This window comes from Rhizobium sp. A37_96, assembly GCF_053521765.1.
The window spans coordinates 1-55,170 of the sequence record NZ_JBNWDS010000013.1 but is presented as its reverse complement, the minus strand read 5'-3'; the positions used below and the strand labels follow the sequence as shown (position 1 = coordinate 55,170).

General features: G+C 61.2%; 56 protein-coding genes, 1 tRNA gene and 1 pseudogene. 23 read left to right on the top strand and 35 right to left on the bottom strand.

The features are described 5' to 3' along the window. Nucleotides 1-112 precede the first annotated feature (112 nt). Nucleotides 113-682 (top strand): single-stranded DNA-binding protein, encoded by a 570-nt coding sequence (locus ACQZ6J_RS25575; protein WP_449086181.1) that lies wholly within the window; start codon nt 113-115, stop codon nt 680-682. A 281-nt stretch (nt 683-963) separates the two neighbouring features. Here ACQZ6J_RS25575 and ACQZ6J_RS25570 read toward each other — a convergent pair whose 3' ends face one another. Next, nucleotides 964-1,596, bottom strand: a complete 633-nt coding sequence (locus ACQZ6J_RS25570; protein WP_449086180.1) for a MarC family protein — start codon at nt 1,594-1,596, stop codon at nt 964-966. Nucleotides 1,597-1,820: 224 nt separating this feature from the next. Here ACQZ6J_RS25570 and gyrA point away from each other — a divergent pair, with 224 nt between their 5' ends. Beyond that, nucleotides 1,821-4,628, top strand: coding sequence for a DNA gyrase subunit A (gene gyrA, locus ACQZ6J_RS25565; RefSeq protein ID WP_449086179.1), 2,808 nt, complete (start codon nt 1,821-1,823; stop codon nt 4,626-4,628). 146 nt (nt 4,629-4,774) lie between these two features. Here the strand turns inward: gyrA and ACQZ6J_RS25560 are convergent, their stop codons facing one another. The 4 genes from ACQZ6J_RS25560 to ACQZ6J_RS25545 form a co-directional block, all read right to left on the bottom strand. Continuing rightward, entirely contained in the window at nt 4,775-5,665 is an 891-nt protein-coding gene (locus tag ACQZ6J_RS25560; RefSeq protein ID WP_449086178.1) for an NAD-dependent epimerase/dehydratase family protein, read from the bottom strand. A gap of 216 nt (nt 5,666-5,881) precedes the next feature. After that, entirely contained in the window at nt 5,882-6,016 is a 135-nt protein-coding gene (locus ACQZ6J_RS25555; protein WP_257713997.1) for a hypothetical protein, read from the bottom strand. A gap of 39 nt (nt 6,017-6,055) precedes the next feature. After that, nucleotides 6,056-6,214 (bottom strand): hypothetical protein, encoded by a 159-nt coding sequence (locus ACQZ6J_RS25550; protein ID WP_015339886.1) that lies wholly within the window; start codon nt 6,212-6,214, stop codon nt 6,056-6,058. Between the two features lie 91 nt (nt 6,215-6,305). Then, nucleotides 6,306-6,530, bottom strand: a complete 225-nt coding sequence (locus tag ACQZ6J_RS25545; RefSeq protein WP_163985795.1) for a hypothetical protein — start codon at nt 6,528-6,530, stop codon at nt 6,306-6,308. 202 nt (nt 6,531-6,732) lie between these two features. On the opposite strand from ACQZ6J_RS25545, the gene coaD reads away from it, so the two are divergent. The 7 genes from coaD to ACQZ6J_RS25510 all read left to right on the top strand — a co-directional run bounded on the left by coaD (nt 6,733) and on the right by ACQZ6J_RS25510 (nt 12,601). Beyond that, nucleotides 6,733-7,245, top strand: a complete 513-nt coding sequence (gene coaD, locus ACQZ6J_RS25540) for a pantetheine-phosphate adenylyltransferase (protein WP_163985794.1) — start codon at nt 6,733-6,735, stop codon at nt 7,243-7,245. Between the two features lie 29 nt (nt 7,246-7,274). Continuing rightward, on the top strand, nt 7,275-7,847 hold the full coding sequence (locus tag ACQZ6J_RS25535) for a peptidylprolyl isomerase (RefSeq protein WP_163985793.1): 573 nt from the start codon (nt 7,275-7,277) through the stop codon (nt 7,845-7,847). Nucleotides 7,848-7,983: 136 nt separating this feature from the next. Further along, nucleotides 7,984-8,493: a peptidylprolyl isomerase gene (locus tag ACQZ6J_RS25530; RefSeq protein WP_163985792.1), complete on the top strand. Its 510-nt coding sequence runs from the start codon at nt 7,984-7,986 to the stop codon at nt 8,491-8,493. Nucleotides 8,494-8,567: 74 nt separating this feature from the next. Beyond that, the gene (gene queA / locus ACQZ6J_RS25525; protein WP_449086177.1) at nt 8,568-9,653 is read left to right on the top strand and encodes a tRNA preQ1(34) S-adenosylmethionine ribosyltransferase-isomerase QueA; all 1,086 of its coding nucleotides are present in this window, start codon (nt 8,568-8,570) and stop codon (nt 9,651-9,653) included. A 6-nt stretch (nt 9,654-9,659) separates the two neighbouring features. Then, nucleotides 9,660-10,790, top strand: a complete 1,131-nt coding sequence (tgt, locus tag ACQZ6J_RS25520) for a tRNA guanosine(34) transglycosylase Tgt (RefSeq protein WP_449086176.1) — start codon at nt 9,660-9,662, stop codon at nt 10,788-10,790. A 243-nt stretch (nt 10,791-11,033) separates the two neighbouring features. Next, nucleotides 11,034-11,417, top strand: a complete 384-nt coding sequence (locus tag ACQZ6J_RS25515; RefSeq protein ID WP_163985789.1) for a VOC family protein — start codon at nt 11,034-11,036, stop codon at nt 11,415-11,417. 296 nt (nt 11,418-11,713) lie between these two features. Further along, entirely contained in the window at nt 11,714-12,601 is an 888-nt protein-coding gene (locus ACQZ6J_RS25510; RefSeq protein WP_449086297.1) for a cell wall hydrolase, read from the top strand. A 79-nt stretch (nt 12,602-12,680) separates the two neighbouring features. On the opposite strand, the gene ACQZ6J_RS25505 is transcribed toward ACQZ6J_RS25510, so the two are convergent. From ACQZ6J_RS25505 to ACQZ6J_RS25480, 6 genes are all read right to left on the bottom strand, one after another. Further along, nucleotides 12,681-13,103, bottom strand: coding sequence for a DUF4864 domain-containing protein (locus ACQZ6J_RS25505; protein ID WP_449086175.1), 423 nt, complete (start codon nt 13,101-13,103; stop codon nt 12,681-12,683). 57 nt (nt 13,104-13,160) lie between these two features. Beyond that, nucleotides 13,161-14,426: a beta-ketoacyl-ACP synthase II gene (gene fabF, locus ACQZ6J_RS25500; protein ID WP_449086174.1), complete on the bottom strand. Its 1,266-nt coding sequence runs from the start codon at nt 14,424-14,426 to the stop codon at nt 13,161-13,163. A 17-nt stretch (nt 14,427-14,443) separates the two neighbouring features. Beyond that, entirely contained in the window at nt 14,444-14,950 is a 507-nt protein-coding gene (locus ACQZ6J_RS25495) for a winged helix-turn-helix transcriptional regulator (RefSeq protein WP_449086173.1), read from the bottom strand. Nucleotides 14,951-15,195: 245 nt separating this feature from the next. Next, complete coding sequence (locus ACQZ6J_RS25490) at nt 15,196-15,612, bottom strand: NUDIX hydrolase (RefSeq protein WP_449086172.1); 417 nt, start codon at nt 15,610-15,612, stop codon at nt 15,196-15,198. Nucleotides 15,613-15,667: 55 nt separating this feature from the next. Beyond that, nucleotides 15,668-17,569 carry an ABC transporter ATP-binding protein gene (locus tag ACQZ6J_RS25485; protein ID WP_449086171.1) on the bottom strand — a complete coding sequence of 634 codons (1,902 nt, stop codon included), beginning with the start codon at nt 17,567-17,569 and terminating at the stop codon, nt 15,668-15,670. A gap of 2 nt (nt 17,570-17,571) precedes the next feature. Then, nucleotides 17,572-19,353 carry an ABC transporter ATP-binding protein gene (locus ACQZ6J_RS25480; protein ID WP_246725723.1) on the bottom strand — a complete coding sequence of 594 codons (1,782 nt, stop codon included), beginning with the start codon at nt 19,351-19,353 and terminating at the stop codon, nt 17,572-17,574. A 336-nt stretch (nt 19,354-19,689) separates the two neighbouring features. Between ACQZ6J_RS25480 and ACQZ6J_RS25475 the strand changes: the two are divergent. Next, a pseudogene (locus ACQZ6J_RS25475) lies at nt 19,690-20,354 on the top strand (dihydrofolate reductase family protein). Nucleotides 20,355-20,387: 33 nt separating this feature from the next. Here the strand turns inward: ACQZ6J_RS25475 and ACQZ6J_RS25470 are convergent. Then, the gene (locus ACQZ6J_RS25470) at nt 20,388-21,278 is read right to left on the bottom strand and encodes a LysR family transcriptional regulator (protein WP_449086170.1); all 891 of its coding nucleotides are present in this window, start codon (nt 21,276-21,278) and stop codon (nt 20,388-20,390) included. Nucleotides 21,279-21,380: 102 nt separating this feature from the next. Here ACQZ6J_RS25470 and ACQZ6J_RS25465 point away from each other — a divergent pair, with 102 nt between their 5' ends. Continuing rightward, nucleotides 21,381-21,605: a DUF1127 domain-containing protein gene (locus tag ACQZ6J_RS25465; RefSeq protein WP_449086169.1), complete on the top strand. Its 225-nt coding sequence runs from the start codon at nt 21,381-21,383 to the stop codon at nt 21,603-21,605. Nucleotides 21,606-21,722: 117 nt separating this feature from the next. On the opposite strand, the gene ACQZ6J_RS25460 is transcribed toward ACQZ6J_RS25465, so the two are convergent. After that, nucleotides 21,723-21,893, bottom strand: a complete 171-nt coding sequence (locus ACQZ6J_RS25460) for a hypothetical protein (protein WP_163985780.1) — start codon at nt 21,891-21,893, stop codon at nt 21,723-21,725. Here ACQZ6J_RS25460 and ACQZ6J_RS25455 point away from each other — a divergent pair. Continuing rightward, complete coding sequence (locus ACQZ6J_RS25455; protein ID WP_449086168.1) at nt 21,892-22,746, top strand: D-alanyl-D-alanine carboxypeptidase family protein; 855 nt, start codon at nt 21,892-21,894, stop codon at nt 22,744-22,746. The genes ACQZ6J_RS25460 and ACQZ6J_RS25455 overlap by 2 nt on opposite strands. 234 nt (nt 22,747-22,980) lie before the next feature. Here ACQZ6J_RS25455 and ACQZ6J_RS25450 read toward each other — a convergent pair whose 3' ends face one another. The 5 genes from ACQZ6J_RS25450 to metG all read right to left on the bottom strand — a co-directional run bounded on the left by ACQZ6J_RS25450 (nt 22,981) and on the right by metG (nt 27,210). Continuing rightward, nucleotides 22,981-23,460, bottom strand: coding sequence for an SRPBCC family protein (locus ACQZ6J_RS25450; RefSeq protein ID WP_449086167.1), 480 nt, complete (start codon nt 23,458-23,460; stop codon nt 22,981-22,983). 85 nt (nt 23,461-23,545) lie between these two features. Then, complete coding sequence (locus ACQZ6J_RS25445) at nt 23,546-24,037, bottom strand: YbaK/EbsC family protein (RefSeq protein WP_163985777.1); 492 nt, start codon at nt 24,035-24,037, stop codon at nt 23,546-23,548. Then, entirely contained in the window at nt 24,034-24,861 is an 828-nt protein-coding gene (locus tag ACQZ6J_RS25440) for an MBL fold metallo-hydrolase (protein WP_163985776.1), read from the bottom strand. Before ACQZ6J_RS25440 ends, ACQZ6J_RS25445 begins: the two co-directional genes overlap by 4 nt. Nucleotides 24,862-24,865: 4 nt before the next feature. Beyond that, nucleotides 24,866-25,648 carry a TatD family hydrolase gene (locus ACQZ6J_RS25435; protein WP_449086166.1) on the bottom strand — a complete coding sequence of 261 codons (783 nt, stop codon included), beginning with the start codon at nt 25,646-25,648 and terminating at the stop codon, nt 24,866-24,868. An 8-nt stretch (nt 25,649-25,656) separates the two neighbouring features. Beyond that, nucleotides 25,657-27,210, bottom strand: coding sequence for a methionine--tRNA ligase (gene metG / locus ACQZ6J_RS25430; protein WP_449086165.1), 1,554 nt, complete (start codon nt 27,208-27,210; stop codon nt 25,657-25,659). A 209-nt stretch (nt 27,211-27,419) separates the two neighbouring features. Between metG and ACQZ6J_RS25425 the strand changes: the two genes are divergently transcribed. Beyond that, on the top strand, nt 27,420-28,259 hold the full coding sequence (locus ACQZ6J_RS25425; RefSeq protein WP_204326308.1) for a sulfite exporter TauE/SafE family protein: 840 nt from the start codon (nt 27,420-27,422) through the stop codon (nt 28,257-28,259). Between the two features lie 52 nt (nt 28,260-28,311). Here ACQZ6J_RS25425 and ACQZ6J_RS25420 read toward each other — a convergent pair whose 3' ends face one another. The 7 genes from ACQZ6J_RS25420 to ACQZ6J_RS25390 all read right to left on the bottom strand — a co-directional run bounded on the left by ACQZ6J_RS25420 (nt 28,312) and on the right by ACQZ6J_RS25390 (nt 34,704). After that, nucleotides 28,312-29,343, bottom strand: coding sequence for a DNA polymerase III subunit delta' (locus ACQZ6J_RS25420; RefSeq protein WP_449086164.1), 1,032 nt, complete (start codon nt 29,341-29,343; stop codon nt 28,312-28,314). Continuing rightward, on the bottom strand, nt 29,340-30,017 hold the full coding sequence (tmk, locus tag ACQZ6J_RS25415) for a dTMP kinase (protein ID WP_449086163.1): 678 nt from the start codon (nt 30,015-30,017) through the stop codon (nt 29,340-29,342). Before tmk ends, ACQZ6J_RS25420 begins: the two co-directional genes overlap by 4 nt. A 152-nt stretch (nt 30,018-30,169) precedes the next feature. After that, complete coding sequence (locus ACQZ6J_RS25410; protein WP_449086162.1) at nt 30,170-31,381, bottom strand: D-alanyl-D-alanine carboxypeptidase family protein; 1,212 nt, start codon at nt 31,379-31,381, stop codon at nt 30,170-30,172. A gap of 71 nt (nt 31,382-31,452) precedes the next feature. Further along, a complete protein-coding gene (locus ACQZ6J_RS25405) occupies nt 31,453-32,622 on the bottom strand; it encodes a septal ring lytic transglycosylase RlpA family protein (RefSeq protein ID WP_163985769.1) in 1,170 nt (389 codons plus the stop codon). A gap of 399 nt (nt 32,623-33,021) precedes the next feature. Continuing rightward, nucleotides 33,022-33,894 (bottom strand): sigma-70 family RNA polymerase sigma factor, encoded by an 873-nt coding sequence (locus tag ACQZ6J_RS25400; RefSeq protein ID WP_449086161.1) that lies wholly within the window; start codon nt 33,892-33,894, stop codon nt 33,022-33,024. Continuing rightward, nucleotides 33,887-34,510: a flavodoxin family protein gene (locus tag ACQZ6J_RS25395; protein WP_449086160.1), complete on the bottom strand. Its 624-nt coding sequence runs from the start codon at nt 34,508-34,510 to the stop codon at nt 33,887-33,889. The genes ACQZ6J_RS25400 and ACQZ6J_RS25395 overlap by 8 nt, the downstream gene beginning before the upstream one ends. Before the next feature lie 104 nt (nt 34,511-34,614). After that, a tRNA-Ser gene (locus ACQZ6J_RS25390) sits at nt 34,615-34,704 on the bottom strand. 607 nt (nt 34,705-35,311) lie between these two features. Here ACQZ6J_RS25390 and ACQZ6J_RS25385 point away from each other — a divergent pair. After that, nucleotides 35,312-35,908, top strand: a complete 597-nt coding sequence (locus tag ACQZ6J_RS25385) for a DNA-3-methyladenine glycosylase (RefSeq protein WP_449086159.1) — start codon at nt 35,312-35,314, stop codon at nt 35,906-35,908. 145 nt (nt 35,909-36,053) lie between these two features. Here ACQZ6J_RS25385 and ACQZ6J_RS25380 read toward each other — a convergent pair whose 3' ends face one another. The 4 genes from ACQZ6J_RS25380 to ACQZ6J_RS25365 form a co-directional block, all read right to left on the bottom strand. Beyond that, nucleotides 36,054-37,598 (bottom strand): DHA2 family efflux MFS transporter permease subunit, encoded by a 1,545-nt coding sequence (locus ACQZ6J_RS25380; RefSeq protein ID WP_449086158.1) that lies wholly within the window; start codon nt 37,596-37,598, stop codon nt 36,054-36,056. After that, nucleotides 37,591-38,817, bottom strand: a complete 1,227-nt coding sequence (locus ACQZ6J_RS25375; protein WP_449086157.1) for an HlyD family secretion protein — start codon at nt 38,815-38,817, stop codon at nt 37,591-37,593. The genes ACQZ6J_RS25380 and ACQZ6J_RS25375 overlap by 8 nt, the downstream gene beginning before the upstream one ends. After that, on the bottom strand, nt 38,810-39,274 hold the full coding sequence (locus ACQZ6J_RS25370) for a MarR family winged helix-turn-helix transcriptional regulator (protein WP_163985763.1): 465 nt from the start codon (nt 39,272-39,274) through the stop codon (nt 38,810-38,812). The genes ACQZ6J_RS25375 and ACQZ6J_RS25370 overlap by 8 nt, the downstream gene beginning before the upstream one ends. A gap of 307 nt (nt 39,275-39,581) precedes the next feature. After that, nucleotides 39,582-39,866 (bottom strand): hypothetical protein, encoded by a 285-nt coding sequence (locus ACQZ6J_RS25365; protein WP_163985762.1) that lies wholly within the window; start codon nt 39,864-39,866, stop codon nt 39,582-39,584. A 180-nt stretch (nt 39,867-40,046) separates the two neighbouring features. On the opposite strand from ACQZ6J_RS25365, the gene ACQZ6J_RS25360 reads away from it, so the two are divergent. From ACQZ6J_RS25360 to ACQZ6J_RS25340, 5 genes are read left to right on the top strand one after another with little or no spacing between them, the layout of a single operon-like run. Then, nucleotides 40,047-41,939, top strand: a complete 1,893-nt coding sequence (locus ACQZ6J_RS25360) for a peptidylprolyl isomerase (RefSeq protein ID WP_163985761.1) — start codon at nt 40,047-40,049, stop codon at nt 41,937-41,939. A gap of 25 nt (nt 41,940-41,964) precedes the next feature. Then, entirely contained in the window at nt 41,965-42,987 is a 1,023-nt protein-coding gene (gene trpD / locus ACQZ6J_RS25355; protein ID WP_163985760.1) for an anthranilate phosphoribosyltransferase, read from the top strand. A 6-nt stretch (nt 42,988-42,993) separates the two neighbouring features. Next, complete coding sequence (trpC, locus tag ACQZ6J_RS25350; protein WP_449086156.1) at nt 42,994-43,809, top strand: indole-3-glycerol phosphate synthase TrpC; 816 nt, start codon at nt 42,994-42,996, stop codon at nt 43,807-43,809. Between the two features lies 1 nt (nt 43,810). Continuing rightward, nucleotides 43,811-44,305 (top strand): cyclic pyranopterin monophosphate synthase MoaC, encoded by a 495-nt coding sequence (gene moaC, locus ACQZ6J_RS25345; protein ID WP_449086155.1) that lies wholly within the window; start codon nt 43,811-43,813, stop codon nt 44,303-44,305. Between the two features lie 3 nt (nt 44,306-44,308). Next, the gene (locus ACQZ6J_RS25340; RefSeq protein ID WP_449086154.1) at nt 44,309-45,535 is read left to right on the top strand and encodes a molybdopterin molybdotransferase MoeA; all 1,227 of its coding nucleotides are present in this window, start codon (nt 44,309-44,311) and stop codon (nt 45,533-45,535) included. A gap of 176 nt (nt 45,536-45,711) precedes the next feature. Here ACQZ6J_RS25340 and gnd read toward each other — a convergent pair whose 3' ends face one another. Then, on the bottom strand, nt 45,712-46,737 hold the full coding sequence (gene gnd / locus ACQZ6J_RS25335; RefSeq protein ID WP_163985756.1) for a phosphogluconate dehydrogenase (NAD(+)-dependent, decarboxylating): 1,026 nt from the start codon (nt 46,735-46,737) through the stop codon (nt 45,712-45,714). A gap of 306 nt (nt 46,738-47,043) precedes the next feature. On the opposite strand from gnd, the gene tehA reads away from it, so the two are divergent. Next, the gene (tehA, locus tag ACQZ6J_RS25330; protein ID WP_449086153.1) at nt 47,044-48,045 is read left to right on the top strand and encodes a dicarboxylate transporter/tellurite-resistance protein TehA; all 1,002 of its coding nucleotides are present in this window, start codon (nt 47,044-47,046) and stop codon (nt 48,043-48,045) included. Between the two features lie 30 nt (nt 48,046-48,075). Continuing rightward, the gene (locus ACQZ6J_RS25325; RefSeq protein WP_163985754.1) at nt 48,076-48,447 is read left to right on the top strand and encodes a VOC family protein; all 372 of its coding nucleotides are present in this window, start codon (nt 48,076-48,078) and stop codon (nt 48,445-48,447) included. A gap of 43 nt (nt 48,448-48,490) precedes the next feature. Here ACQZ6J_RS25325 and ACQZ6J_RS25320 read toward each other — a convergent pair whose 3' ends face one another. Then, nucleotides 48,491-49,624 (bottom strand): citrate synthase, encoded by a 1,134-nt coding sequence (locus tag ACQZ6J_RS25320; RefSeq protein ID WP_449086152.1) that lies wholly within the window; start codon nt 49,622-49,624, stop codon nt 48,491-48,493. Nucleotides 49,625-49,708: 84 nt separating this feature from the next. On the opposite strand from ACQZ6J_RS25320, the gene ACQZ6J_RS25315 reads away from it, so the two are divergent. After that, nucleotides 49,709-50,797, top strand: coding sequence for a citrate synthase/methylcitrate synthase (locus tag ACQZ6J_RS25315; protein WP_449086151.1), 1,089 nt, complete (start codon nt 49,709-49,711; stop codon nt 50,795-50,797). 26 nt (nt 50,798-50,823) lie between these two features. Here the strand turns inward: ACQZ6J_RS25315 and ACQZ6J_RS25310 are convergent, their stop codons facing one another. Further along, the gene (locus ACQZ6J_RS25310; protein WP_449086296.1) at nt 50,824-51,699 is read right to left on the bottom strand and encodes a LysR family transcriptional regulator; all 876 of its coding nucleotides are present in this window, start codon (nt 51,697-51,699) and stop codon (nt 50,824-50,826) included. Nucleotides 51,700-51,800: 101 nt separating this feature from the next. Here ACQZ6J_RS25310 and ACQZ6J_RS25305 point away from each other — a divergent pair, with 101 nt between their 5' ends. Continuing rightward, entirely contained in the window at nt 51,801-52,400 is a 600-nt protein-coding gene (locus ACQZ6J_RS25305; protein ID WP_449086150.1) for a LysE family translocator, read from the top strand. Between the two features lie 30 nt (nt 52,401-52,430). Here the strand turns inward: ACQZ6J_RS25305 and ACQZ6J_RS25300 are convergent, their stop codons facing one another. From ACQZ6J_RS25300 to ACQZ6J_RS25290, 3 genes are all read right to left on the bottom strand, one after another. Continuing rightward, nucleotides 52,431-54,287, bottom strand: a complete 1,857-nt coding sequence (locus ACQZ6J_RS25300; protein WP_449086149.1) for a CHASE2 domain-containing protein — start codon at nt 54,285-54,287, stop codon at nt 52,431-52,433. Between the two features lie 13 nt (nt 54,288-54,300). Then, nucleotides 54,301-54,834, bottom strand: coding sequence for a FecR domain-containing protein (locus tag ACQZ6J_RS25295; RefSeq protein ID WP_449086148.1), 534 nt, complete (start codon nt 54,832-54,834; stop codon nt 54,301-54,303). Between the two features lie 86 nt (nt 54,835-54,920). After that, a partial coding sequence (locus ACQZ6J_RS25290) for a HoxN/HupN/NixA family nickel/cobalt transporter (RefSeq protein WP_449086147.1) occupies nt 54,921-55,170 on the bottom strand: 250 nt, incomplete at its 5' end.

The following is a 55,170-nucleotide window of genomic DNA, read 5'->3' as shown; positions in this document are numbered from 1 at the left end:
TGTGGATGAAGAAGCCTTGGACGGTGCTGAAACAACACCTGATGGCGGCAATGGTCTAAGGTGTGCCGATGGAATTTAAGGGCCGTCGATGGGCGGCAAGTAGGGTGGTATCATGGCCGGTAGTGTGAATAAGGTAATTCTGGTTGGAAATCTCGGGGCGGACCCGGAAATCCGGCGCACGCAGGACGGTCGCCCGATTGCCAACCTCAACATCGCGACGTCGGAAACCTGGCGCGACCGCAATTCCGGCGAGCGCAAGGAAAAGACCGAATGGCACCGTGTCGTCATCTTCAATGAGGGCCTGTGCAAGGTCGCCGAGCAGTATTTGAAGAAGGGCGCCAAGGTCTACATCGAAGGCGCGCTGCAAACCCGCAAATGGCAGGATCAGAACGGCCAGGATCGCTATTCGACCGAAATCGTGCTGCAGGGCTTCAATTCCACCCTGACGATGCTCGATGGCCGTGGCGAAGGCGGCGGCTCCATCGAGGGCGGCGGCGGCCGTGGTGGTCGCGGCGGCGGTGACTTTGGTGGCGGCTACGGCGGCGGTGGCGGCGATTACGGTGGCGATGACTATGGCCAGCCACCTTCGCAATCCTCCGGTCGCGGTGCAGGCGCCGGCCGCGCCTCCAGCGGTGGCGGCAGCAATTTCTCGCGCGATCTGGACGACGACATCCCGTTCTGAGACCGGCGCAGAAGCCGATTGTTGAAAAGCCCGCCCTACGGCGGGCTTTTTCGTATGTTTCGATTCAGCGATGCCGCCCAGATGGCTTAATCGTCAGTTGTTTTATCGCTCGCGGAGCCTTTGAGCTCTTTCAGAATGGCCTTGGGCCTCTATGGTTGGAACGGCATTTTTCTCGGTGAGAATACCTGTCCTCGAGATCTCGTCACTCAGACAGGTGAACAAGGCTGTCTTCAGAAAGGCATACCCTTACTATTTGAAGAACGGCCTGACGATGGAGCCTTTCACGAAAGGGCCAACGCCGCCCTTGCACCGTCCACGACGAATTGCGCGGCAAGTGCCGCCAGGATGACGCCGAGCAATCGGGTCAGGATGGCGCGGCCGGTGGCGCCGAGCATGCGGTCGAGACGGTCGGAAATGGCGAGCGCGGCAAAGACAAGGCAGAGATTGGCGGCGATGACGCCGATCAGTTGCGCTCGGTCGAGCGTTGTCTGCAGCGATCCCGCCAAAAGGATCGTGGCGGAGATCGCGCCGGGGCCGGCGATCAGGGGCAGGGCGAGCGGAAAGACCGCGATGTTGCGGATATGGTCCTGGGTGATCGCGACTTCCGTCGTTTTCTCTTTCCGGTCCTGCCGCCGCTCGAACACCATCTCGAAGGCGATCCAGAAAAGCAGCAGGCCGCCGGCGATGCGGAAGGCGCCGATGGAGATGCCGAGGATGCCGAGCACGCTCGCTCCGAACAAGGCGAAGGCAGCTAGGATGAAGAAGGCGATCAGCGAGCCGCGCAGCGCCACCTGCTTGCGCTCGGAGCGATTCATGCCCGCCGTGAGGCCGATAAAAAGCGGCGCAAGCCCGGGTGCATCGACAGTGACAAGCAGTGTGGTGAAGGCATTGATCAGCGTGTCTGAGCTCGCCATATAGTCCCCGGTGCTTGTTCTGTCGTTGTTATCGGCCATTGTTATGCGAGGAACGAGCTTTCGCAAAGGCCCATGCGCTGCTATTGGCGGGTTACGCCACGGAAATGTGCGATTTTGCGGCTTAAAGGGCAAAAGCCTGTTCAAAAACACCGGCCCAAATTGGCGCTCGCCGGGCCTTTCGGCTATAAATTTCGCAGTGATTCTAAAAGAGATCGTGATCTGTTTTGACTGAGCAAACACCACCCGGCGGCGGGAAGCTCCCGCCAGGCATCGAGCCGATTTCCATCATGGAGGAAATGCAGCGGTCGTATCTCGATTACGCCATGAGCGTGATCGTCAGCCGCGCGCTTCCCGACGTTCGCGATGGTCTCAAGCCAGTTCATCGGCGCATCCTCTATGCGGCCCATCAGAGCGGCTATCACTGGAACCGCAAGTATGTGAAGTCGGCCCGTCCCGTCGCCGACGTCATGGGTAGCTACCACCCGCACGGCGACGCTTCGATCTATGACGCCTTGGTCCGCATGGCGCAGAATTGGTCGATGCGCGTGCCGCTCATCGACGGACAGGGCAATTTCGGCTCGATCGACGGCGATCCGCCGGCGGCGATGCGCTACACGGAATCGCGCCTGACGAAGGTTGCCCACGAGCTGCTCGAGGACATCGACAAGGAAACGGTCGATTTCCAGGAAAACTACGATGCGACCACGGAAGAGCCGAAGGTTCTGCCGGCGCGCTTCCCGAACCTGCTCGTCAACGGTTCCGGCGGTATCGCCGTCGGCATGGCGACGAACATTCCGCCGCACAATCTTTCGGAAGTGATCGACGGCTGTATTGCCCTCATCGACAATCCGGCGATCGAGCTGCCCGAGATGATGCAGATCATCCCCGGCCCGGATTTTCCGACTGGTGCGAAGATCCTCGGCCGCGCCGGCATCCGCTCCGCTTACGAGACGGGGCGCGGTTCGGTTATCATGCGCGGTGTCGCAACCATCGAGCCGATGCGCGGCGACCGCGAGCAGATCATCATCACCGAGATTCCCTTCCAGGTGAACAAGGCCTCGATGATCGAGAAGATGGCCGAGCTGGTACGCGAGAAGCGCATCGAGGGCATCTCCGACCTGCGCGACGAATCCGACCGCCAGGGCTATCGCGTGGTCGTCGAATTGAAGCGCGATGCCAATGCCGACGTCATTCTCAATCAGCTTTATCGCTATACGCCGCTGCAGACCTCCTTCGGCTGCAACACGGTGGCGCTGAACGGCGGCAAGCCCGAGCAGATGAACCTGATGGATATGCTGCGCGCGTTCGTGGCATTCCGCGAGGAAGTCATCAGCCGCCGCACGAAGTATCTGCTGCGCAAGGCGCGCGATCGCGCCCACGTCTTGGTCGGTCTGGCGATTGCTGTCGCCAATATCGATGAAGTCATCCGCGTCATTCGCCAGGCGCCGGATCCGCAGACGGCCCGCGAAGAGCTGATGACTCGCCGCTGGAACGCCGCCGACGTCGAATCGCTTATCCGGCTAATCGATGACCCGCGTCACCGCATCAACGAGGACGGCACCTACAACCTCTCGGAAGAGCAGGCCCGCGCGATCCTCGAACTTCGTCTTGCACGTCTGACCGCTCTCGGCCGTGATGAAATCGATGAGGAACTCAATCAGATCGGCGCCGAGATCAAGGATTATCTGGATATTCTCTCGTCGCGCGCCCGCATTCAAACCATTGTAAAAGATGAGCTTTCTGCGGTTCGCGAAGAGTTCGGGACGCCGCGTCGCAGCGAGATCGTCGATGGCGGCCTCGAGATGGACGATGAAGATCTGATCGCCCGCGAGGACATGGTCGTAACCGTTTCCCATCTCGGCTACATCAAGCGTGTGCCGCTGACGACCTATCGCGCGCAGCGCCGTGGCGGCAAGGGCCGCTCCGGTATGACGACCCGTGACGAAGATTTCGTTACCCGGCTATTTGTTCTCAACACACACACGCCGGTTCTGTTCTTCTCGTCGCGCGGTATCGTATATAAGGAAAAGGTTTGGCGCCTGCCCATCGGCACGCCCACGTCGCGCGGCAAGGCGCTGATCAACATGCTGCCGCTGGAACCTGGCGAACGCATCACCACGATCATGCCGCTGCCCGAGGACGAGGATAGCTGGGATAATCTCGACGTAATGTTCACGACGACGCGCGGAACCGTGCGCCGCAACAAGCTGTCGGATTTCGTGCAGGTGAACCGCAACGGCAAGATCGCCATGAAGCTCGAGGAAGAGGGTGATGAAATCCTCTCCGTCGAGACCTGTACGGAACATGACGACGTGCTGATGACGACGGCGCTCGGCCAGTGTATCCGCTTCTCGGTTTCGGACGTACGCGTCTTTGCCGGCCGCAACTCGATCGGCGTTCGCGGCATCAGCCTCGCATCCGGCGACCGTATCATTTCCATGACGATCGTCCGGCATGTGGACGCGGAACCCTGGGAACGCGCTGCCTACCTCAAGCGCTCCGTCAACGAGCGTCGTTTTGCGACGGGCGAGGACGAGGAGATCGCGCTGGTTGGCGAGGAGGTCACCGAAGAGGGACAGCTGAGCGACGAGCGGTACGAAGAACTGAAGGCGCTCGAGCAATTCGTTCTGACGGTGTCGGAAAAGGGCTTTGGCAAGCGTTCGTCTTCCTATGACTTCCGCATCTCCGGCCGCGGCGGCAAGGGCATCCGCGCTACCGACACCTCGAAGACGGGCGAGATCGGCGAACTCGTCGCCGCTTTCCCGGTCGAGGATGGCGATCAGATCATGCTCGTCTCGGATGGCGGCCAGTTGATCCGCGTTCCCGTCGGCGGCATCCGTCTCGCGAGCCGCGCCACCAAGGGCGTCACCATCTTCTCCACCGCCAAGGATGAGAAGGTCGTGTCCGTCGAGCGCATCAGCGAGCCCGAAAACGACGAGGATGATGCCGCGTCGGGTGAGGATGATGCTGATGCTGATGCTGATGCTGTTGCCGGGGAAGCCGGCGATGTCGAGGGCGGCAGCGAGGAATAGGCTTCGCCGCACTCGGCCGGCGAAGCTGTGGCTGGCCGGCCAGCACGCCTGGAAGTGCAATCTTTTCAATCGCATGAGCTTGGCAACAGGCTCATGCGATTGTTTTTTATGGCATGTGTCGGCGCGAGGGATAATCGCGACAGGTTCTATTCGGGCTGCTTATTGCTTCGAGAGAAGGGCGGCAGAACCTCCAGGCTTTCCCGATCCAATTGTGCAAATAGCTCGTCATAGCCGAAGCGGAAGTGCCATCCGAGGACAGCGCCTGCCGATTTCGACGTATAGACGCGATCGATGCTTTGCGGCAGAGGCCAGTTTCTCTGCGCAAATTTCGCGGCCAGACCGGGCGCGCGCAATCGGATGACGGAGGCTGCATCGACCGCCAGGGCTTCGCAATCTTCCGGTTTGAAGAGCGTTCCCGCAGAGATGATATGCCGTTGGAAGGGATCGCCTCCATTGGTCAATGCTGTGGCGTGGGCGTCGGCAACGTCGCGTATGTCGATGCCGCGATGCAATCGATAGACGGCCATGATTTCGGCGGACTCCGGAAAGCTTCGAGACATGCGCAGGACGCGCACCTGAAAATCCCGACCGGCCATGCCTTTCAGAATCTGCTCGGCTTCCAGTTTCGTGCGGTGATAGATGCTTTTCGGTTGCGGCGCGGTGTCTTCATCGATCCATGTGCAGCGGCCGGGAGCCACTGCGCGACCGTAAAGCGCCGTCGTGCTGGTAAACGCCAGTCGCTTCACGCCAGCGGCCAGAGCGGCCTCAGCCAATAGCAAGGTCCCATCCACATTGATGCGGCGAAACTCGTCATCGGAGACTGTTCCCACATGGGGCGCATGCAGCGCCGCGCAATGGACGATTGCGTCCGCTCCGGCTAACGCTCGGCGCAGCAGCGCTGTATCGGTAAAATCTCCAACGATGTGCGTCGATGAAAATGGTGAGCGATCGATCCCTATGACCGTATGATTTGACGCCAATGCGTTGAAGACAGCGCGGCCAAGCCGTCCGGAGCTGCCGGTCAGAACAATGCGCATGTCGATCCCTCGGTAAACTCGGACCACCATAGCACGATTGAAGCAATTGCCGTCCTTCCTCTCGCAAAATCAGGCTCTTGCGTAGCGGTGGCGGGGCATGGAGGAGGAAGACCTACATTGTAGTGACAATAAAAAACCGGACGCTGGCGGGGAGAGCGTCCGGTTCAAGGGTCCATCCGAGCATCTGGCGGGGAGAGGATGCCCGGTACGCGGAGATCAGAGCGTCTTGTGACGCTTATGCAGTCTCTTGCTCTCTTCGCTTTCGCGATGGAGCGCCGAAATGGTGGATGCGACTGACACGACAAACATGATGCTGATGAAAAGCGTAAGCAGCGTCAAAATTGTGAACATGATCGCTCCCTCCTTTGGTGGGACTAGCGTTCAGATCCCTTAATACTGGCTCGAGGCAACGAAGGGACGAGCCGAAGCAAAGGGACCGTAGATCTTCGACTGGTCGGGTTTCTGATCGTAAAGCGCAACGGTTGCTGCAAGCATTCCCGAAATCATGGCCATCCAAACAACGTTAATGAGGGTGATCTTGTCGGGCATACTCTTCTTCCTTCTTGCCGCAATGTGCAAATCTGAGTTCGGACTGTAAACGCAGCGGTTCATAAATGGTTCCGCCGATATTGAGAGCTATCTAGCAATGGCCGCCTGAAGCGACCTTGAATGCCTTGTTCATCTGGCGTTCAGATTCGCGATGCGTCCTGCGCATGGCGGTGGCGATTTCTTGGGCAAAATCGATGTCTTTGCTGATTTTTTCGGCAGAATCCCATTCGATCTCATAGTTGTCTGCAAAAAGATGAACGAGATATTCAATGAAAAATGAACCGATGATGGCGCCTGCGATGATGAAGACGAGCATGGCATGATTTCCTTGGAGCCGAGACCCGCGAGCCGCTGAACCGGGCCCGTTTCGATGTTGAGGCCAGTTAAAGCACTGCCGAGCTGAAACAGGCTTGAACGTCGCGTTCATCCAGCGTTCAGAGGCGGTCTCCGGGTTGCAAATGACTTGCGATGCGGCCTCATCCATGACAAAAGGCGTCGAAACAACGAGCCGGCCTGGTATGACGACAGCCTTTTATCCCGGATCTTTCGACCCGATGACAAACGGACACTTGGATGTCCTCGTTCAGGCGTTGAACGTCGCCTCCAAGGTGATCGTGGCGATTGGCATTCACCCTGGCAAGAAGCCGCTTTTCTCTTTCGAGGAGCGTGCCGAGCTGATCAAGAAGTCGCTCGCCGAGGCTCTGCCGCAGAAGGCGGGCGATATATCCGTCGTCGCCTTCGACAATCTCGTGGTGGATGCCGCCCGTGCCCATGGCGCGACCTTGCTGGTGCGCGGCCTGCGGGACGGTACGGATCTCGATTATGAAATGCAGATGGCCGGCATGAACAGGCAGATGGCGCCGGATATACAGACGCTGTTTCTGCCCGCCGGTACAGCCTCGCGGCCCATAACCGCCACATTGGTGCGGCAGATCGCATCGATGGGCGGCAATGTGAGCGCCTTCGTGCCGTCAGCGGTTCTGGACGCCCTGACTGGCAAACTCAAAGATGTGGCCGGCCCCAAGGGCTGAGCTGAAATCCATTTCCGAACGGAGCACCCATGAAACTCTTTCATATTGCATTGGCTGGATTCCTGAGCCTTGCTGCCTTCGCGGGCAGCGCATTGTCGGCATCGGCCGAAGACCTGCTGACCATCCAGCTCAAGGACGGTCCGGTCGTCATTCAGCTTATGCCCGAAGTGGCTCCGAAGCATGTCGCGCAGATCGAGGCGCTGGCGAAGAAGGGCGCTTACGACAACGTCGTCTTCCATCGCGTCATCGACGGCTTCATGGCCCAGACCGGCGACGTCCAGTACGGGAATGCGACGAAGGGCTTCGATCCGAACAAGGCCGGCACCGGCGGTTCCGATTTGCCCAACCTTCCGGCCGAATTCTCCAAGGTCCCGTTCCAGCGCGGCACCGTCGGCATGGCGCGTGCCCAGGATCCGAACTCGGCCAATTCGCAGTTCTTCATCATGTTCGCTGACGGCGATTTCCTGAACGGCCAGTACACGGTCGTCGGCAAGGTCATCTCCGGCATGGAATTCGTCGACAAGATCAAGCGCGGCGAAGGCCAGAACGGCGAAGTGAGCAAGCCGGACCGGATGATCAAGGTCACCGTCACCAAGAAGTGATTTCACAGGTATGATCCCAAGGAACGCGACGCGGTTTTTGGATAGGATCATGCCGAGGCAAGTTGCATGATCCCGCAAGGTGCAAAGCCGTTCGGGGAAACATGCGCAACCAAACAGAGAGAACAAGGAAACGAACATGGCTGAGATCAAGGACCCGGAAAACACCCTCATCCTGGAAACCACCAAGGGCCAGGTTGTCATTCAGCTTCTGCCGCAGGTCGCCCCGGAGCATGTCGCCCGCATCAAGGAACTCGCACGCGAGAAGGCCTATGACGGCGTCGTCTTCCATCGCGTCATCGACGGCTTCATGGCCCAGACCGGCGACGTTCAGTTCGGCAAGCAGGGCAGCGAAACCTTCAATCCAGGCCGTGCCGGCATGGGCGGCTCGTCCAAGCCGGACCTGAAGGCCGAATTCTCCGCGACCTCGCATATTCGCGGCACCTGCTCGATGGCGCGTTCGCAGAACCCGAACTCGGCCAACTCGCAGTTCTTCATCTGCTTTGCCGATGCTCCCTGGCTGAACAAGCAGTATTCCGTCTGGGGTCAGGTCATCTCCGGCATGGATTTCGTCGACCAGATCAAGCGCGGCGAGCCGGTGAAGGATCCGGACTCGATCGTATCCGCTCGGGTTGCCGCCGACGTCTGATCGTGATTATTCCTGAAACCCGCCTCTTGCGCTTTTGGCGTGGGGGCGGGTTTCGCTTTGCCTGGATGAATTGAATGCGTGTTGACCTTTTCGATTTCGATTTGCCGGAGGAGCGTATCGCGCTCAGGCCCGCAGAACCGCGCGACAGCGCGCGCCTGCTCGTCGTCGATCCGAACAACGGCACAAGCACGCTGAGCGACCATCAGGTGCGGGACCTGCCATCCTTCCTGCGCCCCGGCGATGCCATGGTTTTCAACGATACCAAGGTGATACCGGCGCAACTTGAAGGCATCCGCCATCGCGAGGGCGCGCCCGGTCAACAGGTCTCCGCGACCCTGCACATGCGCGCCGCCCCCGATCGCTGGAAGGCGTTTGCCAGGCCGGGCAAGCGCATCAAGATCGGCGACCGCATCCAGTTCGGCCACGGCGAAAATGTCTGCGCGCTCGGTTCGCTCGATACCACGGTCGAGGAAAAGGGCGAGGGCGGAGAGATCACTCTCCGGTTCGATCTGTCCGGTCCTGCTCTGGATGAGGCGATCGCCGCTGTGGGGCATATCCCTCTGCCGCCCTATATCGCGGCCAAGCGGCCGGAAGACGACCGCGACCGCGCCGACTACCAGACGATCTATGCCCGCGAAGAGGGTGCCGTTGCAGCACCGACCGCCGGGCTGCATTTCACTCCGTCGCTGTTTGCGGCACTCGATGCCATGGGCGTCGAGCGGCATTTCGTGACGCTGCATGTCGGCGCCGGCACGTTCCTGCCGGTCAAGGCCGACGACACGGACGACCACAAGATGCATTTCGAGATTGGCCATGTCGATGCTGTGACGGCAGACAAGCTCAATGCCGTCAAGGCAAGGGGCGGGCGCATCGTCTGCGTTGGAACGACGTCGCTGCGTTTGATCGAAAGTGCCGCCGCCGATGATGGCACTATCCAGCCTTGGCAGGGCGCCACGGGCATCTTCATCACGCCCGGCTACCGCTTCAAGGCCGTGGATATGCTGATGACCAATTTCCACCTGCCGCGCTCGACACTGTTCATGCTCGTATCGGCCTTCGCCGGCCTCGATACGATGCGCGCGGCCTATACCCATGCTATCGAGACGGGCTATCGCTTCTATTCCTATGGCGATGGCAGCCTGCTCCACCGGAAAGACTAGAACGATATGAGCGAGAGCTTTCAGTTTCAATTGAAGAAGACCGATGGCGGCGCCCGCCTCGGCGAAGTCTCCATGCCGCGCGGCACGATCCGCACGCCGGCCTTCATGCCCGTTGGCACCGTCGGCACCGTCAAGGCCATGTATCTCGACCAGGTGCGCGAAACCGGCGCCGATATCATTCTCGGCAATACCTACCATCTGATGTTGCGCCCGACCGCCGAGCGTGTCGCCCGTCTCGGCGGCCTGCATGAGCTGATCCGCTGGCCGTATCCGATCCTGACCGATTCCGGCGGCTTCCAGGTGATGTCTCTCTCCGGCCTGCGAAAGCTGGACGAGCAGGGCGTCACCTTCAAGTCGCATGTCGACGGCAGCCTGCATCACATGTCGCCGGAGCGATCGATCGAGATTCAAGGGCTGCTCGGTTCCGACATCCAGATGCAGCTCGACGAGTGCGTCGCCCTGCCGGCGACGCCGAAGGACATCGAGCGCGCCATGGAAATGTCGTTGCGTTGGGCTGAGCGCTGCAAGGTGGCCTTCGGCAATCAGCCGGGCAAGGCAATGTTCGGCATCGTCCAGGGCGGGGATGTTCCGGAGCTGCGTGTGCGTTCCGCACAGGCGCTGAGCGGCATGGATCTTAAGGGCTACGCGGTCGGCGGTCTTGCTGTCGGCGAGCCGCAGGAGGTCATGCTGCGTATGCTGGAGATCACGCTGCCCGAGCTGCCGAGGGATAAGCCGCGCTATCTGATGGGCGTTGGCACCCCGGACGACATCCTGAAGTCCGTCGCCCGTGGCATCGACATGTTCGATTGCGTGATGCCGACCCGTTCAGGCCGCCACGGACTGGCCTTCACGCGTCGCGGCAAGGTGAATATCCGCAACGCCCGCCATGCCGAGGATATGCGCCCGCTGGACGAGCAATCCAATTGCCCGGCCTCGCGGGACTACTCGCGCGCCTACTTGCATCATCTCGTCCGCGCCAACGAGGCTCTCGGCGGCATGCTGCTTTCCTGGCACAATCTCGCCTACTACCAGGAACTGATGCAGGGCATCCGCCAGTCGATCGCCGAGGGTCGTTTCGCCGATTTCATGGCCGAAACGCAGGAAAACTGGGCGAGGGGCGACCTCGAGCCGGTTTGATAGCCAACATAAGCGAGCACCGAGCCCGCGTTTGCTTGTCTGCGAGGCGATTTCGCGGTATCGCAAATCGTCGAAAAAGGCAGGGTCGGTTTCGGTAAGCCCGACCTCTTCCATTCGGAAGCTCTGCTCCACGCTATTGGCGTGAGAACCCACGACGCGGAATTTGGCCATAGTGGCCGAGTGTCCCGCGTTGACGTGGGTGTTTGACCGACATGTCTCCGCGGGAAAGCCTCTGGAGCTGTCATGAGATTGAACCACCTGGATCTGCATGTGCCCGATGTCGCGGCGACGCGGGATTTCTTCGTTTCCGCGTTCGGCTTGAGCGAGGTCGAGACGCGGGGTACAAATGGCCTAGCGATATTGCGTGACGATGCCGGGCTTGAACTGGTCGTCAGCCATGCCATCGAGAAATTCGGCGGAGCCGACACCGTCGCTGTCGGCCGCAATACCTATCACATCGGCTTCATATTGCCCTCCCGCGAGGCAGTCGACGCACAGTACGAGCGGGTTAGGGCGGCGGGCTGCGAGATCGCGCACCCACCGGCTGCCATGCGTGGCGGATGGCTGTTCTATTGCTTCGCGCCGGGGCGAATCCTCATCGAAGTGGGATGGCGTCCAAGCGGTTAAGCCGCGTGGTAAATCTTTTATTATCGATTGATTGCTACCTTTGACGGACATCGTTTCGAGCCGGCTGAAACAGGCTTGCCTCAGGCAATCTCTGTCTTCGGTCGTGTCTCGAAATGAGCTTCGTAACAATAAAGCATTGGGAAAAATAGCGAATCGGAATAAACGGTCCATCCGCCTTTGATGAACCTCATTGGCTGATTTGATTGCGTGACGCTTGGAATTTCAAAAAAATCCGGTTAAAACGCATTTTCTTTATCGATAAGGGCTGTACTACCGAAAATAGGAGGCACTTGCCGTTGAGGGCGCAACGCAAATTCGGGACATGTCTTTCGGGGCTATTGATTGTTGGCCTGGCAGCCACGGGCTGTACGACGACGCAGAAGACAGCACCCGCCCCCCGCAATACCACGAAGCCTATTCGTGGTGCGAAGGTGACTTATAATTACACCACGAAGGACAAGGACTGTCTCGAGCGCGCGATGTATTTCGAGTCGGAACGCTCTGATTCCGGCGGTTACATGGCCGTCGGAACGGTCGTCATGAACCGGCTGACCTCCGGTGCCTATCCGCCCACCATCTGCGGCGTTGTCTCCCAGGAAAAGCAGTTCGCTCCGGGCGTGATGACCAGGGAAGTCAAGGATCAGGCAAAGCCGGATCTTGAGGTGGCGGCTTCGGCCCTCCTGCGTGGCGAGCGGCATCCCCAGGTGAAGGACGCCATGTTCTTTCATACCGAGGGGCTGAGATTCCCGTACGATAATATGCATTATGTCGCTTATGCTGGCGGGAACGCATTCTACGAGAAGCGTGGCCGGGATGGCGAGCTGCAGACGCCTGCGCCGCTTCCGGCTTACGAGGTTGCGATGAACTATGTGTCGACGCAAGGCGCGTCGCAATCTCCGTTCGTCTTGCCGGAAACGCAGCCGGAGCAACCGGCTTCTTCCGTTGCCGCTTTTACGCCCGTCTCTAACCCGACGGTGATGATGCCGGCAACCACCGTCGTCATACCGGCTGCTGTTCCCATCCCGACGCCGGCGCCGACCTCCATGGCGATTTCGGGGCCGATCTCGGATGAAAACACGTTTGCCAATCCGTTGGTGCCACCGTCGGTTATAGCGATCCCGCAGCCGCGTCCCGAATTCGACGGCAACAGCCCTGCAGGAAACTCCCTCAGGATTCGCGGCTAAGAGACTTGGCCGAGCCCTTTGAACGGCGCGTTTCTCCCCGAGAGGCGCGCTGTTTTCGTATCGATGTGTGGCTACCCGCTCAGATACCTTCGCTTGCCGCTTTGGGGAGAATCTGCACGCCGTTGATCTTGTAGCTGCCGTCCGGCTGCCGGATGATCTGATAGATCGCCGTCCAGTCCTTGTCGTCGGTGCCTGTGATCAGTACCTCCTGATAGACGACGGCGCCATTGTCGATCGCGCGGCTCTTGCCGAAGGCATAGTTTCCGGGGTGATAGACCGGCTGGTAGCTCTTCTTCACCATGGAGAAAAAGCTGTCCTTGTCCGGGAAAAGCGCCTTGATGCCGGGGGCGGCGAAGGAATAGGCCGTCGCCGCGTCATTGTGCAGAAACGCTTGGATCTGCTGCTCAATGAGGCTCTGCGCCGTCTGCACCGGATCTTCCGCTCGAGCGGCCGGTGCGAAGGCGATGCAGCAGAGAAAAGCGGCTATCAAAAAAGCGCGCATGTCCAACCCCAGCCATATGACCGTAGGATAGCGCGCTTTACGCTTCGGTAGAAGCGATTACTGCCAGCGCCGGAAGAGGGCGCTGGCATTGACGCCGCCAAAACCGAAACCGTTGGTAATCGCATAGTCCATGGCCATCGGCCGCGCGCTCGCGCCGACGATATCGATCCCTGCGGCTGCGGGATCCGGATCCTGCAGATTGCGCGTCGGCGGGGCGATCTGGTCTCGCAGCGCCATGATGGTGAAGATCGCTTCCATGCCGCCGGCCGCACCCAGAAGATGGCCAGTGGCCGCCTTCGTGCCGCTGACCGCAATGGCGCCGTCGCGGCCGAAGACGGTCTTGATGGCTTCCATCTCGCCACGGTCGCCGACCGGCGTCGATGTGGCATGGGCGTTCAGATGCTTGACGTCGGCCGGTGAGATCCGGGCTTGGGAAAGGGCGGCAAGCATGGCCCGACGCGCGCCGTCGCCATCTTCCGGTCCGGCGGTCATGTGATAGGCATCGGCGGCGGTGCCGTAGCCGACGAGCTCCGCAAGTGGCGTTGCGCCGCGGGCGAGCGCGTGCTCCAGGGTCTCGATAACGAGCATGCCGGCGCCTTCGCCCATGACGAAGCCGTCGCGGGCATTGTCGAAGGGACGGGAGGCCTCCTCCGGTCGATTGCTGAAGCCCGTCGAGAGTGCGCGCGCCGCGGCGAAGCCGCCGAGGCTCACCTTGTCGATGCAGGCTTCCGCACCGCCGCAGATGGCGATGTCGGCCTCACCGGCACGGATCAATCGCGCGGCGTCGCCGATTGCCTGGACACTGGCGGCGCAAGCCGTGACCGGCGCCCCGAGCGGCCCCTTGTAGCCGTAGCGGATACTGACCTGGCCTGCCGCGAGATTGACGAGGAAGGACGGGATGGTGAAAGGCGACAGTCGTCTGACTCCGCGCGTTTCGGCCGTGCGCACCGCATCGGCGATGGCAGGAAAGCCACCGACGCCCGATGCAATGATCGTAGCCGTGCGCTCCAGATCGTTGACTTCCGTCGGCTGCCAGCCCGCCTGAAGGATCGCTTCCTCGGCAGCTGCCATGGCCAAGAGGATGAAGCGATCCATCTTCTTCTGATCCTTGACCGGCACGTAGCGGTCGACCTCGAAGCCGGCTTCCGCATCCTCTGAAATATCGGGAACAACACCGCCAACCTTGGCGGCGAGATCGCCGGTCGTCTCCTCAGGCAACAGCCTGAGGCCCGAGCGTCCCTCGATCAGCCGTCTCCAGCTTGCATTCACACCGACGCCCAAGGGAGAAACCAGTCCCATGCCGGTGACGACGATACGATCCATATCTTGCTCCTATTCGGTCAGGCGTCGAAGCCCAGAAACCATGCCTTCATTTGGGCGATCCGTTCATGAACGGTATCGTCGGCCGCCGGCCCCGGCACGAGGATCGTGTCTTCGGGCTGAAAGGTGCGGCCGGTGACACGGTCGATGAGAAGCGGGTCGCGATCTTCCCCGGTATTGGCGTCTGCAAGCCGCATGGCGACCTGTTCCGGCGGCAAATGCCGGTTGCCCCAGGTGAAGAGCGCCATCAGCACGGGGAAGAAATCCCGGCCCTTGTCGGTCAGCACATATTCGTAGCGCGGCGGCCGTTCATGATAGAGGCGCCGTTCGAACAGACCTTCATCGGTCAGATGCTTGAGGCGACGCGTCAGGATGTTCGGCGCGACGCCGAGATTCCTCTGGAACTCATCGAACCGGCTCAACCCCTGAAGGGCATCCCGCAGGATCAGGATGCTCCACCAGTCGCCAACGCTTTCAAGCGCTCGGGCGGCTGGACATTTGAAGGCGCTGAAGCTGGTTCTTTGCATGGATAGGGCAAGTAGCACGAGTAACTATCATGATGCAAGTTACTATTGAGGAGCTGCAACGCGGTTGTTCTCGCTTGGATATTTCGCGATTGGCTTGCGATTTCGGCCAGATGGGTAACGGCAGGATCGAGATCGTAGAACGCATTCTCGAATTGCTCGCAAGAATCTACGGATGGCGGAAACCTATTCCACCAACCGCGCTCGGGGGCACATATTCCGGTGTGACGTCATAGTCACCGTGAGGCTTAAGCGGGCTCCGCTCCCCCGCGCGTGACTAAATTCCCGAGCAGCTCACGAAGCTGAGGCGGCGACAACTCGTCCTCGCACTCTATCGCGGCGGCGGTAAACCATCTCTGCTCGGTATGTTCGTCGTCGATAAGGCGCGGACAGCCGCGCCATTGATCGATGTGGTAGACATGGAACGCAGCGGATGCCTCGGTCTGGCCTTCCGAGACGAATTTCCCAACCAGCCGCCAGTGCTCCGGCGTAACGCCTATCTCTTCCGTCAGTTCTCGCCGCATCGCTGTCTCGGCGTCTTCGCCATGCTCGACATGCCCGCCTGGAAGACTCCAGCGATCCGGGTGCACTTTGCGCCTGGGGCCTCGCCTCGCAAGCAGAACGGTTCCGTTCAGAGTAAGGGCACCCATCGCAATGTCCGGCATCCATGCTTCCCCGGCTTGTCGCTATTCTGTTTTGAACGGATACTTTCCAATCAGCTCAAGTCTGCGATTCCGCCGGCACCGAAGCCGACACTTCCTCCTCCGGAATATCGTCGAAGGAAGCATAGTTGAGATTGTAGAGCTTCGAATAGAGCTTGCCGTTGGCCATGAGCTGATTGTGGTTGCCGCTTTCGAGAAGCTGGCCGTTTTGCAGCACGATGATGCGGTCGGCCTCGCGGATGGTGGCAAGGCGATGGGCGATGACGAGGCCGGTGCGGCCTTCGAGCAGCTTGACCAGCGCCTTCTGGATCAGCATCTCCGTGTAGCTGTCGATATTCGCCGTGGCTTCGTCGAGCACAAGGATCTTCGCGTCCGCGACGAGGGCGCGCGCAAAGCTGACGAGCTGACGTTGGCCCAGCGAAAGGCCACCGCCGCGCTCGCCGAGAACGGTGTCGTAGCCATCGGGCAGGCGCATGATGAACTCATGTGCGCCGACCGCCTTGGCGGCTTCGACGCTTTCCTCGCGCGTCGCCTCTGCCTTGTTGTAGCGAATGTTCTCCAGCACGGTGCCGGTGAAGAGGAACGGCTCCTGCAGCACCATGGCGACCTGCCGGCCGAGCGAATCCTGGGTGAGAGACCGAACGTCGTGACCGCCGACCAGCACCTGGCCTTCCTGCACGTCGTAGAAACGATGGATGAGAGCCATGGAGCTGGATTTGCCCGAGCCGGTCGGGCCGATCAGCGCCACGGTTTCCCCGGGATTGACCTTGAAGCTGACATTCTTGAGCACGGGATGCTTGGGATTGTAGCCGAAGACCACATCGCGGAACTCGACCGAGCCGTCCATATCGGGCGAAAGCTCCCTGGCATCGGGAGCATCCTTGATGTCGATCGGAACATCCAGCACTTCGGTCAAGCGCTGGCCGGAAGCCATGGCGCGCTGCATGACCGAATACTGCATCGTCAGCGAGCGGATCGGGTCGAAGAAACGCTGAATGTAGAACAGGAAGGCGACCATGATGCCGACATCAAGCTTATGGTTCAGAACCATCGAGCCGCCGACGATGATGACGATCGCCATGGCCATGCCGGTCAGCGTATCGACGATCGGCACCATGATCTGGGCATAGCGTGCCGCAGTCAGATGCGCTTCGAGGTTGGCGTGCGCCTTGTCGTCGAAGAGCGAGAAGTTGACCCCTTGCCGATGCATGCCCTGTACGGCGCGCACGCCATGGATCGCTTCCGCCAGCGCGCCGTTGGTGACGGAGTTCGTTTCATGCGCGTTCATGAAGGCGACGCGCGCCTTCGGCAGCCAGAACAGCCGGACGATGAACAGGATCGGCATGACGGACAGCGTCAGCAGCCCGAGCCGGAAATCGAGCGACAACATGACGATGACGATGCCGAAAAGCAGGGCGATATCGCCGACCGAAAGCACAGACGTTTCAAGGAATTCCTGCATGGAGTTAACGTCGCCCTGCAAGCGCGACATCAACCGTCCGACCTCCGTCTTGTCCATGAAGGACAGTGAAACGCGCTGCAGATGGGCGAACATCGCCCGGCGTATATCGAACAGCACTTCTTCGGCGACCTCGCCGACATAGGTCTCCTGCACGTAGCTCGCGCCGTAGTTGACGAGGATCGCCGCTCCGAAGATCCCCAGCGACAGCCAGAGCGCCGAGTAGTCTATCGCGCCCGGGGCCATGGCATTGTCGATCGCATGACGGATGACCAGCGGGATGACGATCTGTGACGCCGTGAACAGCAGCACGGCCACGACCGAAATATAGATCTGCCGGCGATAGGGGCTGACGAAGGCCCAGATGCGGCGAATGATCTTGGTGTCAAAGACCTTGCCGAAGATTTCCTCTTCGACGCGATGCGAACCGACCACCGCGCGGGGAGGGCGACGACCGTCCTCGCGCACATCGTTGCGCTCGGTTTCGGTGATTTCCGACATTGTCAAACCTCCCTCTTGGCCCTTTCGAGCCTGTCGCCGGATGTCTTGACGACATCGTCCTCCGGGCGAACCTGCAGATCATAAAGCGCCTTGTACCGCCCCCCAGCGGCCAGGAGCTGCTCGTGGGTGCCGCGCTCGACGATCTCGCCATCCTCGATGAACAGGATCTGGTCGGCATGCATCAGCGAACTCAGCCGGTGGGCGACGATCAATGTCACCCGATCTCGCGCAAAGCGCTTCATGGCGCTGCGGATGCGCTGCTCCGTCGCGGCGTCGATCGCCGCCGTCGAATCGTCGAATACCATCACGGCCGGCTTCAGCATCAATGTGCGGGCGATCGTCAGGCGCTGTCGCTGGCCGCCGGATAGCGACACGCCGCGCTCGCCGACGACTGTGGTATAGCCGGCCGGCAGGCCGAGGATGTAGTTGTGCAACTGCGCCGATTCCGCCGCCCGTTCGATGCGGGTTTCTTTCGCCCAGGGGTCGCCGTAGGCGATATTGTTCTCGATGCTCGTCGTGAACAGGAAGGAATCCTGCTGCACCACGGCAACGTTCTGCCGCAGCGATTGCAGCGTTGCCTTGCGGATATCCTGGCCGTCTATGGTGATCTGCCCGGCCGTGACGTCGTAGAAGCGCGGAATGAGATGCGCGATGGTGGATTTGCCGCTGCCCGGCGGCCCGACGATCCCTATCGTCTCGCCACGCCTTGCCTCGAAACAGATGTTCGTCAGCACCGGTCGCTTTTCCGACCCCGGATAGCTGAAGCCGACATTCTCGAAACGCAGCGTGCCATCCGTCACGACGAGCGGTTTGGCATCCGGAGCGTCCTTGATGGGGATATCCAGGTCCAGCAGCGCAAACAGGCGCGAACCGCAGGTCGATGCGCGCGCGAAGGCGTTCACCATCAGGCCGAGCTGCCGCACCGGCATCTGCAGAATGGTCATGAAGGTCAGGAACGAGGCGAGGGTGCCGACGCTGATTTCGCCGCCAATGACCTTGAGGCCGCCGAGCCAGAGCACAAGCCCCATCGATGCGAAGAAGGAGAGGTTCATGGCGCTGGTATTGACGACGCGGATGCCCACTCGCTTGTGGGCGAGTTCAAGCGCGTTGTGCGAGGCGCGGTCGAACTTCAGGATTTCGTGCGCCTGTGCGGCGAAAGCGCGCACGACGCGGATGCCGCCGAGATTTTCCTCCATCACGCGCGTCAGGACCGAAAGGCGTTCCTGCAGATCGAGCCATGTCGAGCGCAACCGCAGCTGCGTGACGGAAGAGCGCCAGGCGACGAAGGGAACGAAGCTCAAGGCCAGCAGGCCGAGCGCGACATCGGTCGAGAGCAGCATGTAGGCGCCGACGCCGATCAGCATGCTCAGCAGCAACATGCGCACGAGCGCCGTGGAGAAATACATGCGCACGCCTTCAAGATCGAGCAGGCCGACCGTGATGAGATCGCCGGAATGGACCTTGTCGTGGAAGCTGAAGGAGAGCTGCTGGATCTTTTCGTAGCAGGCGAGCCTCAGCTCATAGCCCATGTGGTGGCCGACGGACTCGCTGTAGTAGTTCTGGACCATCGTGAACAAGCCGCGCAGGATGCTGACCACCAGCAGAAGCAGCGCGGTCGTCATCAGCGCATTTTCGGCGACATGCCCGGCCGCACCGCCGGCAACCGCTGTCTGCGTTTGATCGACGGCACGTCCCAACAGTCGGGGGATCGTCAACTGCAACGTTGCAGCTACAAAGGTTGCCCCTATGGCGAAGCTTGTCTGCCAAGGGTGGCGCAGCGTCATATGGGTGATTCGAACGATCGTGGACAGGCCTTGCCCCCAGCCGACCGCATTGACATGTGCGCGCGAAGTCAATGACTTCGCGGCGCTTCTTGAAGAATCGCTGCTCACGCTTTTATCCAGGCATGTTTAAATGAGGCGGGCCCGCAGACGGGTTCGTATCTCAGGGAAAGTATTGATAGGATGAATTTTGCCGATTCCGTGGCGAGGTTCAAGGGTCAATTGGTCACAAGTCCAACGAGAACGTTAGATTGCGTGTTCAAAAAATAATCGATGACATGTCGGGATCGAAGTCGGCGAGACGTCCTTCGGGCACCAGGCCAGAGCACGGAGGATATCATGCGCAAGGTGATCGCAGCCACATTCATCAGCCTCGACGGCGTCATGCAGGCACCTGGCGGTCCGGATGAGGATCCGACCGGCGGGTTCGGGCATGGCGGCTGGGTATTCCCTTATTCCGATGAGGAAACCGGCAAGACGCTCTTCGAAGTGTTCGAAAAGCCATTCGATCTACTGCTGGGGCGCAAGACCTATGAAATTTTCGCCGCCTTTTGGCCCTATGTCGAAGGCGATGATCCGATTGCCAATAGCTTTACAACACCACCAAATATGTTGCGACACACAGCGATGCCACGCTGAAATGGAACAAGAGTCAGTCTCTCGGCAAGGATGTCGTCGCGGCGATCAATGAGCTGAAGGCAGGCGAGGGGCCGGATCTCCTCATCCAGGGCAGCGGCGATCTCATCCAGACCCTGTTGCGCCACGGACTGATCGACGAATTCAAACTGATGATATTTCCGCTCGTCCTGGGTGGCGGCAAGAAGCTGTTCGCCGGCGGAGCGGTTCCCGCGGCGATGAAACTGCTGCATACCTGGTCGTCTCCGACCGGTGTCATCTTTGCGACCTATCAGCCGGATGGGCCGGTGAGGACAGGCTCTTTCGTTGGCCCGGATCCGTCTCAAGAGGAGATCGAGCGCCGCAAGCGGCTCAAACAGGAGAACTGACCGAGGGGGTGTTCGGCAAGCGTCCCGCCGAGGTCACATCGCATGTCCGGTCGTCTGAAATTCGCGAAGCGATTTCATGATTTCGCGAAGGCCTTTCGTGAGATGCTTGTCGCGGCGCAATACCATGCCGAGTTGTCGAACGAGTTTCGGCCGGAGCGGCGATGTGACCAGCAGGTCCGACGTGTCGCGCCTCAGCGCCATCTCCGGGAGGACGGACCATCCGAGGCCGGCCGCCACCAGCTCCTTGATCGCTTCGACGCTTCCGAACTCCATGGCTGGCTCGGGACGAATCCCAGCTTCCTCGAACCATTCGTTGGTGGCGCGACGCGTGTTGCCGCCTTCGTATAGCAACAGCGTCTTGCCTTTCATGAATTCCGCATCCGGCCCGCCATCCGGCATCACGCTTCCCTTCGGCGCCACGGCCAGAAGCTCGTCGTCGTGGAATGGTTCGACCTCGAGGGAACGGCCGGCGGCGGGCAGGGTCACCACCGCCAGATCCAGCGCATTGGCTTCGAGATCGCGCAGAATCTCGTCAATATTGCCGATACGGACGATGATCTCGAGATCAGGCATCCGCTTTTTTGCGATCGCGATGGCGCGGGGCAGCAGATGGATCGATGCCGTGCCGCCGCTGCCGATCCGCACGCGGCCGACCGATCCCTCGCGATAGGGTGTCATCGCCTCCTCCGCCACGGAGCAGGCTTCGACGATACGGCGGGCGTGGGCAATCAGCTCAAGTCCGGCCGGCGAGGCCTGCGCGCGCCGCCCCACGCGCTCGATCAATTTCACGCCGAGGCGTTGTTCGAGAAGTTTCACCTGAAGGCTGACGGCTGGTTGCGTCAGCCCGGCCTTGTCGGCAGCGGCCGTGAAGCTGCCGAGATCGACCACGCTGAGGAATGCGGCGAGTTGATCCAGATTGAGCAACAGAAGAATTCCTTATGGATTGTATAAATATCATAAGCTTCATTCGCTGCTAACGCCAGTGCATCCTGAGGCCGTGTTGATGCGAGCCTAAGGAGTACGAACATGACAATCGATATCGACCGGCCGGTGCTGGCGGCGGCGACTGCGGGCAGGGGCCGGCGAGAACTAGGATTTCTGCGGAGAGCGCTAGCGAGATGCCTGGCCTATCTCCAGAAGCGCGAAACACGATGGGATTTGCGTGATCTGACCGACGATCAGCTTCGCGATATCGGCATGACGCGCCGCGAGGCGCGCGCGGAAGTCAGCAAGTCGTGGTTCTGGGACTAGAGAACGCAGACGCTCCCGCGATATGTCCAGAGCGCTGCCTACCGTTGGCATGACGATCGCAACAGGGCAGGGACTGGAATACTGGACTGACAGCCGGCTTCCGCCGGTACGCGGCATTTATGTCACTGGACAAAACTGGCTGGCTTCCCATAGTCCTTTTTGTGGCATCGTTCTTCTTTCCGCCATAGATTTGTCTGATCCATCGCCTTCCAAATCCAGCGGCGTCTCCGGCCGCTTGCCCGCCTTCCATCCGGATCGTCGATCCAGAGTGACCAGATAGAGTTCCATGCTCAAGACAACTTCCTTGCTCCTCACCGCGGCACTCTCGGCCGCCTCTCTTTTGGGCAGTCTTTCGATAGCGCAGGCCGGTCAGGCAAGTTATGTCGTGGACGTGCATAGCGGCCAGGCGCTGGAGGCATCGAACCAGGACGAGCTGAACTATCCGGCGTCGTTGACCAAGATGATGACGCTCTATCTCGCTTTCGAAGCGCTGCATGGCGGCAAGCTCAAATGGGATCAGAAGTTGACCATGTCGGCGAATGCCGAGGGCAAGGAGCCGTTCAAGCTGGCCGTCGGCGTCGGCCGCAAGGTCACCGTGCGCGAAGCCGTCGAGGGCATCGTCGTCCTGTCGGCCAATGATGCGGCCGTAGCGATCGGCGAACAACTGGGCGGCACCGAGGACGCCTTCGGCAAGATGATGACCGATAAGGCTCACAAGCTCGGCATGAGCAATACCGTTTTCAAGAATGCTTCCGGCCTGCCGGATCCGGAGCAGGTCACGACGGCCCGTGACATGGCTACCCTCGGCGTTGCGCTGATGCGCGACTTCCCTGAGGAGTTCAAGCTGTTTTCGATGCGCGGCATCAAGTTCCGCGGCATGAAGCTGCGCGGCCATAACAACCTGATGTATCGTTATGCCGGCGCCGACGGCATCAAGACCGGCTATACCGATGCTTCCGGCTACAATCTCGTGACGTCAGCAACCAGAGGCGGCCGCCGCGTCGTCGGCGTGGTCATAGGCGAAAAGACCGCCGAAATTCGCGACGACAAGATGGCAAGCCTCCTGGACACCTATCTGGCGCCGGCAGCAACGACAGCCACGGTATCGACAGACGCAGCCAAGCAGAGTTCTGCGAACTGATTTTTACCGGCGCCCATGCCATTCTCCAGCAAAGCAATCCTACGGCGTTCGTCCAATCCAATCTGGGAGTAGGTACGTTCCATTGCGTCTTCCTTGCGAGTGACAACCCATTGGTATCATTCGCATGTCGCACTTGGAAATAGAATGTACCCCCGCTACAAGAAAAATCAGATAAGATAGATTATGGAACTAAAGCGCATTGCAGCCTAGGGCAAAGAACGACAATTTCGTCCTTTATTCCAGATAGTTGGCGAGATTGTCGAGTGTCGATCTCAACCCCTCGTCATGGTCTTCCTTGCTGATGCCAGACGGTACATTCTCGCAGACTATCGTCACATTCGTGCCCAACGGCACTTCAGCCAAAGACCATGTCATGAGCATCGTCCCGGCGAATGCCGCGTCCTCGGATTCGAAATCCACCGCCTGAATGATACGTTCGTCGGGAATGATCTCGAGGAACCGGCCGGAAACGATATCGGTATGCGCTGAGGATTTTCCCGGGGTCGAATGATCCGGGACATCATAGGTCAGCGCCAGTCGATAGTCGCCGCCCTGATGCGGCTCGAAAGCAAGGATGCGTCCCGTCATGCTTTTTGGCGGAAGCCAGGAGATCAATGTCTCCGGATCGACGAATGCCTCAAAGATTGCTTGCGGCGTTGCTCTGATTACCCTGGAAGCGGCATCGGTTCGCTTCTTGCCTGAAGGCTCTTTCATCGCGTCCTCCTTTGCATCGGCATGACGATCCGAAGGACGCAGCAGCCCGGCCTTTATCGCCGGCCGGATTTCTAGGTTGCTTCCTTCAGCTTGCCTTGATGCGGATTACCTTCGCCGCGATCTTTTCCGCCAGCAGCGTCGGATTGCAGGAGAAAATGCTGTCCGGACGCCCGGCTGCGCACCAGACCTGATCATAGGTCAAAAGGCTCTCATCCATGAAAACAGGAAGATCCACGAGATGGCCGATCGGTGCGACGCCACCGATGGCAAAGCCGGTTTCGTCGCGGACGCGATCGATATCGGCCCGCTTCAGGCGAATCCCGTAAGTCGCTGCGATATAAGCCGTATCGGCGTTATGGGCGCCGGAAACGAGCAGCAGTGTCAGCGCGTGTGTTCCGGCATCGACGAACACCAGAGACTTGACGATCTGCCCGACGGCGCAGCCTGCCGCCTTGGCTGCTTCCTCCGCCGTCCGTGTCGATTGCTCCATACGCTTGATCGAGATGTCGAGCCCCAGCGTGCGCGCGGCAAGCTCGACGCGCTCCAGGCTGGACAGCTTCCTGATATCTTCGCTCATAGATCGTCATCCTCCACGTCGAGTTCGATCTGCATCTGATCGTAGGCCGGCTCGACATGATCGGGCGTTTCAGCCAGCACGGTCTCATAATCGAGCGGCGTATGCATGTGGGTCAAGATGGCATGTTTCGGACGCAAGCGCTCGATCCAGCCAAGCGATTGCTCCAGCGACAGATGGCTTGGATGCGGGCGATACTGCAGGGCGTCGATAATCAAGGTGTCAAGGTCTTGAACTTTTTCCACCGATTCAGGCGGGAAGTCGCTGATATCGCTACAGTAAGCGAGTTTGCCGATGCGAAAGCCGAGGGAATGGATATCGCCGTGCAGCTGCTTGTGAGGCCAGAAACGGATCGGGCCGCCTGCCCCGTCGATCGTGAAGCTTTTTTCGAGATTTTCGATCAGCACCGGCCGGACGATCGGTGGATAGCTGCTGCCCGGCGGCGTTTCCAGACAGTAACGAAAGCCTTCGCGAATGCGGTCCATCGTCGGCCGATCGGCGTAGATCGGAATGAGCTCATGCGAGACATGGAAGTAACCGCGCAGATCGTCGATGCCGTGAATATGGTCGGCATGGGCGTGGGTGTAGAGCACCGCGTCGATGGCGCTGACGCCGGCGCGGATCATCTGTTCGCGGAAATCCGGCCCTGTATCGATGACGACTGTGGTGATGCCGCCGTCCGGCGCGATCTGTTCAATGAGAAATGCCGCACGCGTGCGCCGGTTCTTCGGGTTCTTGGGATCGCAATCACCCCAGTCGCCGGTGATGCGGGGAACGCCCGGCGACGATGAACAGCCCAAGATGGTGAAACGTCGCCGGTATGTCACGACGTCAGACCCTCGTCATCTTGGAAAAGCAGCGGAAAGCGTTCGCCGTGGTGATTTCGGCAATTTCCGCCATGCTGACGCCGATCGTATCGGCCAGCACCTCGGCGGTGTTGACGACGTAGGACGGTTCGTTGCGCTTGCCGCGCCAGCGCTTCGGCGCAAGATATGGCGCGTCGGTCTCGACCAGCAGCCGGTCGTGCGGGATCGTCTTGGCGATCTCGCGCAGCTCCTCCGACTTCGGGAAGGTCAGGATGCCGGAAAAGGAAATATAGCCGCCGAGGTCGACGCCGGTGCGGGCAAGGGCAGGGCCGGCGGAGAAGCAGTGGAGAATAAAGGGGAATGCCCCCTTCCCCGTTTCTTCCGTCAGGATCGCTGCCATGTCCTCATCGGCGCTGCGGCTGTGAATGACGAGCGGCAGCTTTGTCTCGCGCGCGGCAGCGATATGGCGCAGGAAGCCGGTCTTCTGGTCTTCCGGCTTGACGGTATCGTAGAAGTAGTCGAGACCCGCCTCGCCGATCGCCACGATCTTCTCATGCTGGTTTGCCAGCCGCACCAGATCTTCCGTCTGGATATCCAGCTCCTGGTCGGCGCTGTTCGGATGCGTGCCGACCGAACAGAATACCGATGGATAGCGCTTGGTAAGCGCGAGCAATCCATCAAGCTTCCTGACCTTGGTCGAGATGGTGACCATCTGCTTGACGCCCATCTCGTGGGCGCGGGCGACGATCGCGTCGCGCTCTTCCTCGAAGTCGGCAAAATCCAGGTGGCAATGCGTATCTATCAGCATGGAAAACCTTATTCGACAGTCGGCGCAACGTAGCGCGGGAAGACCGGCTTCGGTGCTTCCAGCGGCGTTCCGGCTACGAGGCGACCTGCCTCGCCCAGCGCCGCGAAATCGCGCTTGTCGGCCGGAATGGCAATGAGATCCAGCAGCTTGCCCGAGGATTCCGGCATGAAGGGCTGCAGCAGAATGCTGATCTGGCGCACGACGTCGGCCGTGACGTAAAGCACGGTCGCCATACGGGCCGGATCGGTCTTCTTCAGCGCCCAGGGCTCCTGGCTCGCGAAATAGCGGTCCGTCTCGGAGACCACGGCGATGATGGAGGCCAGCGCGCGATGGATCAGCTGTTTGTTCATGTCGTCGCGGGTCGAGGCCAGCAAGGCGTCGGCCTGCGCGAGCAGCGCCTTGTCCTCGTCCGTCAGCGGGCCGCATTCCGGGATCTTGCCGTCGCAGTTCTTGACGATCATCGACAGCGAGCGGCTGGCGAGATTGCCGATGCCGTTGGCGAGATCGGAGTTGATGCGCGTGCCGATCGCCTCTTCGCTGTAGCTGCCATCCTGGCCGAAGGAGACTTCGCGCAGGAAGAAATAGCGCACCTGGTCGAGGCCGAAATGGTTCACGAGGTTGACCGGATCGACGACGTTGCCGAGCGACTTCGACATCTTCTCGCCCTTGTTGAGCAGGAAGCCGTGAGCATAGACGCGCTTCGGCAGCGGCAGCTTCGCCGACATCAGGAAGGCGGGCCAGTAAACCGCGTGGAAGCGGATGATATCCTTGCCGATCACGTGCAAGTCGGCCGGCCAATATTTAGCCCGCGGATTGTTGCGGTCCTCGATGTAGCCGGTCGCCGTGATGTAGTTCGTCAGCGCGTCGACCCAGACATACATGACGTGCGCGGGATCGTTCGGCACCTTGATGCCCCAGTCGAAAGTCGTGCGTGAGATCGACAGATCCTTGAGGCCCGATTTCACGAAGGAAATGACTTCGTTGCGGCGCTCGGCCGGACCGATGAAATCCGGATTTTCCTCATAGTGCTTCAGCAGCCGGTCCTGATATTCGGAGAGCTTGAAGAAATAGCTTTCCTCCTGCACCCACTCGACCGGCGTGCCCTGCGGCCCGTAGCGCACGCCATCGGCGCGCAGCTCGGTCTCGTTTTCCTGGTAGTAGGCTTCGTCGCGCACCGAATACCAGCCTGCATAGGAATCCTTGTAGATGTCGCCGGCGTCGGCCATCAGGTTCCAGATGTTCTGCGAGGTCTCGTGATGGCGCGGCTGCGTCGTGCGGATGAAGTCGTCGTTCGACGCGTTCAGCAGCTTGCCCATCGCCTGGAATTCATCGGAATTGCGGTTGGCAAGCAATTGCGGTTCTATGCCTTCGGCCCGCGCCGTCTGCTGCATCTTCTGCCCGTGCTCGTCCGTACCCGTCAGGAAGAAGACGTCCCGGCCGTCGAGGCGCTGGAAGCGCGCCAGCGCGTCGGTGGCGATCAGCTCATAGGCATGCCCGATATGCGGCTTGCCATTGGGATAGGCGATCGCGGTGGTGATGTAGAACGGGGTTTTTTCGGTCATGTCGGGCAGTGTCCGCTTTTACTGTTGCGTCTCTGTTTTTCTTGCACCGCTCGCTTTAGCGCATGTTTGCCGGGAGCGAAACACCAAGTTTCGCGCCCGCAGCAATCGGAACTTCGGCAGGGTGCTTTGCTTGACTCGCTCCCGCCTCGCCTTTACCCCTTCAAGAGAGTGGAACGCAGGACACGCATGGCCGTGAATTTCATTGATTTATGTATTGGTTCGGCCAACGGCTTCAAGGGGCCGTGAATTTGAGTTTGGTCGATTCCTTCCAGCCGCTTTATTCCTTTTCCGGCTTTTTCGTCGGCATGTTGGTCGGCATAACGGGTGTCGGCGGCGGCTCCCTGATGACGCCCCTGCTCGTGCTTCTTTTCGGTGTGCATCCGGCGACGGCGGTTGGCACCGACCTGCTCTACGCAGCGATTACCAAGACGGCCGGCACGGCTGTTCACGGCATCCATGGGCGCGTCAACTGGAAGGTCGTCAGCCTTCTGGCCTCCGGCAGTGTTCCCGCGGCGCTCGCGATGCTCTGGATCATGGCTGGCGTCAATCGCGAGAGCCCCGCCGTTGCCCATGCCATTACCCTGTCTCTGGGCTGTCTTCTGCTTCTGACGGCGCTCATGCTGATATTCCGCGGCCAGATCCTGGAAGCCATCCGCAAATGGCGCGGTGAGCGTGGAACGCTATCGGCGCGCAGCATCGCGCTCTTCACCGTCGTCCTCGGCCTCGTGCTCGGCATTCTCGTCACGATGACATCCGTGGGCGCCGGCGCGCTCGGCGTGACCGTGCTGCTGGTACTCTATCCGCAGACGGACGTCCGCGAAATCGTCGGTTCGGACATCGTCCATGCCGTGCCGCTGACCCTGATCGGCGGCATGGGCTATTGGTTCATCGGCGAAATCAACTGGACGATGCTGTTCGCCCTGCTGGTGGGCTCTATCCCAGGCATTGTTGCCGGCAGCCTGCTGGCGCCGCGTCTGCATGAGCGGTCCGTTCGCATCATTCTGGCTGTCACGCTGGCCATTGTCGCCTGGAAGCTGATCTTTCCCTGAGCGCAATTCCGGGAATGCCCCTAACGCTTTCCCGGGAAATTGGATGATCGACCTATGCCGAAATCTGCTGCTTGAGTTCGCCCAGGATGGTGATCAGCGTCTGCTTGCGATCGAGATTGTAGGCTTGGGACACGTTCAGCCGTTCCGTGGTCTCGGAGTGCAGACGGGCCAGCCTCTCTGCCGTGGCGATGGAGCCGCCAAGTGCTGCAGCGCGGGCGCGCTCGATGATGTCGTCGCCGATATGCGAAAGGAAGAAGCCGAAGATCGTTTCGCTGTCCTTGGCGGACAGCGCGTCGGCGAGCCGGTGCATCGCCTTGCGCGCAGCGGGGCCATCGGCCGAAAGCACCTGCCGGTAGGCCTCGATGATTTCGCCGCCGCCATAATTCAAAAGCTTCAGCGCCTCGCTGACGCTGCCCTTGGCTGCGGAGAGCAATTCGCCCCCCTGCCCGGCCGGTACGCCCAGATTTTCGAGCGCCATGCGCAGGGCATCGTCTCCGAGCGGCGCGAGCCTCAACGGCAGGCAGCGCGAGCGGATCGTCGGCAGAAGCCGGCCCGGCGCATGCGACAGAACCAGGAACAGGGCGCGTTTTGGCGGTTCCTCGAGTATTTTCAGGATGGCGTTGGCAGCACTACGGTTGAGATCGTCGGCGGGATCGATGATGACGATCCGCCAATTGCCCGTGCCCGACGTCTGCGAAAAGAATTTCCCGGCGCGGCGCACCTCGTCCACGGTGATCGCAGATTTCACCTTGCCCGTCTTGTCATCGACGGGGCGGCTCAGGTGCAGAAGATTGTGGGACGCCCCGCCGGAAATCTGCCGGCTGACGACGGATGCCGGATCCGGATCGCCGATCGTCTCCGGCGCCGATGCCGGATCGGGATGGGACAGGACATGATTGGCGAAACGAAAGGCAAGTGTCGCCTTGCCGATGCCCTCAGGCCCTTCGATGAGCATGGCATGATGCCCCTTGCCGGAGCGGTAGGACTGCGCGAGGAAGGCTTCCGCCTCTTCGTGGCCGAAGAGCTTCGTATTGTCCTGCGGGGGAATTGCGCCGTCGAGAACGCCCGGCCGTTCGTCGCTCATTGCGCCGCTTCCGATCTTGCGGCTGTCTCGGCGGCGCCCAGCCTCTTGTCGACGATCCCGGCTATCTCAGTCGCGATATCGTCTTCGGACTGTTGCGCGTCGATGATGTGGCAGCGAGCCGGCTCGCGAGCGGCGATATCGAGGAAGGCCTCGCGGCGCTTCTCGTGGGTCTGCACTTCTTCCTTCTCGAAGCGATCGGGCGCGGCTGCGGCGGAAGCGCGTTTGCGAGCACGTTCCAGGCCCACTTCGGCCGGAATGTCGAGGATCAGCGTGCAGTCCGGCACGACGCCGTTGACGGCAACCCTTTGCAAGGCCTCGATATAATCAGATTCGAGGTTGCCAGTGACGCCCTGATAGACGCGCGAGGAATCCATGAAGCGGTCACACAGCACGACTATGCCGCGCGCCAGCGCCGGGCGAATGACTTCCTCGACGTGATCGTTGCGGGCGGCTGCGAAGAGAATGGCCTCCATGCGCGTGCCGAACACTTCCGCCGCGCCGGAAAGCAGGACGTGCCGCACCGCCTCGGCACCCAGCGAGCCGCCGGGTTCGCGCGTCACCAGAACCTCATGGCCACGCTCGCGCAACCTTTCAGCCAACCGGCGGATCTGGGTGGATTTGCCCGCCCCTTCGCCGCCTTCGAAGCTTACGAATAATCCGTTTGCATCAGCCAATGATCATGTCCTGCACTTTTCGCGTGCCATCCGGTTGGTACGCGATACGCATCTTGTTTAACCCAAGACATGTCCAGGTGGAACCGTAGATGTCTCGGTGTCCGCTATTCAATATGGGGTGGGAACATGCATTTCGCGAGGCGGCAACGCGATCAGGTCGGCAAAGGCTTGTCCCATAGCCAGGAGAACAGCAGGGACTCGGTCAGTTCCATGAAGGCGTCGAAAGCGCGACGGCCGAGCGTGCCTTGCGCGACCGATTCCTTCGTGTAGAGCGGCAGCTCTCGAACCAGCCGGGCACCCAGGAATACGCGGAGAGTTCCGGCTTCGTAACCTGCCGCCACGGGTGCGGTCAGGGGCCAGCGATAAACGATGCGTGCCGACAGCCGATCCGGCGTTTCGACCGGAACGTAGACGTCGACGGGTATCTTCGCCTGCAGACCGACCGTGGAGGCGGCGCCGCCATAGACGCTGGCATCGCCGATGACCTCGCTATCGGCGAAAATGCGCTGGCTCTTGAAGTTGCTGAGACCCCATTCGAGCACGCGCCTGGTCTCTTCTATGCGATCCTTGTCGCTTTTCAGGCCGCCGAGCGCCAGGAACAGCCGGCGGCCGTCACGCTGGATGGAGGCGACGATCGAAAAGCCCTCGCCTTCGGCAAAGCCGAGCCCCAGGCCGTCCACGCCGATATTGAGCAAAAGCATCGGGTTCTTGTTACGCTGATAGATCTTGTTCCAGGTAAAGTCGGCCTGCCCGAAATACTTGTAGAGATCCGGGTGCTTCTCCTGCAGGTCCTGCGCAAGCATGACCATCTCCCGCGCTGAAACCTTGCCACCGCCGGCAGGGTCGCTGGCGTCGGGCAGGCCCGTGGAATTGGTGAAGGTCGCATGCGACATGCCGATCTCGCGCGCGCGCGCCGTCATGCGCCGCGCAAACTCTCCTTCGTTGACGGAAATGCCTTCCGCCAGAACGATGCAGCCATCATTCGCCTGCTGTATGGCGACACCCTGGATCAGGTCGCCGACGCGTATGCGCGATTTCAACGCGGCGAACATCGTCGACGAGCGCGAGGGGGCGCCGCCGGTCCGCCAGGCGTTTTCCGAGACGGGATATTCGGTATCGAGGTTGATCTCCCCCCGCCCGATCGCGTCGAAGACGACATCGAGCGTCATCAGCTTCGCGAGCGACGCCGGCGAAAACTGCTGATCCTCGTTCTTAGCAAGCAGGATGGTGCCGGTCGAAGCCTCGATCATGAAGGCCTGCGCAGCTTTCGTATCGAAAGCGCCTGGCGTGGCGGGCTGCGCAAAGGCCGCTGCATTCCCTACCCCGAGGAGAAAAAGGAACAAAAGAATCAAGCGCTTTGGCATGTCGTCCCCTTCATCCGATCACCGGCACGATTATTTTAGTGACGGGTTAAGATTCAGGCAATGACGGATGATCAATCCGTCTGCGTCGCGCCTTGATGCTGGCGGCGATAGGACGAAAGAATCGATTCCTGCGTGAGCCCATCGTTGCGCACCATGACGGCATCGAAAGCGAGATCGACATAGACGGTCTTGGCGGGCGCGTCCTGGTAGGCGGCAACGGTCGAGCCCAGGGATTGGTCCTTCAGGCTCGCAAGGCGTCGCGAGACGTCCGGCCGTTCGTAGGGGATCGGGCCGATCCGCGGGAGCACGACCATGGTCGGGTCCCCGGACTGGGCGGCCGGCATGGCGCCGCCGTTCCACTCCATGGGAGGCGGGTTGTTGCGCTTGCCGCCATTGAAGCCGGCATCCGGCGTCGATCCGGCGAAAGCCGTGGCGGAGTAAGGCGACTGGCGCGGAATGGGTGCGATCGCAGGCATGGCATCGTAGCTGCGCTGCTGGCGGTTCACACGGAGCGTGTTGTCGGAGTCGGGCAATTGATCCGCGGTCATCCGGCCTGCCGAAGCAACCATGACGCCGGTAGCGATCTGGCCGCCCGGATTGATACTGGGCAGACGCGAACCCTTCGGAATGTAGGATGCCATCAGATATGGGTCGTCATGACCGTCCATACGGGCGCGGCCGACATACTGCACGCGCACATCGCCGGTGCCGCTGTGCTGGAGATCGAGCATCTGCGCCGTCTTGTTGGAAAGGTCGATGATGCGGCCGGGGTGATAGGGGCCGCGATCGTTGACGCGAACGATGATGGAGGAGCCGGTCTCGACATTGGTGACGCGCGCATAGCTCGGCAGCGGAAAGGTCGGATGGGCGGCGGTCAAGGCCTGCTGGTCGTAGACTTCACCGTTGGCTGTCAGGCGGCCGTGGAATGCCGAGCCGTACCAGGAAGCGATGCCGACCTTGTTGTAGGAGTAATCTTCCTTGGGGTAGTACCACTTGCCCTTCACCTGGTAGGGGTTGCCGACCATGAAGCGGCCGCCGCCCTTTGGCACGGGGCCGTTGTTGACGACGCGCGGGCTCGCCTTGACGCCGTATTCCTTCTCGGAGAAGTATTCCTTGCCGTGCTGGCGCGTCGAAGCAACCTTCTGAGACGTCCCGCAGGCAGTGATGGTTGCGCACATCAGTGAGAGAGCAAACCAACGCATACCCGTTGCGTATGTCATCGCACGATTTTCGATTTTCATCTGTCCCAAGCCGCTACTCATTACTCTGGCGGAAGTCTGCTACCGGTACATCCCTTTTGTTCCGGTATCCTGCTACGCTCCAATCACCTAATGGTGCTTTAATCATGATTACAGTTTGTCGATTTTGCGATGCAAATTGAACGCACCGAAGAAATTCTGAAGATCATGGTTAATGCATGGTAAAGCGCTGCAGACCTGAAGTCCTCGCGATGGCTTTGCGCCCGCTCGAGTACGGTTCGTCTCTTGATCGGCGTCAGCCGTTCCGGATCGTGACAGACACGATCGAACTACCATTGCATTTGCATTGCTACGGGTCGTTTTGAGGCAGCTCATTCCGCCGCTTGTCTCGAGATGCATCAGTATTTCGGTTGCGCCTCTCGCTATTCGCGTCGTGAACCTTCAGTGAGGGATGGTGCCGATAACGTGCCGCAGCTTGTCCGGGTTGCGCGTGCAATAGATGGCAATGACCTTTTCCTGCTCTATGTGCAGCGCGGTCGTCTGCGCGACGTTGCCGCCTTCTATCGTCACAAAGCCCGGCAAGCCATCGATGACGGCAAAATGGATCAGCCGCGATGGCTGCGCGCGGAAAACGCGGGCCAATTGCTCGTGAAGCAGCATGGCGGCGGCAAGCCCCACATGCGGCCGCAGCGACGTCGGCACCTTGCCGCCGCCATCGGCATAGACAACCACGTCTTCGGAAAGCAGAGCGCGAAGAGCGGCCATGTCTCCCGTTCTCGAAGCGGTAAAGAAGGCGGTGGCAAGCTTGAGCCCCTGCTCCTTTCCGACGGCAAAGCGCGGACGGGCTTCGGCGAGATGCGCCCTCGCCCGGCTTGCAAGCTTGCGGCAAGCGGCCGCCTCGCGACCGATCGCCGAGGAGACATCGTCGAAATCCATGCCGAACACGTCATGCAGGAGAAAGGCGGCACGCTCCAAAGGCGAAAGGCGCTCCAGCGCCATCATCAACGGCAAGGTTATGTCGTCGGCCGCGTCGGCGTCCTCCGGATCGAAGATCGGCTCGGGCAGCCAGGACCCCACATAGGCCTCCCGGCGACGACGGGCCGATTTCAGCTCGTTCAGGCAAAGCCTCGTCACGATGGTCCGCAGGAACGCCGCCGGCTCGCGAACGGAGGTGTGGTCAGCCGCCAGCCAGCGGAGCCAAGCGTCCTGCACGATATCCTCCGCATCCGCCACCGACCCCAGCATCCTGTAGGCGAGCCGGACGAGGCGTGGGCGCAGTTCGGAGAAGATCGGATCGGACAATATCTCAGTCATAGGCTGCAATGGCATGTTCGAGAGAAACGGCCCGCCGTCCGCGAACGAACTGCAGCGTCGTCAACGCCACACGTCGCCCGAGGTAGCGGGCCGTGGCGAGGTCGGAGGCGGGCGGCGCGGTTTCCGGGCCTTCGTCGGTGTTGGCCTGAGCGCCGGCGCCCAGCCAGAAGCCGAGACGGTTCATGTCTTCCTCGGAACCGGTCGAGGAGCAATTGGCCGGCGGCAGATCGAGGCCGACCCAATGCATTCCGTGTTGTGCGGCAAAGACGACCATCTGCATCAGCGTCGAAAGCTTGTCACCGGAACGTGACCCCGAGGTTGTGAAGCCGGCCGCGATCTTGTCTTTCCACAAATAGCCATTGGCGAGCACGGCATTCGATGTTGCCTCCTGGAACGCTTTGAAGGGTGCTGAGACCGCCCCCATGTAGGTCGGTGACCCGAAGATGATCGCCTGCGCCGAATTGAGATCATTCCAGTGACGATCCACCTTGTCCACGGCCAACAACAGGGCTTCCACGCCGTCGACCTGCTCGACCCCCGCTTTGACGGCTTCCGCCTGACGGCCCGTGTGCCCATAGCCGCTATGATAGACGATTGCGATGCTCTGCCGGATCATTGTCATCTCCTTCGAAAATGGCGTTGCGAAGGACATGACAAGGTGCGGATGCCGATTGTGACATGCCAGGACTTATGGGAGGGCAAAAGGTTGAGAAAGGCTACTGGCGGAAGAGGTGGGATTCGAACCCACGGTACGGTTTCCCGCACGCCGGTTTTCAAGACCGGTTCCTTAAACCACTCGGACACTCTTCCAAGTAACTGAAAAGGCTGAAAAATCTACATTCGTTGATTTTTCGGGACCGGTTGTGGCCACCGATTTTACCCAATCACTCGACGGCTGGCTTTTTAGCAGCTTTGGTCGCCGCGTCAACTCGTTCTGCGGCGTTCCCTCGCATTCCTGGCATCCGATGGACATGGAGATTGAGGGCATCGAAGGATGGTGGCAATCCGCGCGGTGCGGCACGGTCAAACCGATGGAAATAAGGTGACCCGGCAGATTGGAAGCGGCCGGATCACCTTCGCCAGGTCAGGGGTCAAATCTGACTGAAGCACCCTAGTAATAAGATAAGCTTAGTTTTTGTCAATTATGAACCTGTGACGCGCTCGAAGTCTTTTCCGAAGGTCAAAGTGGGTGGTAGCAAGGCCCCGATTTATTGCGGCGTTACCCACCATCGATCTTCCGACAAGGCGGAGGGCGCTATTCTTCGGATACCGAAGCTCGATCTGTGAAATCAATAGGCCCAGGCTGTTGACGTGATGTGAATTCGCGGCGGCTATGATCTATATGAAGGACTTTCCAAAGTGTCGGGCCTTTGTGTGAAAGGTTCGGCGTGAACCCTCCCGGATATCGCGTTCACCCATGACATCTGACGACCCTCCCCTGTCTCTCGGCGCCTCACCCATGGCCGGCCCTGCCCTTGTAGCCTTCTTCGATCGCGATGCCGTGACCGTCGCTTCCGATCTGATCGGCACACGGCTGATGGTGGCAGGCGCCGGCGGCCGCATCGTCGAGACGGAGGCCTATCGGCCGGACGACGCGGCGTCCCACGCCTATCGCGGACCGACGCCGCGCAACGCCGCCATGTTCGGACCGGCCGGGCATGTCTACATCTATCGGTCCTACGGCATTCACTGGTGCCTGAATTTCGTCTGCGCGAATGCAAGCGCCGTGCTTATCCGGGCGCTGGAGCCGGAACATGGCATAGAGGAAATGACCCGGCGGCGGGGCCTTGCCGATATCGTCTCGCTTTGCAACGGGCCGGGCAAGCTTTCGCAGGCGCTGGCTATCGACATAAGCCTCAATGGCCGTGCCCTGGACGCCGCGCCGTTTGCCATTTCCCGGGCCGAACCGGTCGCGATCGTGGCAGGCAAGCGCATCGGCATCACGAAGAACATCGATCCGCTCTGGCGATTCGGGGCTGCCGGCTCGCGTTTCGTCAGCCGCCGCTTTCCCTAAAAAATGTCGCGCGAAATGAGGGCGGTGAAGCGCAGGACGTGAAGCGGAAAGATCGCGATGCGTGTCCGTCGAACAAACAAAGAGACCGCCGGGGTGGCGCCCGGCGGCCATTGAGCCACGCAGTGAAACTGGAAAGGCTGCGCGGCTATTCCATGGCAACGCTGTGGTCGACCGCCGGCGGAGCTTTCGGCTTGCGCAGGAGCATCAGCAGCGGCATGGCGAAGATCGACATCAGCATCAGCAGCTTGAAGTCGTCCATATAGGCGATGATGGTCGCCTGCGTTGTAATCACGCCGTCGAGCGTGGCCCGGCCGACCGCCGTCATCGGACTGACGCCCTGTGCGGCCGTCATGTCGAAATAACGGTTGAACGGCGTCACGTAGGCGGCGATGTTGGCGTGGTTGACCTGCGTGTTCTCCGTGATCAACATCGAAACGACCGAGATGCCGACGCTGGAGCCGATATTGCGCGAGAGGTTGTAGAGGCCCGTCCCCTCGCCGCGCATCTGTGCCGGCAGCGTCGCAAAGGCGATCGTCGTCAGCGGCACGAAGAGGAAGCCAAGGCCAGCACCCTGGACGAAGCCGACGGAGATCAGCGTCCATTGCGAGACGTCGGGCGTCCAGCCGGTCATGTCGTACATCGCCCATGCCGTCAGCGCGAGGCCGATGAACAGCAGCCAGCGCGTATCCACCTTGCCGATCAGGCGCCCCACAAGGAACATGCAGAACATGGTGCCGAGGCCGCGCGGCCCCATGACGATGCCTGCGGTCACCACCGGATAGCCCATCAGCGTCTGCAGGTAGGGCGTCATCAGTGCCAGCGACGCCAGGTAGGTCACGCCGACGATGAAGATGAACAATATGCTCACGGCAAAGTTCTGGTCGAGGAAGAGCCTTGGATTGACGAAACTTCGCTCGGCCGTGAACATATGCACGATGAAGAGATAGAAGGCGCAGACGCAGACGAGCGCCTCGACGATGATTTCGCTCGAATAGAACCAGTCCAGCTGTTCGCCGCGATCAAGGAAGAGCTGCAGCGCCGCAATGGCGATCGAGAGCATGCCGAAGCCGAACCAGTCGAGCTTGGCGAGCGCATCGAGCTTCGTTTCCGTCACGTAGACGACGATGCCGAAGAAGGCGAGCGCGCCGATCGGCACGTTGATGTAGAACACCCAGCGCCAGCTGATATTGTCGGTGAGCCAGCCACCGATCACTGGCCCCAGCACCGGACCGACCATGACCGAGACGCCGAACAGCGCCATCGCGCGGCCGCGCTCCTCGACATTGTAGATATCGAGCAGAATGCCCTGCGACAGCGGGACGAGCGAGGCGCCGAACAGGCCCTGCAGCAGGCGGAAGCCGACGATCTGCACGAGCGATTCCGACAGCCCGCACAGAACGGAAGCGACGACGAATCCGGCGATCGCGACCAGCAGCACGCGCTTGCGGCCGAACTTCGCCGACAGGAAGCCGGAGGGCGGCGTCATGATCGCCGCCGCGACGATATAGGACGTCAGGACCCAATTGATCTGGTCGGCGCTGGCGGAAACGTCGCCCTGGATGTGTGGCAGCGCGACGTTGGCGATGGTGGTGTCCAACGCCTGCATGATCACGGACAGGATGACGCAGGCGGTGATCGCACCACGATTGGCGATAGGCGCCGACGGCGAAGCGGAGGTAGCGTTACTCATGGTCCTGACCGCGGGAATGGCCCAGCAGGTTTGTAATGAAGTCCGGCAGGCCGCGGGCGTGGCCAGTGTCGACACCAGCGACGACGCTCATCCCCATGCGCAAGGGAGGCTTGCCTTCCATGTCGTCGATGTTGATGATCATCGGTATGCGCTGGACGACCTTGACCCAGTTGCCGGTGGTATTCTGTGCCGGCAGGAGCGAGAAGCTGGAGCCGGATGCGGGCGAGATGCTTGCGACCGTGCCTTTCCAGGTCATGTTCGGATAGGCGTCGACCGAGATATCGACCTTCTGGCCAGGCCGCACATAGGTAAGCTCGGTTTCCTTCGGGCTTGCGTTGATCCACATATGAGTGGTGGAAACCAGCGAAAAGCCCGGCTGCGAAGCCGTCAGATAAGCGCCGACCTGCAGCGAGGGAACATTGGCGGTAATGCCGTCGAATGGTGCCTTGACGACCGTGTCGTCAAGCTCGCGCTGGGCATTGTCGACCGCAGCCTTGGCTTGCAAGTAGAGCGGGTTCTGTTCGGGCGGCAGATCGGCAGTGCCGTCCCCACCCAACTGAGCGAGCGTGGCGGCGGCCTGTGCCTGTGCGACGGAAACCTTCTGCTGGGCGGCTTCGAGATTGTGCTTGGCTTCGTCGTACGCCGCCTTGGAAGCGACGGAGCTGTTGATCAGGTTCTGCTGGCGTTCGAGTTCCGTCTGGTAATAGGGAATATCGGCCTGCGCCTGGGCGATTTCGGCCAGCGCTTGCTTATAGCTCGCCTGCAGGTTCAGGATCTGGTTCCTCGCGTTGCCGAGCTGCGCCTTCGCGCCGTCGAGTGCGATCTGGAACGAATCGGGCTTCAGCCGAAAGAGCGCCTGCCCTTTCTTCACGACTTCGTTTTCATGCACGTCGACCGAGATCACCGTGCCGGAAACATCCGTCGAGACGCCGACCATGTCGGCCTGGATATAGGCGTTGTCCGTCGACATGATCTGCCCGCCGGTGACGTAGTAGTAGCCGCCGATGACGAGGGAGACCGGAAGCAGCGCAAAAAGGACCGATCGGGTCAGATTGCGGCGCTTGCGCGGCGTCTCGGGAGGCGCGACTGGCGTTGCTGCGGCGGCCGCTGAAGATTGTGGCGCCGGGGTGGAGGATGGGGCCTCGGCGACAGTTACTTGATCTTGTTCGGAAGAGTTTGCGTTCGCAGGTACGCGAAGCGGAGAGGAAGCGTCAGCCATGTTGTATCTCTTTATCGACTGCCTTCGAACGGCAGGCGCTAAGCAGGTTTGATTTCATAAGGGTAAGCAATGCGTAGAGGTGCTCGTTGTCCTCCTGGGAGGTTCCTTCGAGCGCTTCCTTGCGTGTCTGGTCGCCGATGTTGCGCATCGTATCCATCAGAGGCCGGGCTTCTTCACGCATGTAGAGAAGCCAGCTTCGCCGATCGCTCGGATGCTGCCGGCGCTCCACCAGGCCGCGGTCGCTCAGCTTGTCGAGGATACGAACCAGGGTGATCGGCTCGATTTCCAGAATTTCCGCCAAGCCGGCCTGATGGATGCCTTCGTTGTTTGCGAGATAGGCGAGCGTTTGCCACTGCGAGCGCGTCAGGCCCAAATCTTTCGCACGCTGCTCGAACCGCTTTCGAAGCAGCCGGGCAACGTCATGGAGGAGAAAACCAAGGGTGGGTGTCGAACTCATTGTATGAGAAGCCTGCTATTCATAAGCAACCTTATAATTGTTGTTACCTATAGTAAGCGCCCATGTGATACAAGAGGGGAGACGATCAACAAATAGCGATAGTCGAAGATGTCGCAGGCGGTGTCGTAAAGATGTCGCAGTGGCCTGGGGATGCGGCGTGCGGCGCACGGGAAAGAACGCAAGCCGGCGTTTTCCTAGCGTCCGCCAATCGAAAAAGGCGCGAACGAATCGTCCGCGCCTTTTCGGTAGTCTTGCAAGATGGATGGATAGGTAGGGCTCGCTCGCCCTTTGGGAGTTCGCGGTGAAGCTAGCGCCGACTCAGAAGGCCAATGAGATAACCGATGCCGGCTGCGGCCGCGACCATGAAGATCGGCTCCTCGCGAACTCTCTCGCGCAACTGCTCCGTGATCTCCTGGGCCTCCTCGGCGACGACGGATTTAGCTCCCTGCCCCAAGGCGGCCATGCTCTGCGACAGCCTGGAAAGATCTTCGCGCAACGCGGCCACCTGTGCGGCCAGGTCCTCCATTGCCGTTTCGGTCTGTGCTCGCGCAGAAGAAGATTGGGCGGAAGCTGATTTCGTCGTCTCTGCCATCGTGTGCTCCTTTTGTTTTCTATACGTCAGAACGCCCGCGTCGGTCAAAGGTTCCGAAGCGCTCGCTTGCCCTCCGGTGATTTCCCGACTGGCTCTTCAATTCCGGTTCGGATTGTTCTAAGGAACTCCGATTGTTTCGCCTGCGGGCGGAGACGTGTTGATGACGAGGTTTGCTTTCCGATGTTCGACGTGCTGAGAAAAATCGCCCAGACCTGGGTTGCCAAGGGTTTGTTGCTTCTTCTTGCTGCAGCCTTTGGCGTATGGGGCGTAGAGCGGTCCCTCATCACCGGCGGCAGCAGCAATACCGTCGTGACGGTTGGCGATCAGCACATCGATACCAACGAATTCCGTCTGGCCTATCGCCGTCAGATTCAGGCGATCAGCCAGCAATTGCGCATGCAGATCACCCCAGAGCAGGCGCGTGCCTTCGGCATCGGCCAGCAGACGGTGGCGCAGCTGGTCGCGGGCGCCTCGCTCGATCAGCTTGCCGCCGACATGAATCTCGGCCTTTCCCAGGATCGCCTTGCCAAGCTGATCGGTGACGATCCGGCCTTCAAGGCAGCGAACGGCTCTTTTGACCGGCAGAAATTCGATCTGCTGCTGCGCAACAGCAACATATTGCCCGACGACTACATCAAGGAGCGCAGCAAGGTCGCGATCCGAGGCCAGATCGTCGAGGCGGTCTCCAACGGCTTTGCCGCCCCGCAGGTTTTGGTCGATGCCGTCAAGCAATATCACGACGAGACCCGCAGCATCGACTATCTGCTGCTCACCAATGCCAACATCGATCCCGTCAAGGCCCCGGCCGACGATGTACTGCAGAAGTGGTTCGATGGCGTGAAGTCGAAATATCGCGCTCCGGAATATCGCAAGTTCGCCTATGTCAAATTGCAGGCCGAGGATCTCGCCGATCCCGCGAGCGTGTCCGACGACGAAGTGCGCGCCCAGTTCGACAAGCGCAAGGACAGCTTCACGACGCCGGCAACGCGCACCATCGAGCAGCTGACCTTTGCGAACAAGGATCTCGCAAACGCCGCCGCCGATGCGCTGAAGACCGGCACGACTTTCGACCAGCTCGTTTCCGACCAGGGCAAGAAGCCGTCCGACGTGCTGCTCGGCACCTTCGCCAAGGATCAGGTTCCGGACAAGACCGTTGCCGACGCCGCCTTCGCCGTTACCAAGGAAGGTGGCACGAGCCCGGTCGTCGATGGCTCGTTCGGCCCGGTCATCCTGCGCGTGACCAACGTGAAGGCTGAAACGGCAAAGAATTTCGACGAGGTCAAGGAAGACATCCGCAAGCAGGTTGCCCTCAGCAACGCCGCGAACGAAATCACCAGCGTCCACGACAAGTTCGAGGATCTGCGCGGCTCGGGCGTCTCGCTGCAGGACGCCGCGGCACAGCTCAAGCTGAAGCTCGTCACCGTCGATGCGGTCGATGCGAACGGCCTCGACCAGAACGGCAATGAGATCAAGGATCTGCCCGCCCGCCAGCAGTTGCTTCCGGAGGTCTTCAAGGCAGATCAGGGCGGCAATCCCGCTCCTCTGACGGTCGGCAATGACGGCTACGTTTGGTTCGACATCACGAACGTCACCCCCGATCATGACCGCCCGCTCTCCGAAGTGCGCGAAAAGGCCGTCGCCGACTGGACCGCCGAACAGCAGAAGATCGCGCTTGCCGCCAAGGCGGCAGAGCTGAAGCAGGATGCGCAGAAGGGCAAGTCTCTTGCCGATATCGCCGCACCGCTCGGTATCGCCGTCGAAAGCAAGACCGGCATCATGCGCTCGACCGACGATCCGGTTCTGGGTCGTGGCGGCATTGCCGCCACCTTCTCCGGCCCGGTCGATGCCGTCGCCAATGCCGTCGGCGCGGATGATACGACGCAGATTCTGCTCAAGGTCACCGATGTCAACGACAACCCGACCACCGATGCCCTGAACAACGACGATCAGCAGGTTGCACAGATCGCCAATGCCGCCGGCGACGACATCCTCGACCAGATGGTCGGCCAGCTGCAGTCCAAATACACCGTCACGGTCAATCAGAGCCTCGCCGAACAGGCGATGTCGCGCTAGGCCCGCTCGGGAGGATGGATAATCAATGGCAGATTTGAAGCCTTTCCTCGCCAAGGTCGCCAATCGTGAGGCCCTGACGAGGGACGAAGCCCGACAGGCCTTCGAAATCCTGATGTCTGGCGAAGCGACTCCGTCGCAGATCGGCGCGTTCCTGATGGCTTTGCGCGTGCGCGGCGAAACGGTCGACGAAATCGTCGGCGCCGTGACCACGATGCGCGCCAAGATGCTGCCGGTTAAGGCCCCGGCCGATGCCATCGATATCGTCGGCACAGGCGGCGACGGTGTCGGCACCTACAACATTTCGACGCTGGCGGCGTTCATCGTTGCCGGCGCCGGCGTACCGGTCGCCAAGCACGGCAACCGTGCCCAGAGCTCCAAGGCCGGCACCGCCGACACGCAATCCGTACTGGGCATCAAGCTTGACATCGGGCCGGAGACGATCGCCCGCTGCATTCGCGAGGCCGGCATCGGCTTCATGTTCGCGCAGCTGCATCATTCCTCCATGCGTCATGTCGGCCCCTCGCGCGTCGAGCTCGGTACGCGGACGATCTTCAATCTCCTCGGCCCGCTTTCGAACCCCGCAGGCGCGCGCCGTCAGTTGTTGGGCGTCTTCGCGCCGCAATGGGTGTTGCCTCTGGCCGAAGTGCTGAAGGATCTGAATGCTGAGAGCGTCTGGGTCGTGCACGGCGACGGTCTGGACGAGATCACCACCACCGGCACGACCTCTGTCGCAGCGCTGGAAAACGGCAAGATCCGCACCTTCGAACTGACGCCTGCCGATTTCGGCTTGAAGCATGCCGACCTTGCCGACCTCAAGGGCGGCGACGGCGTTGCCAATGCCGCCGCACTCCGCGGCGTGCTTGGCGGCGCGAAAAATGCCTATCGCGACATCGCTCTCGCCAATGCGGCCGCCTCTCTGGTCATTGCCGGCAAGGCCGAAACGCTCCATGATGGCATGAAGCTCGCCGCACATTCGCTCGATAGCGGCGCTACCGCCGTTGCGTTGGAAAAGCTCATTGCCGTTTCCAACGAGGAAGGACAGGACTAGGGCGCCATGACCGATATCCTCAGAAAGATCGAGGCCTACAAGCGCGAGGAGATCGCCGCCGCCAAGGCCAAGGTTTCCCTGGCCGATCTGAAAGCGATGCAGGCCGGGCAATCCGCACCGCGCGGTTTTCACAAGGCGTTGCTCGCCAGGAAGGATGCCGGCGTCTTCGGTCTGATTGCCGAGATCAAGAAGGCAAGTCCGTCCAAGGGCCTGATCCGTCCCGATTTCGACCCGCCTGCTCTTGCCAAGGCTTACGAGGCCGGCGGAGCGGCCTGCCTTTCGGTGCTGACCGACGCGCCGAGCTTCCAGGGCGCTCCGGAATTCCTGACCGCTGCCCGCGCCGCCTGCTCGCTGCCGGCATTGCGCAAGGATTTCATGTTCGATACGTACCAGGTGCAGGAAGCCCGCGCCTGGGGCGCCGATTGCATCCTGCTCATCATGGCGTCGCTTTCCGACGATGACGCCACGCGTCTCCAGGACGAAGCCTTCGGCCTCGGCATGGATGTACTGGTCGAGGTTCACGATGCCGAGGAGATGGAGCGCGCGCTAAAACTGTCTTCGCCGCTGATCGGCATCAACAACCGCAACCTGCGCACCTTCGAGGTCAGCCTCACGGTCAGCGAAAACCTGGCGCCCATGGTGCCGGAAGGCCGGCTGCTGGTCGGCGAAAGCGGTGTCTTCACCCATGCCGATTGCAAGCGCCTCGAAGCCGCGGGCATCTCCACCTTCCTCGTCGGCGAAAGCCTGATGCGCAAGGATGACGTGACCACCGCGACGCGGCTGTTGCTCAACGGCGAAGCCGGCATTCTGGCGGCCGAGTGAAATGACCACGCCGAAGGCCGGTCTTACGCATATCGACGCTTCGGGCGAAGCGCATATGGTCGATGTCGGCGACAAGGCCGAGACGGCGCGCAGCGCCACGGCCACGGGCTACGTCAGGATGAAGCCGGAGACATTGGCGCTCATCCGCGAGGGCAATGCCAAGAAGGGCGATGTCATCGGCACGGCGCGCCTCGCCGGTATCATGGCCGCAAAGCAGACCAGCAATCTCATTCCGCTTTGCCATCCGCTCATGCTGACGAAGATTGCCGTCGATATCGACGAGGATGCCGCCCTGCCCGGCCTGCGCGTAACGGCGACGGCAAAACTGACCGGTCGCACCGGCGTCGAGATGGAAGCGCTGACGGCGGTGTCCGTCGCCTGCTTGACCATCTACGACATGGCCAAGGCCGCCGACCGGATGATGGAAATCGGCGGCATTACGCTATTGGAGAAATCTGGCGGCAAATCAGGAGATTTCCGCCATCCGGGGGCCTGATACATGAGCCTATTGCCCGTTGCCGAAGCGCAGGCACGCCTGCTGGACAGCGCTTCGCCTATCCATCGCTTTGAGAGCGTTCCGCTCGATATGGCGGAAGGCCGCGTCCTGGCCAGGGATCTGACCGCCCGCTTGACCCAACCGCCCTTCGACGCCTCGGCGATGGATGGCTACGCGCTGCGCTTCGAAGACGCGGCAACGCCGGGCGCGGAACTGCAGGTCATCGGCGCATCCGCCGCCGGTCATGCCTTCGAAGGAAGCATCGGCAAGGGCGAAGCGGTGCGCATCTTCACCGGAGCGCCCGTTCCGGCCGGTGCCGATTCGGTACTGCTGCAGGAAGATGCGGAGCGGCTGGAAGGCGATCGCATCCGCCCGACCTACCCCTTGCGGAAAGGCCAGCACATCCGTCCGCGCGGCCAGGACTTCCTGCAGGATGAAGTCGTGCTTCCCGCCGGCACGGTGATGGACTTTTCGCGGCTCACCGTTGCCGCGGCCATGAACCATCCCGCGCTGGATGTCTACCGCCGGCCGCTCGTTGCTATTCTGGCGACCGGTGACGAACTTGTGTCGCCGGGCAATGAGCCCGGGCCGTCGCAGATCATTGCGTCGAACACCTTCGGCATCGGCGCATTGGCGCGCAATGCCGGAGCTCACATCCTCGATCTCGGCATCGTTCCCGACAACAACGACGAAATTACCGCCGCCATCGGTCGCGCGCAGGTGGCGAAGGCCGATGTCATCGTCACCCTCGGCGGCGCATCGGTCGGCGACCATGATCTGGTGCAGGCGACGATGATCGCGGCCGGAATGGAACTGGATTTCTGGCGCATCGCCATGCGTCCCGGCAAGCCGCTGATGGTCGGCAGTCTCGGCGACATGCATGTTCTTGGCCTTCCCGGGAACCCCGCCTCCAGCCTCGTTTGCGGCCTGCTCTTTCTCGAGCCGTTGATTCGAAAGCTGGCATCCCTGCCGCCGGTCAGGCGCGAAGGGGTTGTACGGGCCGCCGTGCCCCTTGCCGCGAACGACCAGCGACAGGATTACATGCGCGCGATGCTGAAGAAGGACGATGACGGCGGCTGGCTCGCCGAACCCTTCCCCAAGCAGGATTCCTCGATGATGAAGGTCTTCTCGCGCTCCGACTGCCTCATCGTGCGGCCGCCGCATGCACCCGAGCTTGAGCCCGGAGCTCCCTGCCCGGTCGTTTTCCTGCGGCCTGATCTGCTCGGCTAGAGCGTTTCCAGGAAAAGTACACAGCGGTTTTCCGTCCGGAATTGCGAGACGGCGAACAGACGGATCGCGGGTTGGAGGGGTGTACTCCACCATTAGGTCGGCCCGACTTTAGCGGGCAAGCAAAAGCCGGGAGGTTTGACCCACCCGGCTCATGGTTCATCCAATCGACGGATCGATTACTTGACTGGCTTCTCGTGATGGCCGCCGAAGCCGGCGCGCATGGCGGAGAGAACCTTGTTGGCGTAGTCGTCGTTGCCGCGCGAGGCGAAACGGCCGTAAAGCGCCGCGCTGAGCACCGGCGTCGGCACTCCTTCATCGATGGCTGCCGAGATCGTCCAGCGGCCCTCGCCGGAGTCCGAAACGCGGCCGGCATACTGCGAAAGCGCCGCATCGCCATGCAAAGCGTCGGCGGTAAGGTCGAGCAGCCACGAGGTGATGACGCTGCCGCGACGCCAGACTTCGCTGATTTCGGCGATGTCGAGATCGTACTGATAATATTGCGGGTGGGAGAGCGGCGCGGTTTCGGCATCCTTCTCCGTGCTCTGCTTGCCGATATTGGCATGACGCAGAACGTTCAGACCTTCGGCATAGGCTGCCATCAGGCCGTATTCGATACCGTTATGGACCATCTTGACGAAGTGGCCGGCACCGGACGGACCGCAATGCAGGTAGCCCTGCTCTGCCGTGCTGTTCCTGGCGGCTTCTTCGGAGCGCATCGCCGACGGCGCTACATCACCAACGCCAGGAGCAAGCGTTGCGAAGATAGGCGAGAGATGTTCGACCGTTTCCTTTTCGCCGCCGATCATCAGGCAATAACCGCGCTCGAGGCCGAAAACGCCGCCGCTGGTGCCGACGTCGACATAGTGAATGCCCTTCGGCTTCAGCTCTTCGGCGCGACGAATGTCGTCATGATAATAGGAGTTGCCGCCATCGATGACGATGTCACCTTCTTCCAGCAGCGGAACGATCGTTGCCAGTTCCTGATCGACGATCGCGGCCGGCAGCATCAGCCAAACGACACGCGGCTTTGCGAGCTTCGAGACGAAATCTGCGAGTGACTTGCTGCCGGTGGCGCCAAGCTGCTCGAGCCCCGCAATACTTTCCGGGCGCGCATCGAAAACAACAGCAGTGTGACCGCCCTTCATCAGGCGCTGCACCATGTTGTTGCCCATACGGCCGAGGCCAATCATTCCGATTTGCATGTGTCAGTCTCCTAGGACGGTTTTAATCGTTTTGAATACTCCATAAAGACATTTCGCAATATTTTCCAATGAACAAATGACGGGCGAGCTATGCACGAGCCTGACAGCGAAGAAAAATTCGCGCGCTCACGCATCTGTGATAGCGCTGGCCGAAGCCTTGCGCTTTTCGCCATGATCGCGCTTTGCCCACTCCGAGGAAAGCTGTATTTTGCGCTCCTGTTTGCATTGACAGATTTAGCGCCGATCCCGGCTTCTTTGCACAATTCTCTTTAGGCCGGCGCTCGCTTGGAGCGTCAAAGGAGGCATATGGCTGCGTCTCTGAAACTGCCGCTGGTTCCGGCTTCATTTTTCGGCATGGTCCTGGGGCTTTCGGGTCTAGCCAACGCCTGGCGCGTCGGTGCGCGCATCTGGCAATTGCCGGCTGCCGTCGGCGAGGTGCTGACATTCGTTTCGCTTGCAGTCTGGCTGGCGCTGATCGTGCTCTACGGTTTGAAATGGATGGTGGCGCGCGATGAAGCCCTCAAGGAAGTCGCTCACCCCGTCCAATGCTGCTTCATCGGCTTGGTCGGGGTGGCAACCATGCTGGTTGCCGCAGGGCTCCTACCCTATTCGCGCATCGGCGCCGAAACCATTTTCCTGGTCGGCGCCGTCTACACTCTGGCATTCTCCGTCTGGCGCACCGGAGGTCTTTGGCAAGGCGAACGCGATATCGCGGCGACGACCGCCGTGCTGTATCTGCCAAGCGTCGCCGGCAGCTTCGTCACGGCCATCGTCGGCGCGGCTCTCGGCTTCCCCGAATGGGCTCTGCTTTTCTTCGGTGCCGGCTTTTTCGCCTGGCTCGCCATCGAATCGGCATTGCTGCACCGCCTGCTGACGGGGCCGGCGCTGGCGCCACCGCTGAGGCCGACGCTGGGAATTCAACTGGCTCCGCCGGCCGTCGGCGCCCTCGCCTATATCAGCGTAACGCAGGGGCCTCCGGACGTGTTGGTCCACGCAATGATCGGCTACGGCCTGCTGCAGGTGCTGATCATGCTTCGCCTTCTGCCCTGGATCGCAAAGGAAGGCTTCACCCCGGCCTATTGGGCCTTCACCTTCGGCGCGACGGCATTGGCGACCGCTCCCATGCGGTTGGTCGAACGCGGTGACGCCGGGCCCGTCACGCAGCTCGCGCCCATCCTCTTCGTCGCGGCGAATGTCGTCGTCGGTTTGGTCGCTCTCGCAACGATCTGGCTGATTGCCAATCGCAAGCTCGTCATCGGCTGGGTCGCCCTCGCGGACCATGATGCCGGCGCGGTTGGGCGGGGTTGACCAAGCAGAGTCTACGGTTCGGAGGACGACGTGCTCGATCATGTGACAATCGGCGTTCGCAGCCTGGAACGATCGAAGATCTTTTACGATGCGATATTGCGTCCTCTTGGCATAGCTCGTCTTTATGCGGAGGGCGAAACCTTTGCGGGCTATGGCGTCGGGAGGAAGGCTTTCTTCTGGATCGGTCAGCGCGATGTTCTGCAAACAGGCGCGCATATCGCCTTTACGGCCGAGAGCAGGAAATTTGTTGACGAATTCCATCGAGCCGCCATTCTCGCCGGCGGCACCGACAACGGCGCTCCCGGGCTTCGCCCTCATTATCACCCCGACTATTACGGCGCCTTCATTCTCGATCCCGATGGACACAATATTGAGGCAGTTTGTCACCTATCGGTGAGTTAGGTGAAGACCTCGCATTCCCTATGAAATCAAATCTGAAATCAAATCACCGCACAGGCGGGCCGACATAGCGCGCACGCGGTCGAATGAGCCTGCCGCTCGTCGCCTGCTCCATGGCATGCGCAAGCCAGCCCACCGTCCGCGCCAACGCAAAGATAATCAGCGGTGCATCCTCTGGAAGATGATAGGCATGCGTCATCGCCGTCAATGCAAAGTCAACATTGACGCGTTCGCCGACTAGCCGCTCGCCGACATCGCGAACCTCGGCAAATAGCGGAGGCAGGGTGAAGCAGCCCAGCAACGCCTCGGCGCGGATATCGACGTCCGGGTAAAGCTGATGGCCGAAGGCCGGCAATGGCCTCCCCTCCGCCAGATAGCTGCGGACCGCCTCATCTACCCCGGTCACGGCCGCCCGCGCGATCAGCGAGCGCGCGCTCTGCCATGCGCCGCCGTGCAGCGGACCCGTCAGCGTGGAAAGGCCGGACAGGGTGGCGGCGGATAAAGTCGCGCCGGCGGAGGCCGTAATCCGCGCCGTGAAAGTTGAGGCATTCAGCTCGTGATCGGCGAGCAATACGAGGCTGCGGCGTATCAGATCTCCCGCATCGGGACGGCCCCAGGCTGCTGCAAGACGTTGATGCAGTGGTTGATCCCATGCGCCAGGGGCCAATGCCCCGGCGACGGTGCCGAACACGCTTTCGGCTTCGTTCTGCAAGGCCGGAAGCGAGCGCCCGAGTGACGGCAGGTCGTGCATTATGCGCCCGGCAAGGACGGAGAAAGCGGCATTCAGGGACGGAAGCTCCTGCCGCTTCTCGCTTTGCTCGAACCTTAGTGGCCGCTTCATGTCCCAGAGCAGCAGCGCGACATCCTCCAGTTTTGCGCTCTCCGCCAGCGTTGCCGCATCCATGCCGCGATAGAAAAGCCTGCCGTTCGAAACCGTCGATAGCGCCGATGGCAGGACGGGATCGCCCCATTGAATGGCCTCGGCGGCCACCGCCTCCGTCTTGCGCCGACCGGCATTGCGGGTGGCGAGCCGCTTGACGTCATCGGCGAAATAAAGGCTGCGCCGGCTATCCGCGGGATCGGGTTTTGCCCGTATGCGTCCGCGACTGACATTGGCGTAAAGCGTCTGCGATTTCGTTCCCAGCAGGTTCAGCGCCTGCTCCGCCGTCAGCCAGCTCATCGTTCCTCATATTGATCAATAGCATCAAGATTGACGTCAATAAAAATAGGCCCGATCTAATCCCATAGTCAAAGGAGAACAATGATGAAAAGTGGTCTTGAAGATGTCATTGCCGCAGAAACCAAGCTATCCGATGTCGATGGCGCTGCCGGCCGTCTGATCATCCGCGGCGTATCGCTGGACGATCTGGTGGCAACCAGCCGCTTCGAGGATGTTGCCGCGCTGCTGCTGGATGGCCTGTTCGATGAGCATATCGATGCTGCCTCCATCCGCACCCGGCTCGGGACGGCCCGCGTCTCCCTCTTCGCGCATGTGAAGGCGGCAGATGCCGCCCTGCTCGCTCTGCCGCCGGTGGATGCCATGCGGGCGCTGCTGGCCCGTGTCGATGACGGCGACGACTTTGCCACGGCGATCCGCCTGATGGCGGCGTCTGCCGTCTTCCTGCCGGCCGTCCTGCGCTTGCAGAAGGGTGAGGCGCCCATCGCGCCGGATGCGTCGCTTTCCCAATCGGCCGATATCCTGCGCATGCTCACGGGCCGCATGCCGACAGTGGAGCAGACGGCAGGGCTCGATGCCTATCTGGTGACGATTTCCGACCATGGCCTCAATGCGTCGACATTCGCCTCGCGCGTCATCGCTTCGACGCATGCCGGCCTGACCTCCTCCGTGCTTGCGGCGATCAGCGCCCTCAAGGGGCCGCTGCATGGCGGCGCCCCCGGCCCGGTCCTCGATATGCTCGATGGCGTCGGCAAGCCTGAAAATGCTCGCGCCTGGCTATCGCAGGCGCTCGATCATGGCGAGCGGCTGATGGGCTTCGGTCATCGCATCTATCGCGTCCGCGATCCCCGCGCCGATGCCCTGAAGACGGCATTGAAGCCGATCTTTACGAGCGGACAGGCGGATGCCGGACGGATCGCCCTGGCGGAAGCCATCGAGGCGGCTGCACTGGCGCTGCTGAAGGAGCGCAAGCCGGATCGTCCCCTCGACGTCAATGTCGAATATTACACCGCGCTGCTGCTCGATGCGCTCGGCTTCCCGCGCAACGCCTTCACTGGCGTCTTTGCGATCGGCCGCACGGTCGGCTGGATCGCCCATGCCCGCGAGCAGACACTCGACGGGCGCCTGATCCGCCCGCAGTCGCGCTATGTCGGCCCGCTGCCGAAGGCGGCATAAGCCACGCTGTTGGAGCCGATGGAGGCTCACGCGGCCGCGGGTTGACGCGGCCGCATCATGCCTTCGCGGATATGGCGGGCAAGTTCCAGCGCCTGCGGCGTTGCCCCTCCCTTGGGCAAATGCAGGTTGATCGCAAAGATCGGCAGTTCGGGCAGGCCGTGCTCGACGGTGAGAATATCGAGATCGGCCGGAACGGTGGAGGCGAGCCACGCGGTAACGGCGAGATCGGTACGCACCGTCGCAGTGGTGGCCTCGATATTGCCGTTCTCGAAGACCGTCCGCCAGCGGAGCCCATCCTTGCTCAGCGCTGCAAAGACCGATGTCCGGAAGGCGCATGTATCGGCAACCATCGAGATCGGCAGCGGCACCTTTCGATGGGCATTCCCGGCCCTTGCCCCGACCCAGACAAGCCGCTCGACACCAAGGCATTCGCCTTGCGACACGCCGAATGGTTCTTCCACCACACACAGGTCGATGGTTCCCTTCCCGAGTTCCTCCAGCAGTTCCGGCGATGACGCGCAGGCCAGCGAAATCTCCACCTGAGGGTGGCGCTCGGCATAGGACTTCAGCACCGGCGCCAGTGTCGCGCCGACGAGATCGTAGGGAACGCCGAGCCGGACGCTGCCGCGAACGGTCCTTTCCTTCATGTCGTCCCAAATCTCGTCATTCAGCGTCAGCAAGCGGCGGGCATTGCCGAGCAGCCGCTCGCCTGCCTCTGTCAGCCGCAATCCACGTCTGTCTCGTTCAAACAAGGCGCAGCCGAGCATGTCTTCCAGCCGCTTGATCTGCTGGCTGACAGCGCCCTGGGTCATGTGCAGCATATTGGCGGCAACCGTCATGCTGCCTTGATCGGCAACGGCCGCGAACGTTCGGATAAGGGTGATGTCGAAGTTTCGATTCATGATCGGCATTATAACTGCTAATGCAATGATCCTTCAATATTCGTTTTATTGATGGTGCTTTGCTGATTATTCCTTTCTCCGAAAATGGAGAAAAGCCGGAAATGCCCATCCAATCCTTGCTGCCTGTGATCCTCTTCGTATTGGTTTCGACCATAACGCCCGGCGGCGCGACGACATTTGCGACCGCGTCCGGTGCGCATTTCGGTTTTCATCGGTCGATACCCCTCGTGGCCGGCTTTGCCTTCGGTTTGGGTTCCATGGCCTGCGCGGCAGCCGCTGGGCTTGGTGGCGTGTTGATGGCCCTGCCGACGCTGCAGATCGCCATGAAGGCTCTCGGCTCGATCTATCTGATCTGGCTTGCCGTCCGGATCGGCAGAAGCGGCCCGCCGCATGGCGCGAAAGACATGGTGAAGCCTACAGGTTTCATAGCCGGCGTCTGGATGCTCTGGTACAACCCCAAGGGCTGGGCCGTGACGATCACTGCTGCGGCGTCCTTCGCGGCGCTGGCGACCGGTCCCGTCAGCTTCGCAATGCTGCTCGGATTGACCTTTTGCCTTGTCGCCGCGTTCTCGCTCTCCGTCTGGTGCATGCTTGGACAAATGCTCGGGCGTTTGCTGAAAACGGCCTGGCAATGGCGCGTGGTCAATGTCGCCCTTACCTGCCTCCTCATGATTTCGATTGTTCCGATGTGGTATGATTGAAACCTCGCCGGTTGGAGGCTTTGCGCATCATCATCGGCTGCGCCACAGCCATATGGTCAAAGAGCCTGTACGACCGCGCACCGCGGTTTCGATCGGCCCCTCAAGACGTCCTTCCTTGAAAGGCGCGCTCGCACGGCCCGCCGCGAGCAGCAGGTCGTCGCTGATGGCGATATCCGCGCGATTGCCGGCGGCGACCTCCATCAGGCGGCTGGCAACGTTGACCGTGTCGCCGGTGGCCGTGATCTGCTGGCGGTCCCCCGCGCCGAGCCTGGAGGCAACGATGGTGCCGAAATGCGCGCCGATCTTGAAGCCGATGCGCGAGGCGACCCCCTGCGGCAGCGATGCGAGCCAGCCTCTCATCTGATCTGCCAGGCGAACGCAGCAATGGGCCGCATGGACGGGATCGTCCGGCGTCGGCTGTGGCAGGCCGAAAAGGATCATGGCGCCATCGCCCATGAAACTGGTGATGGCGCCGCCGCAAGCCGTGACCTCTTCGTCGACGAGATTGTAGAAGCCGTTCAGCAGCTCCCGCACGGCTGCCGGGCCGATGGCTTCGCTGAGGCCAGTGAAGCCGTTGATATCGATGAAAACGGCCGCCGCCGCCTGATGCACAGGCACGGCGAGAAAATCGGGATCGCGGGCCAGATATTCGGCAAGACCAGGAGCCTGGATGCGCTGCAAAAGCTCGCTCTGCTCGGCGAAGCGCGTGGCGCGCCTTCGGTCCAGCCAAAGTTGAGCAGCGCCAAACAGCAGCGCCGGCGGCACCGTCGCTGCAATCGGCAGGGCGGCGCTCAGCCAGATTCCCTGCTTGAAGGCGCTGACGTTGACCGCCAGCCATATCAGGATGACGCCGAGGACCATTATCAGCCCGATGGTGCTGCGTCGCCAGGAGAGAAGGCCGACCACGAGCAGCGGCAAGCCGACAGCAAAATAGAGGTCGATGAAGCGAACGATGCGGTCGCGCACGAGACCATCTCCGGCAATCAGATGCGTGATCGAGGTGGATATGACCTCGACGCCAGGCAGAACGGGATCGAAGGGCGTCGGAAAGACATCGCCGCCGCCGGTCACGGTCGCGCCGATGACGACGATATGATCCCTGATCGCGGTCTCCGGCAATTGCCCGTTCAGTGCCTCGCTGGCGCTGATGGTACGAATCGTGCCGCGCGGGCCATAGAACGAGAGCGGCATGAGATAGCCGGTATCCGTAAGGACGGAATGGTCGCCGATCTTGATGCGGTCCGAGATGACGGTTGTCTGCTCGCCGGTCGCGGCGGAAACGACGCGCAGCGAGAAGGACGGCGCGATCCGCTCGCCGCTGCGAAACAACATGGGCACGAAACGCGGCGTTCCCGTCTTGTCTGTCTGGACGTTGACGACGCCGTAGCTTGCCGCGTTTGCGAACCGCGGCTGCGGTTCGAGAAATTGCAGCGCGCTTGGCACGCGGGCGAGAGGTTCCTTGCTGTCGTCGGCGACACGCTGTCGGCTTTCGGGAAAGATGCCGGCTGCGGCCAGTACGACCTTGGTTCGCCTGAGCGATTGCTCCAGTGCTGCGTCGCCCGCTTCGTCGCCGGGATCGATGAGAAGCACGTCGAGCGCGACGGCCTTGGGGCCCAGCGCGCCGATCGCGTCGATGATCTTGGCGAGCGTGGCGCGGGGCAAGGGATAGCGTCCCGCCGCACGCGACGTCTCGTCGTCGATGGCGACGATCGTCACGAGATCGGGCGGTTGGCGATTGCCGCCGAGCGTATTGCGCAGGTTCGTAAGCGTCGCCTCCGCACCGTCGATGAAGGGGATATCACCGTGCAGATGCGCAACGCCGAGGCTTAACCCCCAGGCGGCTGTCAAGATAAGCGCAATCAGCGTCTGCAGCGATGGTCTGCGCATGGCTGTCCGGGTCTCACTGGCCGAGACGGGCCATCAAGGCGTTTATGCGCGCGCGTCTCCACTGGTTGACATGCAGCGGGGAGCGGCTGCGGTCGACATCGACGCCCTGCCCTTGCCCGAGCGTCACTCCCTGCCCGGTCGATACCTTGTTGACCGCAACCCGGCCGCGCAACACAAGCACGGATGTCCAGGCGCCCTTCACATCCACCGCCCACCGGGTGCCGCGAACCGCCGCGATTGCCTGTGGAGTCACCACTTCGAACCCGCCCCGAACACGGCTGCTGTCGATATCGACCATAGCGGCCTTGTTGTCGAGCACGATGGCATCCACCCGCCCGTCACGATTCCGGTCTGCCAGCCGATAGCGCGCACCGCGCTCGACGGTGATGCTGAGGCCAGGCTCGCAAGTCAGGGTCTGGCGCTCTGTGCTGACGGCCGGGCGCAGCGAGCAGTTCGCCGCGGTTTGCGCGGTTGCGGCATCAGCACCGACGATGGTCAGGATGGTCGCCGCCAGCGCCAGGCCGACAATATGGCTTGTGTGGATCATGATCGTGGCCCCTCATCGCGCATAACTGGAACGGCGGACGCCGATTTCCAGTCATGGCTTTCTCGATCCTTAGCCGCGATGATGCGTCATGAGCGGTTGATCTGCAAGCTGTCGTAGCCCTTGGCCTTGTAGAGCACGGTTGAAACCAGCCAGCTCATGAGAAAGATGCCGACGACTGCGAAGCCGAAATTGGCGAGATTGTCGTTCATCTCGCCGATGAAGCTCCAGAAGCCGCCCTCGAGGCCGAGCTTGTCGGAGATCAGTCCGAGCGCCTCGATGCCGCCGATGAAGATGGCGACGACGACGGACGCAGCGGTGATCGTCAGATTGTACCAG

Bases quoted from the DNA above. Each gene is read 5' to 3' on its own strand.
- ACQZ6J_RS25505 (WP_449086175.1), bottom strand. From the start codon at position 13,103: ATGCGCGCTTTTTTGATAGCCGCTTTTCTCTGCTGCATCGCCTTCGCA.
- ACQZ6J_RS25530 (WP_163985792.1), top strand. From the start codon at position 7,984: ATGGCTGAGATCAAGGACCCGGAAAACACCCTCATCCTGGAAACCACC.
- ACQZ6J_RS25340 (WP_449086154.1), top strand. From the start codon at position 44,309: ATGAGCCTATTGCCCGTTGCCGAAGCGCAGGCACGCCTGCTGGACAGC.
- ACQZ6J_RS25435 (WP_449086166.1), bottom strand. From the start codon at position 25,648: ATGCTGATAGATACGCATTGCCACCTGGATTTTGCCGACTTCGAGGAA.
- metG (WP_449086165.1), bottom strand. From the start codon at position 27,210: ATGACCGAAAAAACCCCGTTCTACATCACCACCGCGATCGCCTATCCC.
- ACQZ6J_RS25310 (WP_449086296.1), bottom strand. From the start codon at position 51,699: ATGAATCGAAACTTCGACATCACCCTTATCCGAACGTTCGCGGCCGTT.
- ACQZ6J_RS25485 (WP_449086171.1), bottom strand. From the start codon at position 17,569: ATGTCGGAAATCACCGAAACCGAGCGCAACGATGTGCGCGAGGACGGT.
- coaD (WP_163985794.1), top strand. From the start codon at position 6,733: ATGACGACAGCCTTTTATCCCGGATCTTTCGACCCGATGACAAACGGA.
- trpC (WP_449086156.1), top strand. From the start codon at position 42,994: ATGACCGATATCCTCAGAAAGATCGAGGCCTACAAGCGCGAGGAGATC.
- ACQZ6J_RS25420 (WP_449086164.1), bottom strand. From the start codon at position 29,343: ATGAGCGACGAACGGCCGGGCGTTCTCGACGGCGCAATTCCCCCGCAG.
- ACQZ6J_RS25410 (WP_449086162.1), bottom strand. From the start codon at position 31,381: ATGCCAAAGCGCTTGATTCTTTTGTTCCTTTTTCTCCTCGGGGTAGGG.
- ACQZ6J_RS25555 (WP_257713997.1), bottom strand. From the start codon at position 6,016: ATGTTCACAATTTTGACGCTGCTTACGCTTTTCATCAGCATCATGTTT.
- ACQZ6J_RS25300 (WP_449086149.1), bottom strand. From the start codon at position 54,287: ATGCGCAGACCATCGCTGCAGACGCTGATTGCGCTTATCTTGACAGCC.
- trpD (WP_163985760.1), top strand. From the start codon at position 41,965: ATGGCAGATTTGAAGCCTTTCCTCGCCAAGGTCGCCAATCGTGAGGCC.
- ACQZ6J_RS25295 (WP_449086148.1), bottom strand. From the start codon at position 54,834: ATGATCCACACAAGCCATATTGTCGGCCTGGCGCTGGCGGCGACCATC.
- ACQZ6J_RS25445 (WP_163985777.1), bottom strand. From the start codon at position 24,037: ATGAGCGAAGATATCAGGAAGCTGTCCAGCCTGGAGCGCGTCGAGCTT.
- fabF (WP_449086174.1), bottom strand. From the start codon at position 14,426: ATGGATCGTATCGTCGTCACCGGCATGGGACTGGTTTCTCCCTTGGGC.
- ACQZ6J_RS25490 (WP_449086172.1), bottom strand. From the start codon at position 15,612: ATGCCGGACATTGCGATGGGTGCCCTTACTCTGAACGGAACCGTTCTG.
- ACQZ6J_RS25405 (WP_163985769.1), bottom strand. From the start codon at position 32,622: ATGAAAATCGAAAATCGTGCGATGACATACGCAACGGGTATGCGTTGG.
- queA (WP_449086177.1), top strand. From the start codon at position 8,568: ATGCGTGTTGACCTTTTCGATTTCGATTTGCCGGAGGAGCGTATCGCG.
- ACQZ6J_RS25305 (WP_449086150.1), top strand. From the start codon at position 51,801: ATGCCCATCCAATCCTTGCTGCCTGTGATCCTCTTCGTATTGGTTTCG.
- ACQZ6J_RS25370 (WP_163985763.1), bottom strand. From the start codon at position 39,274: ATGAGTTCGACACCCACCCTTGGTTTTCTCCTCCATGACGTTGCCCGG.
- ACQZ6J_RS25315 (WP_449086151.1), top strand. From the start codon at position 49,709: ATGAAAAGTGGTCTTGAAGATGTCATTGCCGCAGAAACCAAGCTATCC.
- ACQZ6J_RS25570 (WP_449086180.1), bottom strand. From the start codon at position 1,596: ATGGCGAGCTCAGACACGCTGATCAATGCCTTCACCACACTGCTTGTC.
- ACQZ6J_RS25560 (WP_449086178.1), bottom strand. From the start codon at position 5,665: ATGCGCATTGTTCTGACCGGCAGCTCCGGACGGCTTGGCCGCGCTGTC.
- ACQZ6J_RS25575 (WP_449086181.1), top strand. From the start codon at position 113: ATGGCCGGTAGTGTGAATAAGGTAATTCTGGTTGGAAATCTCGGGGCG.
- ACQZ6J_RS25320 (WP_449086152.1), bottom strand. From the start codon at position 49,624: ATGAGCTGGCTGACGGCGGAGCAGGCGCTGAACCTGCTGGGAACGAAA.
- ACQZ6J_RS25465 (WP_449086169.1), top strand. From the start codon at position 21,381: ATGACAATCGATATCGACCGGCCGGTGCTGGCGGCGGCGACTGCGGGC.
- gnd (WP_163985756.1), bottom strand. From the start codon at position 46,737: ATGCAAATCGGAATGATTGGCCTCGGCCGTATGGGCAACAACATGGTG.
- ACQZ6J_RS25550 (WP_015339886.1), bottom strand. From the start codon at position 6,214: ATGCCCGACAAGATCACCCTCATTAACGTTGTTTGGATGGCCATGATT.
- ACQZ6J_RS25545 (WP_163985795.1), bottom strand. From the start codon at position 6,530: ATGCTCGTCTTCATCATCGCAGGCGCCATCATCGGTTCATTTTTCATT.
- ACQZ6J_RS25400 (WP_449086161.1), bottom strand. From the start codon at position 33,894: ATGACTGAGATATTGTCCGATCCGATCTTCTCCGAACTGCGCCCACGC.
- ACQZ6J_RS25425 (WP_204326308.1), top strand. From the start codon at position 27,420: ATGTATTGGTTCGGCCAACGGCTTCAAGGGGCCGTGAATTTGAGTTTG.
- ACQZ6J_RS25495 (WP_449086173.1), bottom strand. From the start codon at position 14,950: ATGCAAAGAACCAGCTTCAGCGCCTTCAAATGTCCAGCCGCCCGAGCG.
- ACQZ6J_RS25535 (WP_163985793.1), top strand. From the start codon at position 7,275: ATGAAACTCTTTCATATTGCATTGGCTGGATTCCTGAGCCTTGCTGCC.
- ACQZ6J_RS25380 (WP_449086158.1), bottom strand. From the start codon at position 37,598: ATGAGTAACGCTACCTCCGCTTCGCCGTCGGCGCCTATCGCCAATCGT.
- tgt (WP_449086176.1), top strand. From the start codon at position 9,660: ATGAGCGAGAGCTTTCAGTTTCAATTGAAGAAGACCGATGGCGGCGCC.
- ACQZ6J_RS25385 (WP_449086159.1), top strand. From the start codon at position 35,312: ATGACATCTGACGACCCTCCCCTGTCTCTCGGCGCCTCACCCATGGCC.
- ACQZ6J_RS25450 (WP_449086167.1), bottom strand. From the start codon at position 23,460: ATGAAAGAGCCTTCAGGCAAGAAGCGAACCGATGCCGCTTCCAGGGTA.
- ACQZ6J_RS25365 (WP_163985762.1), bottom strand. From the start codon at position 39,866: ATGGCAGAGACGACGAAATCAGCTTCCGCCCAATCTTCTTCTGCGCGA.
- ACQZ6J_RS25455 (WP_449086168.1), top strand. From the start codon at position 21,892: ATGCTCAAGACAACTTCCTTGCTCCTCACCGCGGCACTCTCGGCCGCC.
- moaC (WP_449086155.1), top strand. From the start codon at position 43,811: ATGACCACGCCGAAGGCCGGTCTTACGCATATCGACGCTTCGGGCGAA.
- ACQZ6J_RS25515 (WP_163985789.1), top strand. From the start codon at position 11,034: ATGAGATTGAACCACCTGGATCTGCATGTGCCCGATGTCGCGGCGACG.
- ACQZ6J_RS25375 (WP_449086157.1), bottom strand. From the start codon at position 38,817: ATGGCTGACGCTTCCTCTCCGCTTCGCGTACCTGCGAACGCAAACTCT.
- ACQZ6J_RS25460 (WP_163985780.1), bottom strand. From the start codon at position 21,893: ATGGAACTCTATCTGGTCACTCTGGATCGACGATCCGGATGGAAGGCG.
- ACQZ6J_RS25360 (WP_163985761.1), top strand. From the start codon at position 40,047: ATGTTCGACGTGCTGAGAAAAATCGCCCAGACCTGGGTTGCCAAGGGT.
- ACQZ6J_RS25395 (WP_449086160.1), bottom strand. From the start codon at position 34,510: ATGATCCGGCAGAGCATCGCAATCGTCTATCATAGCGGCTATGGGCAC.
- tehA (WP_449086153.1), top strand. From the start codon at position 47,044: ATGGCTGCGTCTCTGAAACTGCCGCTGGTTCCGGCTTCATTTTTCGGC.
- ACQZ6J_RS25480 (WP_246725723.1), bottom strand. From the start codon at position 19,353: ATGACGCTGCGCCACCCTTGGCAGACAAGCTTCGCCATAGGGGCAACC.